Here is a 56,783-nt window from a genome sequence, read left to right as displayed (position 1 = left end):
GTCACCGGGCTGAGTTCGCATCTCGACCCGACGTCGGCCGAATTCCAAGCGGTGATGGACGCTTTCGCCGCGTACACCGAATTCACGAAGGGCATCATCACCAAGCGCCGGTCGGAACCGACCGAAGACCTGTTCTCGATCCTGGTGAACGCCGAGGTCGACGGGCAGCGGATGTCCGACGACGAGATCGTCTTCGAGACGCTGCTGATCCTGATCGGCGGCGACGAGACCACCCGGCACACCCTGTCCGGCGGCACCGAGCAGCTGTTGCGCAACCGCGACCAGTGGGAACAACTTTTGGCCGACCCGTCGCTGTTGCCCGGCGCCATCGAGGAGATGCTGCGGTGGACGTCGCCGGTGAAGAATATGTGCCGAACATTGACCGCCGACACGGAATTTCACGGCACCCAGTTGCGGCAGGGCGAGAAGATGATGCTGCTGTTCGAGTCCGCGAACTTCGACGAGTCGGTGTTCGACAACCCGGAGCAGTTCGATATCCGCCGAGACCCCAACAACCACATGGCCTTTGGCTTCGGCACCCACTTCTGCCTGGGTAATCAGCTTGCCCGGCTGGAGCTTTCGCTGATGACGTCGCGGGTACTGGAACGGTTGCCGGATCTGCGGCTGGCCGCCGCCGACAGGTTGCCGCTGCGGCCGGCCAACTTCGTCAGCGGCCTGGAATCCATGCCGGTAGTGTTCACGCCGAGCGAACCCGTGCTCCATTGATCGCCGAACGTGTACTCAGGGCGAAAAATCGGTCGAAATTCCGCCCTCACTACACGTTCGGCGATCCCACGCCGCCGACACTCGCCGGATGATGCCGGCTTCGGTGTCCTCTGCCGTCACCCGGATGTCGATCCACCCAGATTCCGTCACCGCGTCTGCGCGCCGGATATCGTGGTAGAAGCGCCGTCGATTCATCCAGTGGTGGTCGCCCTCGTAGTCGACGCCGACTTTGATGTGTTCCCAGCCCATGTCGATGACGGCGATGAGTTGCCCGTACTCGTCATACACCGGAATCTGGGTCGTTGGCGGTGGAAAGCCCGCGCGAATGAGTAATAGCCGCAGCCACGTCTCGCGCGGCGATTCCGCGCCCGGGTCGACGAGGGGGAGTGCGATACGGGCTCGCCGGATACCGCGTCGGCCCTTGTAACGGTCGGCCAGTAGTTCGACGTCGGCCATTTTGAGGTGTGTTGCGCGGGCAAGGGAATCGATGGCGGCCACGGCCTTACTGACCGGGTTGCGACATGCCAAATCGAGGGCGGTTCGTGCCGGCGTCGTGACGGACACGCCGGCGATCAGTTGGATTTCGTCGTCGTCGACACGATCCGACCAGGTGCGAATACCGTTGGGCGGCCGGCGATAGTCGTACAGCAACGCGGCCGGTGCCCGGTTATCAACCCATTTGGCGCGGTGCAAAGCCGAAGCCGAGTGGCCGGCGATCACACCGCGCCGCCGGGACCACAGCCAGGCGGCGCGAGCGCGCTGCACACTGGTGACCTCGGTGTCGGCTGGCACGTAGACATCCGGATAAATCGCGACGCACTTGCTTCTGAGCGCGTGGCGGGTCAGCTGACCAGAAGCCAGGACTTCACTGCCAATGAACGGTTCCCCCATGGCGGCAGTCTGCCCACGGGCACCGACACGTCGTCCAACGTGCATTCACGGCGGAAAAATCGCCCGAATCCCGCCCTGAGTACACGTTCGGCGGAGGAGCGGACGCCTCAGCGGCCCTTGAACTGCGGCGCGCGTTTTTCCTTGAAGGCCAGCGGGCCTTCCTTGGCGTCGTCGGACAGGAAGACCTTGATGCCGAGTTGGGTGTCGATCTTGAACGCCTCGTTCTCGTGCATGCCCTCGGTTTCCCGGATGGACTTCAGGATGGCCTGCACGGCCAGCGGGCCGTTAGCAGAAATCACGTCGGCTATCTCTAAAGCCTTGGTCAGCGCCTGCCCGTCGGGAACGACGTGTCCGATCAGGCCGATCTCCTTGGCCTGGGCGGCGGTGATGTGCCGTCCGGTCAGCAGCAGATCGCAGGCGACGGTGTACGGGATCTGGCGGACCAGTCTTACCGCCGAGCCGCCCATCGGATACAGGCTCCACTTGGCCTCGGAGATGCCGAACTTGGCGCTTTCGCCGGCCACCCGGATGTCGGTGCCTTGCAGAATCTCGGTGCCACCCGCGATCGCCGGGCCCTCGACGGCGGCGATCAGCGGCTTGGTCAGCCGCCGGCCCTTGAGCAGGGCGTCGATGCGCGATGGGTCGTAGCTGCCGTCCTTGAACGACTCACCCGGCGGCTTGGCGGTGGCCGCTTTGAGGTCCATGCCGGCACAGAAGTAGCCGCCGGCCCCGGTCAGGATGCAGCAGCGGATGTCGGGATCGCTGTCGACGCGGTCCCACGCCTCGACCATGATTTGCATCATTTCGCCGCTCAGCGCGTTGCGCGCCGACGGCCGGTTCATCGTGACGATCAGGGTGTGTCCGCGCTGCTCAACCAGGGCGTCGGGTTCTTTCTCGGACTCGCTCACCGGTGTTCGCCTTCCTGCCAGAGGACCCCAGACTTGTCAGGAAATGTAACACGTTCTAATTTGGGGTCCGTGGCCCTGAACATTGCCGACTTAGCCGAGCATGCCATCGACGCCGTGCCTGACCGCGTCGCCCTGATCTGTGGCGACGACCAGCTGACCTATGGCCAGCTGGAGGAGAAGGCCAACAGGTTTGCGCATTACCTGATCGACCAGGGCGTCAAGAAGGACGACAAGGTCGGCCTGTACTGCCGCAACCGCATCGAGATCGTGATCGCGATGCTGGGCATCGTCAAGGCCGGCGCCATCCTGGTCAACGTCAACTTCCGCTACGTCGAGGGCGAACTGCGCTACCTGTTCGACAACTCCGACATGGTGGCGCTGGTACACGAGCGCCAGTACTCCGACCGCGTCGCCAACGTCTTGCCGGACACCCCGAATGTCAAGACGATCCTCGTGGTCGAGGACGAAAGTGACGTAGGGGAAGGGGCCTACCAGCGCTACGGCGGCGTCGAGTTCTACTCCGCGCTCGAAAAGGGTTCGCCGGAGCGCGATTTCGGCCCCCGCAGCGCCGACGACATCTACCTGCTTTACACCGGTGGTACCACCGGCTTCCCCAAGGGCGTGATGTGGCGCCACGAGGACATCTACCGGGTGCTGCTGGGCGGAACCGACTTCGCCACCGGCGAATACGTCAAGGACGAGTATGACCTGGCCAAGCAGGCCGCCGCCGGGCCGCCGATGGTCCGCTTCCCGATTCCGCCGATGATCCACGGCGCCACGCAGTCGGCGACCTGGATGGCGTTGTTCTCCGGCGGAACCATTGTGCTGGCACCGGAATTCGACGCCGACGAGGTCTGGCGGACTGTGCACAAGCACAAGGTCAACCTGCTGTTCTTCACCGGTGACGCGATGGCGCGGCCACTGCTCGACGCGCTGCTCAAGAACAACGACTACGACCTGTCGTCGCTGTTCCTGTTGGCCAGCACCGCGGCGCTGTTCTCGCCCAGCATCAAGGAGAAACTGCTCGAGCTGCTGCCCAATCGGGTCGTCACGGACTCGATCGGCTCGTCGGAAACCGGATTCGGCGGCACCAGCGTGGTCGCCAAGGGCGAGCCGCACACCGGCGGGCCGCGGGTCACCATCGACAAGTGGACCGTGGTGCTCGACGAGGACGGCAACGAGGTCAAGCCCGGCTCGGGGGTGCGCGGGGTCATCGCCAAACGCGGACACGTCCCGGTCGGCTATTACAAGGATCCGGAGAAGTCGGCGGCCACCTTCAAGGTGATCAACGGCGTCCGTTACGCCATCCCCGGCGACTACGCGCAGGTGGAGGCCGACGGTACCGTCACCATGCTCGGTCGCGGGTCGGTGTCGATCAACAGCGGCGGGGAGAAGATCTACCCCGAGGAAGTCGAGGCCGCGCTCAAGGGCCACCCGGACGTGTTCGACGCGCTGGTGGTCGGCGTTCCCGACGAGCGGTACGGCCAGTGCGTGGCCGCCGTCGTGCAGCCGCGCCCCGGCATGCATCCGTCGCTGGCCGAACTAGACCAGTTCGTGCGGAGCGAGATCGCGGGATACAAAGTGCCGCGGGCACTTTGGTATGTCGACGAGGTCAAGCGGTCGCCGGCCGGCAAGCCCGACTACCGCTGGGCCAAGGAGCAGACCGAGGCCCGCCCGGCCGACGAGCGGCACGCCAACCACATCTCCACGATCGGCCGGTAGAGGTCGACCTCCTTGAGAGTCGCTTTCGCGTCCAACGCTCAGCCAAGCCGACAAGTGATCCTCAGAATCTGAGATACTCCTTGGCCGTATAGATACTCATCGGTATATTACCGATGGTCACGGTAGCCAATGGCTGCCCTGTCGGCGAAGAGCGGCTGCTACGAGGAGACGGCGTCATGAGCGATCTGTCGAGCAAGAAGAAAGCTCCTTCGGTCACCGAGTCGCTGGGCGGGGCAGCCGAACTCGGCGCCCAGGTACGACCTCCGGTCAAGCCCGTCCAGATCTGGGCAGTCATCGGCGGTGCACTGCTGGCGCTCCAGCTCTACGTGTGGATCCGCTGGATCAGCGGCCCCTATTTCGAGCGGGTGCCGTCCGGGCCGAACGATCCGCCGATGTACATGAAAGTGCCACTGATGGCGAACGCCATCGTTCTGTGGGTCGGCCTGCCGTTCGCCCTTTGGTGGTTCTTCATCAGGCCGTGGCGCCGCGAGCGGCGAATCACGTTGGACGGCATGCTCGTCGTGTCGATGGGCCTGATGTTCTTCCAGGATCCGTTGCTCAACTACCTCAACACCTGGTGCACCTACAACACCTGGCTGTTCAACCGGGGTTCTTGGTCCTCGCACATTCCGGGCTGGGTGTCGCCGGAGGAACCGGGTCATCAGGTGGCCGAACCGCTGCTGACGAACGCGCCGGGATACGCCTACGGAGTCCTGCTGATCACCATCGTCGGATGCTGGCTCATGCGAAAGATCAAGGCGCACTGGCCCAATATCAGCAACCTTCGGCTGATCGTGGCCACCTACGCGATCGCCTTCGTCTTCGACTTCGTCATGGAAGGCCTGGTCCTGCTGCCGATCGGCTTCTACACCTATCCCGGTGCCATCCGGTCCGTGTCGATCAATGCCGGCACGTACTACCAATGGCCCGTGTACGAGGGATTGATGTGGGGAGGCGTGCAGGCAGCACTGTGCTGTCTGCGTTACTTCACCGACGATCGCGGCCGCACCGTCGTCGAGCGCGGACTGGACCACGTTGGAGGTGGATTCGCCAGGCAGCAATTGACCCGGCTTCTGGCGATCTTCGCCGGGGTCAGCGCGTGCTTCTTTTTCTTCTACAACGTGCCCGCGCAATGGATCGGCATGCACGCCGACCCCTGGCCCGAAGACCACCAGAAGCGCTCGTACTTCAACGGCGGCATCTGCGGCGACGGGACCGACAAGCCATGCCCGGACCCGGCTTTGCCCATACCGACCAAACGCTCCGGTTACGTCGATGTCGACGGCCAATTGGTGATGCCCGACGGGGTTAGGGTTCCGCCGGTCGTGCCCTTCGAGCGGGGGCATTGAAGCGCGTGCCCGCAGCGCATCTGTAAGACTGCACGCATGAACGGTGCTCATGCGCTGATCAATACTCTGGTTGACCGCGGGGTCGACGCGTGCTTCGCCAACCCCGGGACGTCCGAGATGCATTTCGTCGCGGCGCTGGATGCCGTGCCCGAAATGCGCGGCGTGCTGACTCTGTTCGAGGGAGTCGCCACCGGTGCGGCCGACGGCTATGCCCGCATCGCCGGCCGTCCCGCGGCGGTGCTGCTGCACCTGGGCCCCGGGCTGGGCAACGGCTTGGCGAATCTGCACAACGCCCGCCGCGCCCGGGTGCCCGTCGTGGTGGTCGTCGGCGACCACGCCACCTATCACAAAAAGTACGACGCGCCACTGGAATCCGACATCGACGCGCTCGCGGGCAGCGTGTCGGGCTGGGTGCGTCGATCCGACGGCGATGTCGCGTCTGACGCTGCTGAGGCCGTCGCCGCCGGCCGAAGCGGGGGACAGGTCGCCACACTCATTCTGCCGGCGGACATTTCGTGGACCGAGGGTGCGCAGGCCGGCCGCAGGATGCCGGACGCCGCTACTCCTTCGACAGTCGACACGGATGCGGTGGAGTCGGCGGCCAAAGTACTGCGTTCCGGCGAACCCACGGTGATCCTGATCGGCGGCGACGCCACCCGCGCTGCCGGGTTGACCGCGGCGGCCCGAGTCGCGACCGCCTCGCGGGCCCGCTGGTACTGCGAGACCTTCCCCGCCCGGCTGGAGCGCGGCGCCGGCCTGCCGGCGGTAGAGCGGCTCGCATACTTCGCCGAGGCGGTCGCCACGCAACTGGAAGGCGCCAAACATCTGATACTGGCCGGAGCACCTTCACCGGTATCGTTTTTCGCCTACCCGGGCAAGCCGAGTGACCTGGTACCGGAGGGCTGCGAGGTGCACGTGCTCGCCGGCCACACCGGTGCAGCCGATGCCCTGACAGCCTTAGCCGACGAGATGGCCCCCGACACTGCGGCCCCGCTTGCCGCGCCGTCGCGCCCGCAACTGCCAACCGGGTCGCTGACCGTCGCTTCCGCGGCCGACGTGATCGGCGCGCTATTGCCGGAAGGGGCAATCGTCGTCGACGAGTCCAACACCTCTGGTCTGCTGCTGGCCGCCGCCACCGCCGGGTGCCCGGCACACGATTGGCTGACCCTGACCGGCGGCGCGATCGGCTACGGCATCCCCGCAGCGTTGGGCGCCGCGGTGGCCGCACCGGATCGCCCGGTGCTCTGCCTGGAATCCGACGGGTCTGCGATGTACACGATTTCGGGACTGTGGACGCAGGCGCGGGAGAACCTCGATGTCACCACCGTCGTCTACAACAACGGCGCCTACGACATCCTGCGCCTCGAGTTACAGCGGGTCGGCGCGGAGGGTGCGCCCGGCCCCAAGGCGCGCCAGCTGCTCGACTTGACCTGTCCTGCAATGGATTTCGTCAAGATCGCCGAGGGAATGGGAGTTCCTGGACGACGGGTCAGCACCGCCGAGGACTTCGCCGATGCGCTGCGGGCGGCTTCGGCCGAACCGGGGCCACACCTTATCGAGGCGATGGTGCCGTCGATGCTGGGTTGACCAGTCAGGGCAGCTTGATAACCGATACGTACATCTCCAGGGTCGGCCTAAAGAGATCGACATCATCGAGTTGGCTGCCCAGCATGACGGAGTCAGTGGTGGCCACGAGTACCTGGGCGAATGTTCGCGGGGGGATGAGCAGCGCTGCGCCGAGCCGGTCGATGCCCTCGACGATGAACTTCGCCAGCGCTTCGACGACTTCTGATCTCTTGGCGGCCACCCGTTTTCGTGCGTCGGGGTTGCGAAGCAGGTAGAGGGTGAACTCGTGTCCCAACGCCGCATGCTCGGCGCCCCGGTCACGGCTCAGTTGTCGCCAGCGTTCGGCGATTTCGTCGAGCTCGCGCGCCCCGAGTTGGGTCGCTTTCGACATCACCTCGGCGAAGTTGTCGAAATAACGGCGCCAGTACCGGTCGCTCACTGCCAGGAACAGGTCTTCCTTGGTTGTGAAGTGCTTGTAGATGGCACCTTTCGTGTAACCCGCCGCGTGGGCGATGTCGTCGAGGGACGCCGCCATGAATCCTTTTTCGGCGAACACCTCCTCCGCGGCATCAAGCAGAAGCGAACGGGTGTGCTCGAGGCGTCGCTCCCGTGTCCAGCGCTCAACCATGCCCACGATTGTGTCACAGAATCTGAGAAGCCCATTGGTCGCTTAGATACTGATAGGTATATTATCGTTCACGCCCATCCAGAAGGAGACAGTGCCGTGACCGAACTGTCGAGCAAGAAGAGCGCGCCCTTTGTCACCGAGTCGCTCGGTGACACGACCTCGCTCAGCGCCCAACCTCAGTCCAAAGCCAAGCCCGTGCGGATCTGGGCCATCGCCGGGGGCGCGATTCTGGCTTTCCAGTTGTATGCGTGGATCCGTTGGATCACCGGGCCCAATTTCGAGCGGGTCCCTCCGGGACCGAGTGATCCACCGGCGTTCATGAAGGCGATCCTTTTCACCTGGACCACCGTGATCGTCGTCGGGCTCCCGATTGCCTTCTGGTGGTTCATCATTCGGCCCTGGCGCCGAGAGCGGCGAATCACCCTGGACGGCATGCTCCTGATCTCGTGCGGCCTGCTGTTCTTTCAGGATCCGCTGCTGAACTACTTCAACACGTGGAGCACGTACAACACCTGGATGTGGAACCGCGGCTCGTGGGTGCAGGACATTCCGGGCTGGGTGTCGTTCGGGAAACCGGGCGCCATGATGGCCGAACCGTTCCTGATGAACGCTCCCGGCTACTTCTTCGTCCTGCTGTGCACGATGCTCGGCTGCTGGGTCATGCGCAAAGCCAAGCAGCGGTGGCCCAACATCAACACCGTCGGCTTGATCGGCGTGGTGATCGCCTGGACCTTCGTCTTCGATTTCGTCATCGAGGGCCTGTTCCTCATGCCCATGGGGCTTTTCACCTACCCTGGTGCGATTCGGGCCCTGTCGGTCAATGCCGGCACCTACTACCAGTGGCCGCTCTATGAAGGGCTGATGTGGGGTGGTGTCCAGGCCGGCCTGTGCTGCCTGCGCTACTTCACCGACGACCGTGGCCGGACCTTCGTCGAGCGTGGACTCGACCGCGTGCGAGGCGGTTTCGCCAAACAGCAGCTCACCCGCTTCCTGGCGATCTTCGCGGCGTGCAGCGCCTTCTTCTTCGTCTTCTACAACCTTCCCGCGCAGTGGTTCGCCATGCACCAAGATCCCTGGCCCGACGACATCCTGAAGCGCTCATACTTCCTGATGGGCATCTGCGGTGAGGACACCGATCGGCGGTGCCCCGATCCTTCGCTGCCGGTACCCCTGTCGAATTCCGGCTACATCAACCACCACGGTGAGCTTGTCCTCCCCGGGGGCGCAAAGCTTCCCCAAAACGTTCCGCTCGAGCGAGGTAAGTAATTGTTGAACAGTCAACCCACAGCGGTTCGCTCCGTCTCGAACGCGCCGTTCTACCGTGCCGTCGGCGACGAGGTGGAGATCTTCCGCGCTGCGGCCCGCCGCGGCCTGCCAGTGTTGCTGAAAGGCCCCACCGGCTGCGGGAAAACACGATTCGTGGAGGCGATGGCCCACCAGCTGGGCAGTGACCTGATCACCGTTGCGGGCCACGAGGACATGACGTCGGCGGATCTGGTCGGCCGATTCCTGCTCAAGGGCGGTGAGACGGTCTGGGTAGACGGGCCGTTGACCCGCGCGGTGCGAGAAGGCGCCATCTTCTATCTGGACGAGGTCGTGGAAGCCCGCCAGGACACCACCGTGGTCATCCATCCGCTCGCCGATCACCGCCGTGAGCTGCCGGTCGATCGGCTCGGCACGACGTTGAAGGCGGCGCCCGGATTCCAGCTGGTGATCTCCTACAACCCCGGCTACCAGAGCGTCCTGAAGAACCTCAAAGAGTCGACCCGTCAGCGCTTCGTCGCCATCGAGCTCGGCTACCCGTCCCCCGAAGTCGAGACCGAAGTGGTTGCCTACGAAGCCGGGATCGACACCGAGACCGCACGTGCCTTGGTCAAGCTCGCGTACGCCATCCGAAACCTCGACGGCTCACCCTTGCGCGAAGTGGCCTCCACTCGGTTGTTGATTCTGGCCGGCGGCCTCGCGGCCGAAGGACTGAACCTGCGCAGTGCCGTCCACGCGGCCGTCGTCCAGGTGCTCTCCGACGACGACGACGTCATCCGAGCGCTCGACGAACTCGTCAACACTGTCCTGCCCCGGACGTGACCGCGTCGGATCGCAGCAGCCCCAACAGGTTTCGACTGGTCGCCACCTACCTCGCCGGCAGGTCCGTCGAAGTCACCGAGGCGCCCGCCGGGCAGCCCCCGCACACCGACGGCCAGTTCATCTTCGTGTCGGCGCGCGCTTCTGTCGAGGAGCAGCGCCGCGAGATGGTCGTTCAGGCAGCGCTTCTCGGCGCGGGCAGCCTCGATCCGCGACTGGTGAAGGGACTGCGCGCACGTACCACATTGGCGCGCCGCTACCTGGCACTCGAAGGTCAGCGGGTTCTCGCCGAACTCGCCCGGCAGATCCCACTCGACGCCGCGCTCCTCCCGGACAAACGACCCAGCACCGCGACCGCCGATGAGTCACTCGAGGTGGCCAAGAGCCGAACCAAAGTTGCCGATCCACCGCAGTGGTTCGGTGTCATCAAACCCTCCCGCTTGATTGGCGCGCCTGCTGGGCCTGGCGGGCAGGCCACCGACAAAGACCTCCACTTGCAGTTCGACCCCGTCGACATGCCCGAATCGGAGGACGACGACGAAGACGACGACGGCGGGAAGTCCGGGGAGAGCAAGATCCTCAAACTTTTCGAAAGTCCGCTCGTGCGCAACCAGTCGATGTCTGACTATTTCCGCAAGATGTTCGGCGGTTCACGTTCCCCCGAAGAGGCCGCCGCGGGGGCCGAGATGACAGTGCGCTCAACCCGGCGCGTGCAGCAGATCGGACCGAATGCTCGTCCGCTGCCCACCCGGATCCAATTCAGCAATGACGGCAAGCCCGGTGCTGCGATGGGCGTGGGCGGCGCCCTGTATCCGGAATGGGATGTCTTCAACGACCGGTACAAGCCTGATTGGTGCCGGGTCGTCGACTTTCCACTGACCGTCGCCGCCGACGTCTCCAATGCCGCTGTGGCGCACGACGATGTGCTGCGGCGTCGCTTGGCTCGTGTCGGGCTCGGCCCGAAGGTCCTGCGCGGCCGCACCGACGGGGACGACCTCGACATCGAGGCGCTCATCGACCTGTTCGTCGATCTGCAATCCGGCTTTTCTCCACCCGAACACGTCTACCTGGAACGCCGCAAACTGGCCCGCAATCTCGGCGTGCTCATTCTAATCGACGCCTCGGGGTCCGCCGTGGATGCCGATCCGGACGGCCTTGCGGTGCACGACCATCAGCGACGGGCGGCCGCCACTTTGGCCGTCACACTCGAAGAGCTTGGTGACCGCGTCGCCGTTTACGCATTTCGGTCGCACGGCCGCCACGCTGTGCATCTGCCGGTCATCAAGACGTTCGACCAAAGTTTCGGCGCGGTCGGACGGGCCCGGCTCAACCAGCTCGAACCGGCCAGCTACACCCGTCTGGGCGCCGGCATCCGTGGCGCCGGCGAAATACTCAAAACCGAGGCAGGCACGCCGAATCGGCTGCTGCTCGTCCTCTCGGATGGCTTCCCCTACGACGACGGCTACGAAGGTCGTTACGCCGAAGCCGACGCCCACAAGGCGCTCGAAGAGCTCCGCTCCGAAGGCGTTGCCTGCCTGTGTCTTTCCATCGGTGCCAGCACCGAAACCGATGTGCTGCAACGCGTCTTCGGCTCCGCCAGCTTCGCCAGCGCCCCCACCCTGGCCGACTTGAGCCCCCAGATGGACGAGTTGTTCTTGTCTTCTCTGCAGGAACTTGCCGCCCCGAAACCGTCGCGAGGTCATGGATGAAGGTGTTGTTGACAGGCGCGCTGGGCAACATCGGCCTTTCCGCATTGCGGGCGCTGCTTGTCGAGGGCCACGACGTCGTCGCCTTCGACCTCGACTCTCGCAGGGCACGCAAACTCGCCGCCGGCTTCAACGGTCGAGTGCACTTCGCCTGGGGCGACATCACCCGTCGGGAATCGATCAGGCACGCACTAGATGGCGTGGAGGCAGTGATCCATCTGGCGGCCATCATTCCTCCTTATTCAGAACGGGTGCCCGATCTGGCGCGGAAGGTGAACCTCGACGCGACGCACGACCTCATCGCGGAAATGGAGGCCTCGCCCACCGCCAACCGGCTTGTCTTCGCGTCGTCGCAGGGCGTCTTCGGCGACGTGCAGGATCGCGAGCCGCCGCTTCGCGTCGACACACCCGTTTCCCCAACCGACGAGTATGGGCGCCAGAAGACCTTGTGCGAGCAAGCGATCCGGGAGTCACGGCTGCGGTGGAGCATACTGCGGCTTGCGGCTGTGACGCCGATCCACTTGCAGGCGCAAGATCCGAGCATCATGTTCGAGTTCAGCCCTGACGCGCGGTTCGAGTTCCTCCATCCCGACGACGCCGGAACGGCATTCGCTCGCGCCGTGGCTTGTGAAGGATCGATCGGAAAGACCGTGTACATAGCCGGCGGCGCGAACTGCCGCATGATCTATTACGACTTCGTCAACGCGGTGATGAGTGCGATCGGAATCGGCCGCATTCCCATGGACGCCTTCATCCGCACCACGCCGCCTCGCTTTTTCGGCGACTGGGTGGACACCGAGGAGAGTCAGCGCCTCCTGCAGTACCAGACGCGAGGACTCGACGAGCAACTGGACGACATGAAAAAGGAACTCGGGTTGCTGGCGCCGTTCATCCGTCTTGCGCGTCCACTCGCCACCTGGTACGTCACCCGCAACTCCGCCTACCTCAAGGAGAACCGGCGTCGCGGCTACTGAATCGGTTCGTCGCCAAGAACGGTCGTGCGCAGCATCTCTCGCGGCGAGTCCGGGTCGTAAGGTGCCGCGCGGTGCAGCACGCCCTGGTTATCCCAGATCACCGTGTCGCCGACCGACCAGCGGTGGCTGTAGACCTTGTCCGGTGTCGTGGCCCACTCCAGCAGCTCGGCCAGCAGCGCTCGGCCCTTCTCGAGGTCCATGCCCACGACATAGTCGGCCGACGCGCCCAGCACCAGCGATTTGCGGCCGTCGTTGTGTGTCCAGACCAGCGGATGCTCATGGGTGGGCCGCCCCCGCCAGCGCGCCAGCTGCTCCGGGGTGGGGTCGGGCGTGACGCGCCGCTGCGAGGCCTCCAGGGAGTGAACGACTCTCAGCGACGCGAACCGCTGCTTCTCGTCATCGCTCAACGCGTCGTAAGCCGCGTACGTGCTGGCGAACTCGGTTTCGCCGCCGCGTTCTGCAACCTGCACCGCGGAGAGCACGGTGGCCTTCTGCGGGCATTCGTCGCCCATCGGGGTGCAGCCGTCGATGTGCCAGTCGAAGGTGGCGCGCAGATATGCCGCCGAGGAGTTCTTCGACGGGTCCAGGGTGATCGGGTAGATGCCCGGCACCGGATGATGGCCGTCGGAGGAATGGTCCACCTCGCCGAGTCGACGGCAAAACGCCACCTGCGCTTCGGGATTCAGATGCAGGTCGGGGAAGACCAGCACCCCGTTGTCCTCCAGCGCGGCGAGTACCGCCTCGGCGAGCACGTCGTCGGTGGCGAGCCGGTCGGGGTCGATGCCGCTGACTTCGGCGCCCACCGACGCGGTGAGCTTGTTGACGGTGAGCAGACTCATCGGCTGTCCTCTCTCATGGCACCGGCTCGCCGATGCGGACCATCACCGCGTCAGCGGCGTCGGTGGGTCGAGGTTGATGCATGATTTCCACCGCCATCGCGACCATGATCAGCGAATAGATCAGGTGCAGCAGGTTCAGTGCATCCTCGGGGAGGTCGTCCAGGGAGAACTTGTCGCAGTAGTCGATCGCCTCTTCCAGCCGGGGGAAGAAGGCGTCGTAGAACTCCCGCATTTCGGCCATGCTGCTGGCCATCCGCCGGTCCCACCGCTCGGCTTCGGTTGGCAGGCACCAGGTTTGCGCGTACGGCTCGAGTTCGGCGAAGGCGCTGGGCAGGAACGCGTCAGCCATGGCCCGCCCCCACCGGTGTGCGTTCGGCTTCATACTGCGCCACCCAGTCGCCGACCACCTTGTGGAGGTGACGGACCAGGATCTCCTGGTCGTTGAGCGGGAACTCATCGACGGCGCCGGTTTCCAGCGCCGCCTGCGTACCGCCCAACATGCCGGCGTCCTGCAGCGCGAACTCCTTGAGCACCACCGCGGCGACCTCGTGTTCGACGCGTTCGCGCACAGTGCGGGCGGGGTGAAACGCGGTGTAGGCCTCGAACCGGTGCGTGTTGTGTGACGTCGGCCAATACCGGTAGAGCAGATACCAGCCGCCGTAGATCAGGATCTCCAGATTCGGGAAGATCTGGAAGTTGCTGATGCCCCACGGCTCGATGCCGCCCGGGTTGAGCCCGGCCGGCAGCTCACCGAGATCGGGAGTCCGCCACGGGCCGACAAGCCCACTGCGCGTTGCCCGTTCGATCGGATACATGTACTCCGGTGCCAGCAGCCAGCGGCGGGTTCCGGCCGTGGACACCAGCCGGTGCGGCCCGTCGATCTGGAAGTGGGCGCATTCGAAGCCGGCGTTGGGGTCACGCACCGCGGGCGGCACCTGCTGCGGGTGCAGCGACGGCACGTGGTAATACTCCTGGAACGCGTCGGCGAAGATCTTCCAGTTGCTGTTGTTGTCGGCGACCCAGTCGTAGCGCTCGGTGAGCTTGTCGAACGGATAGTCGTCGAGCGCGGTGATCATCGGGCCCAGGAACTCCCGCAGGGTCTGCCGCGGCTCGGAATCGAAGTTGACGAAGACGAACCCGTTCCAGACGTCACAGTGCACCGGGCGCAGGCCGTAGCCGTCGCGATCGAGGTCGAAGAACTCCGGCTCCTGCTGCACGAACGTCAGCGTGCCGTCGAGGTCATAGCGCCAGCCGTGGTACTTGCAGGTGAACTGCCGGCATACGCCCTTGGTTTCCTGGTTGGGAAAGTCGTTCCACACCAGCTTGTTTCCGCGGTGCCGGCAGACGTTGTGGAATGCCCGGATCGTCTGGTCCTTGCCCTTGACCACGATGATCGACGTGCCCACGGCGGCAATGTCTTTGGTGAGATAGCTACCGACGCGGGGAAGTTCCTCGACGCGGGCGACGTTGAGCCAGGCCCGTTTGAAGATCGCCTCCCGTTCGGCCGCATAGAACTCCGGCGACGTGGAGTCCCGGAACGAGATCGGGCCGGTGCCGAGGTCTGGATAGTGCTGCGTCCAGCTGCCTTCCGACGGTTTAGGCCATCGCGCCATGGGAACCTCCTGTCACATCACTGCCCCGCCGTTGACACCGAGCACCTGACCGGTGATGAACCCGGCCTCCTCCGAGCACAGAAACCCGACGGCCGCCGCGATGTCGGCGCCGGTGCCCAGGTGTCCCAGCGGGATTGTCTGAGCCATGGTCTCGTTGGGCGGCAGGTTGCCCTCAGCCTGGGACTGGCGCTGCATTGGCGTCTCGATGCCCGACGGTGGGATGTTGTTGACGGTGATGCCCGCCGGCGCGTACTCGCGCGCCAGGGATTTCGTCAACGTGATCAGCGCGCCCTTGGAACTGGCGTAGTGCGCCATGCCGGGGGAGCCGCGCTGGGCGGACGACGACGAGATCATCACGATGCGGCCCCAGCCCGCGGCCACCATGTCCGGCAGCGCCACCTGGCAGCAGTGAAACGTACCGGTGAGATTGACGTCGATGATCCGCTGCCAGGCTTCCGGGGTGATGTCGGCGAACGGCGCGAAACCCACCATGCCTGCGCTGGTGACCAGGATGCTCACCGGGCCCAGTTCGCTACGCACCTTCGCGAACGCCTCCTCGACGGCGCGCCGGTCACTCACGTCCGCCTCGGCCGCCAGCGCGGTGACCCCGGCAGCGCGCAGCTCATCGGAAACCCGTTGCGCGGCTCGGCTGTTGATGTCGAGAACGGCGACTTTGTGGCCTCGGCGGCCCAGCTCGTGGCAGGTCGCTTCGCCCATGCCCGAGGCGCCGCCGGTCACCACCGCGACTCGCTGCGACTTATTCATAGACCACCCGTACCGTGCGACTCGTCGGCAGCGACTGACAGGTCAGCACCCAGCCGTCGGCAACGTCGTCGTCGGTGAGCGCGTCGTTGTTGATCATCCGCACGCTGCCCTCGACCAGCCGGGCCATACATGTTGCGCACGAACCGGTCTCGCACGACGACGGCGCAGCCAGCCCGGCCATTCGGGCGGTTTGCAAAACGGTGTTGCCCGGCCGATAGGGCACCACGGTGGTGCGGCGGTCCAGCTGGATCGTCACCTCCTCGGTGACGGTGTCGACCACGTCCATGCGCTCGTCCATCGCCAATGAGAGTATCAAGTACTTGCGATACTTATCAAGTACTTGATTCATCATCGGGGTGGTCGGTGAACAGTGGGTTGCCGGTTCCTTGTTCGACCACGCGGGCCAACAGGTCGTGCAGCACCTGTTGCTCGTCGGGACTCAGTACGCCGAACACCTGCTCGTGGGCGGCCAGCGCGTCGGCCAGCACGGCCGAGACCACGGCGCGGCCCTGATCGGTCAGGTAGGTCTGCAGGATCCGGCCGTGTTGCGGGTCTTGCTTGCGCTCCACCAGGCCGCGGTCCTCGAGCGCGGCGATCGCCAACTGCGCGCCCTGCGGGCTGATCAGCAGCCGGCGGGCCAATTCGGCGCCGGACAGGCCCGGCTCGTTGGCCAGCTGACGCATCAAGCCGATTTGCGCGGTGGTCACTCCGTGGCTGCTGATCGCGTCGTTGACGGTCTTCAGCGAGAAATGGAAGGCCTGCTTGAGCAGCCACAGGATGTTGTCGGTGAGTTCCATGGTGTGTCCTACGGCCGCTTGTGAACCTGACCGCCCTTCATGACGAACCGTACGTCGAGCGTGCTGGCGATGTCGCGCGACGGGTCCCCGGGCACGGCGACGATGTCGGCGAGGTAGCCGGGTGCCAGCCGGCCGAGTTCGTGGTCGGCCTCGATGAGCTCGGCGCTGGTCACTGTCGCCGCGCGGATGGCCTGCATCGGCGTCATGCCGCGGTCGACCAGTGCGCACAGCTCCTTCGCGTTCTGGCCGTGCGGGATCGCGGGTGCGTCGGTGCCGCAGGCGATCCGCACCCCGGCGGCTATTGCCTTGGGCAGCATGGCTTTAGCCTGTGGGAACACCTCGGCGGCCTTCTTGCGCAACTCGGGTGCAACGCGGTCGACCGCCAGCGCTTCGGTCAGATAGGTGGTTGAAACGAGGAAGGTACCGTGATCGACCATCATCTGGATCGTGTCGTCGGTGGCCAGGAAACCGTGTTCGATGCAGTCGATTCCGGCCTTGATGCAGGCCCGGATGGCGCTGTCACCGATCGCATGCGCGGCCACCCGGATGCCGGCGCGGTGGGCCTCGTCGGCGATCGCGGCGAACTCCTCGTCGGAGTACTGCTGCGACCCGGGTGCCGTGCTGTGCGACATCACCCCACCCGACGCGGACACCTTGATCACCTTGGCGCCGTGGCGGATCTGGTAACGCACGCAGGCCCGCACATCGGGCACCCCGTTGGCGATCCCTTCGGCCACCGACAGCGGCATGATGCCCGGCGCCAGCCGTTGGAAGACCGTCGGATCCAGATGTCCGCCATAGGGTGTGACGGCATGCCCGGCCGGCACCACCCGCGGGCCCACATGCCAGCCCGCATCGATCGCGCGCTGCAGCGCCACGTCGAGCAGATAGCCGCCGGTCTTGACCATCAGGCCGAGATTGCGCACCGTGGTGAACCCGGCATCCAACGTGGCCCGGGCGTTCACCGCGCCGCGCAGCGTGCGGTAGGCCGGGTCGTCCTGCACACCATGCATCGGCGACGGCAGCCCTTCCGGCCCGCCGGGGCCGCCGATGAGCAGGTTGAGTTCCATGTCCATCAGGCCGGGCAACAGGGTCACATCGCCGAGATCTATCTCGGCCTCCGAATCAACCGGTGGCTCGGCGGGATTCACCGCAGCAATCCGGTCGCCGTCGATCACGACCACCGCCGGCGAGCGGACCTCACCGGCGTCGACGTCCGCCCAGCGGGCGGCACGCAACACGATCACGGCACGGGTTCGCAGACGCAATCCAGTGTCGATGCCCCGGAATCGGGAATGCGCGGCTGCTTCCAGCATTCGACAGGGAACGACACCATGATCATCGAGTACAGCAGGTGCATCAGGTTCATCACGTCGTCGGGCAGGTCGTCGAGGCTGAACTTGTCGCAGTAGGCCAGCGCGTCCTCCGCGCGCGGCATGATGGCGTCGTAGAACGCCTGCATGTCCGCCATCGAGCTGGTGAGTCGCTTGTGGTAACGCTCCGGCTCGCTCGGCAGGCACCAGTCGGAAAACGGTTCCAGATCGGCGAATTCGGGCGGCAGCTTGGTGGTCATCAGAAGCCCGCCGTCGCGCGCCGGTACTCGTCGACCCACGCCGCGGTCTCGCGGTGCAGATGCCGAATCAGCACCTCTTGGTCGTTGAGCAGAAAACCGTCGACGGCACGTGATTCGATCATCGACTGGGTTGCCTCCAGCGTGTTGGCGTCCTGCAGACCGAATTCCTTGAATGTCACCGCCGCCAGTTCCTGCGCGACCCGCTCGCGCGGAGTGCGGGGCGGCGGGAAATACAGCGTGCCCTCGAAAACGTGGCTGTTATACGACGTCGGCCAGTAGTGGTAGGTCAGATACCAGCCCTGCCCCCAGATCAGGATCACGAAATTGGGGAACAGCTGAAACGAGTCCAGCCCCCACGGGTCACAGTTGGCCGGGTTGATGCCGTCGGGCAGCGGGCCGAGATCCGGGCTGTCCCACGGCCCGAAAAGCCCGCTGCGGCAGATCTCGTCGATCGGCTTGCGCATGTCAGCATCCATCTCCCAGGCCCGCACGCCCGACGTGCTGACCAGCCGGTGCGGCCCGTCGATGCGATAGTGCGGCGCCTCGAACCCGGCCTCCGCGGCAGCCTTGGAGTACTTGGTCGGCGACTGGTTCGCGTGTAACACCGGCGCGTGGTAGAACTCCTGGAACGCGTCCAGGTAGAGCTTCCAATTCGCTTTCACTTCCGAGCGGTAACACCACCGCGACGTCAGCTGCCCGAACGGATACCCCTCCAGCCCGGTGATCATCGGGCCCAGGAACTCGCGCAGCGACTGCTCGGGTTCGGCGGCGAAGTTGACGAAGATGAAGCCTTCCCACACGTCGCAGTGCACCGGCACCAGCCCGTAGCGGTTCTTGTCCAGGTCGAAGAACTCGCCTTCCTGCGGGACGTGGGTCAGGTTGCCGTCCAGGTCGTAGCGCCATGCGTGGTATTTGCACCGGAATTGGCGGCAAAAGCCGCTGGCCTCCTCGGCAGGCATGTCGTTCCAGACCAGCTTGTTGCCGCGGTGGCGGCAGATGTTGTGGAACGCCTTGATGTCGCCGTTGGTGGTGCGCACCACGATGATCGAGGTGTTGACAACCTTCAGTTCCTTGGTGAAGTAGCTGCCGTTGCGTGGAAGTTGCTCGGCGCGACCGACATTGAGCCAAGCTCGCTTGAAGATCGCCGCCCGCTCGAGCTCGTAGAACTCCGGGGAGATGGAGTCCTCGTAAGACACCGGCCCGGTGCCGAGATCGGGGTAATGCTCTGTCCAGCTGCCTTCCGGTGGCTTGGGAAAACGAGGCATGGGCCGACCGTATATGCTCGGCAGAGCAATCACAAGTAGTTGATATTATGCCGGAGGTTGGTGTGCGAGCAGGCGAACTGTTTATCAGTGGGAGTTGGTCGAAGCCGAGCACCGACGCCGTGATCGACGTGATCTCGCCGGCCACCGAAGCACCGGTCGCACAGGTGGCGGCTGCCGGACCGGCCGACGTCGACGCCGCGGTCGGGGCCGCCCGCCAGGCGTTCGACGACGGCCCTTGGCCGCGACTCGATCCGTCCGAGCGCATTGCCGTGGTGCGCCGGCTGGCCGAGCTCTACGGTGAACGGCGTTCGGAGATGGCCGATCTCATCACCGCCGAGATCGGCGCGCCGACCAGCTTCGCCCAGCGGGCCCAGGTCGGCCTGCCGTGGATGATGATGACCGCGTTCTGCGATCTGGCCGACGACTTCGCGTGGCAGGAAACCCGGCGCGGCCACTACGGCGCCGACATCCGCATCCGCCGCGAACCGGTCGGCGTCGTCGCCGCGATCGTGCCGTGGAACATGCCGCAGTTCCTGATCGTCACCAAGCTGGTCCCCGCATTGCTGGCCGGCTGTTGCGTGGTGCTCAAGCCGGCGCCCGAGTCGCCGCTCGACGCGCTGCTGCTGGCCGAACTGCTGGAAGAGCTCGGCCTGCCGCCCGGTGTGGTGAGCGTGGTGCCGGGCGGCGCCGACGTCGGCGCCTACCTGGTGGCGCACGGAGGAGTGGACAAGGTGTCGTTCACCGGGTCCACCGTCGCCGGACGACAGGTGGCCGCGGCGTGTGCGACCGGATTGAAACGGGTCAGCCTCGAGCTCGGCGGCAAGTCGGCGGCGGTCGTCCTCGACGACGCCGATCCGGCGGCCGTCGCTACGGGCATCCGATCGGCGAGCCTGTCCAACAGCGGCCAGATCTGCAACGCACTGACCCGAATCCTGGTGCCCGCCAAGCGAAGTAACGAGTTCATCGACGCGCTGACCGCCGAGATGGAGGCATTGGTGGTGGGTGATCCTGTCGACCCCGCGACCCAGGTGGGCCCCTTGGTGGCGCGCCGGCAACAGCAGCGCGTCCTTGGCTACATCGAGGCCGGCAAGCAGGAAGGCGCCCGGCTGGTCACCGGCGGCACCGGCATGCCCGACGGCGTCGAGCGCGGCTGGTATGTGCGGCCAACGCTGTTCGCCGACGCCGACAACACGATGCGGATAGCGCGCGAAGAGATTTTCGGCCCGGTGCTGACCGTCATCGGCTACGACGACGAGGCCCAGGCGGTGCGGATCGCCAACGACTCCGACTACGGGCTGGCCGGGTCCGTCTTCACCGACGACGTTGACCGCGGGGTGGCGCTGGCCGCCCGCATCCGGACGGGCACGTTCGGGGTCAACCAGGGCTACACGATGGACCCGTATGCGCCGTTCGGCGGCGTCAAATTCAGTGGCTACGGCCGAGAGTTGGGCCGCGAAGGCATCGAGGGCTATCTGGACACCAAGTCGATCTCGGTCGCCGGTTAGCCACGGCGAGCAGACGTAAAATCGCCCAAAACACCGCGATTTTAGGCGATTTTACGTCTGCTCGCGCAGGGTCCACACCGGGTCGGGGCAGTCGACGCCCTCGGCCGACAGTTCGCGTTTGAGTACTTTGAACGTCGCGGTGCGGGGCAGTGCGCTACTGACCCGCACGTACGACGGCCACTGCTTGGGCCCGAGATCGGGTTGTTCGGCCAGAAAGGCACGGAACTTGTCGACGTCGAACTCCGCTTCCGGTGTCATCACCAGCGCGGCCATCACCCGGTCGCCGACGGCCGGATCGGGCACGCCATACACCGCCACCTCGCTGACCCCGGGGTAGCGTGCCAGCACCCGCTCGATCGGCGCGGTGCCCAGGTTCTCCCCGTCGACCCGTAGCCAATCACCCAGCCGCCCAGCGAAATACACGTACCCGTTCTCGTCGCGATAGGCCAGGTCGCCGCTGTGGTAGACGCCGTCGGCCATCCGTGCCGCGTCGGCCTCCGGGTCGTTGTAGTAGCCCTCGAACCGGCCCGGTCCGGCGATGTTCACCAGCTCGCCGACGACACCGGGCGGGCAGGGCTTGCCGGTGTCGACGTCGACGATCCCGATGCCTTCGGGCAGCGGGCCCAGTGAGCCGGCGGGGGTGTCGGGGGTGCGGGCGATCGCCACCCCGCCCTCGGTCGAGCCGAACCCGTCGACCGCGACACAGCCAAACCGGCGGGCAAAGCGTTCGATGTCGGCCGGGGCGCCCTCGTTGCCGTACACCACCTTCAGCGGGTTGTCCGCGTCGTCGGGTCGTTCGGGAGTGGCCAGTACATACGACAACGGCTTGCCGACGTAATTGGCGTACGTGACGCCATACTTCCGGATGTCGGGGAGGAATCCTGACGCAGAGAACTTGCGCCGCAACACCATTGACCCGCGGCACGCCGCCGCCACCGACCAGCCGACCAGCACGGCGTTGGAGTGGAACAGCGGCATCGACACGTAGCAGCGGTCGGCGGGGCCGAGCCCGAACCGTTCGGTCATCGTCACCCCCGCGATGCCGACCTTGCCGTGGCTGCACTTGACCGCCTTCGGGTCACCGCTGGTGCCGGAGGTGAAGATCAGCATGAACAGGTCTTCGGGCGCGGCATCCCGGAAGCACACCTTGGCATCGCCATGCGCGGCCACCTCGCCGGCCCACTCATCGGAATCGACATTGACGTGCGGGATATCGCCAATGGCGGCAGTCGAATTCGCATCCGCCAGCACCAGCTGGCAATCCGCGTAGTCGATATCGCGGGTCAGCGCAGCGCCGCGGCGCACCGGGTTGAGCCCCACCGGCACGATGCCCGACAGCCCGGCGGCGACCAGCACCGCCGAAAAGAACGGGGTGTTCTCCAGCAGCACTCCGACATGCGGCGGCCTACCAGGGTCCAGCCGGGCGCGCAATGCGGCGGCTACCGCGGCGCCGTGCCGGAGGTGATCACGCCAACTCGTGAACGAGTCCTCGAAGTAGACGCCCCGATCGTCGACGTCGACTAGCGGTTTCAGCAAGTCGACGACGGTGGGCAGATCCGCCATGACTCAGGCTGGGGTGTCCGCGAGCTCGCGGCCGATGCGCAGCAGCTGCCCCGTCGCGCCGCCCAACGCGAACTCGGTCTGCTTGGCCGCCAGGAAATAGCGATGTACCGGGTGGTCGATGTCGATACCGACGCCGCCGTGGACGTGAACGATGGTGTGCGCCAACCGATGTCCGGCTTCGGCGGCCCAGAACGCCGCGGTGGCCACCTCGTTGCCTGCGGGCAAGTCCTCGGAGACCCGCCACGCCGCCTCGGTGAGGGTGAGCCGCAGCCCCTTGACGTCGATGTAACCGTCGGCCAACCGCTGCGACACGGCCTGGAAGCTGCCGATGGGACGGTCGAATTGCTCACGGGTACGGGCATATTCGGCGGTCAACTGCAGCCCGCGGTCCAGCACGCCGAGCTGAAAGGCGCTGCGGCCCAACGAAGCACGTGTCGAAATCCAGCTCAGCACGTCGTCGCCGCCGATCCGCCGCGCATCACCGACCTCGACTCCGTCCAGCCGGACATGCCCGACGCTGCCCAGACCCGTGGTCTCCAGCCGCGTTATCGGGGCCTCCTCGGCAGACACCAGGAAAACCGCGGTGCCGGAATCGGTTTCAGCGGGCACGAGGAAGCCGTCGGCCACCGGGCCGTAACCGACCTGGGTGCGGGAGCCGGTCAGCCGGTACCCGTCACCCGAGCGTGCGGCCTGCACGGGCCCGTCGCCCATCTCGCCGTCCACCGCGACGGTGAGGATCTTCTCGCCGCTGACCGCGGGCGCACCCCACTCCTGCTGCAGCTCGGCCGAGCCGAACCGGGCCAGCGCTCCCGCGCCCAGCACCACCGACTCCAGATACGGCACGGCGGCCAGCCCTCGGCCCAGCGCGACCAGCACCGCGGTCTGCTCGAGTACGCCGTAACCGCCGCCGCCCAAGGACTCGGGAGCCGCGGCGCTCAAGATGTCGGCATCGACGAGCTTTCGCCACAACTCGCGGTCGAACCGTTGCTCCAAGCCGTCCAGTTCACGCTGATGCTCCGGCGTACACACCGCATCGATGATCGTGTCCACCAGACCGCCGAGGTCAACTGCGGCTTCGGTTGTCGAGAAATCCATGAGGGTCCTTTACCGGTTGGCTCGGGGCAGCCCGAGCGCCACCATGCCGATGATGTCGCGCTGCACTTCGTTGGTGCCGCCGCCGAAGGTCAGGATCAGACACGCGCGGTGCATCCGCTCGACCCGTCCGCGCAGCAGCGCGCCCGGCGAATCCTGACGCACGGTCGCGCCGGTGCCCAGCACCTCCATCAGCAGCCGGTAGGCCTCGGTGGCCAGCTCGGTGCCGAACACCTTGGCCGCCGACGCGTCGGCGGGCGATGGGGCGGCCTCAGAAGCAGACGCCAGCTCCCAGTTGATCAGCTTGAGCACCTCGACCTTGGCATGCACCCGGGCCAGGTTGAGTTGCACCCATTCGGAGTCGATCAGCCGGGCGCCGCCGGCATCTTTGGTGTTCTGCGCCCACTCGCGAACCTGGTTGAGCGCCACGATGATCGGCTGTGCGGACACCAGCGCGACGCGCTCGTGGTTGAGCTGATTGGTGACCAGCTTCCAGCCGCCGTTCTCCTCGCCGACTCGGTTGGCCACCGGAACCCGAACATCCTGGTAGTAGGTGGCGCTGGTGTCGACGCCCGCCATGGTGTGTACCGGCGTCCAGGAGAAGCCCTCGGCGGTGGTCGGCACGATCAGCATCGAGATGCCGCGGTGCTTTTTGGCTTCGGTGTTGGTGCGTGCGGCCAGCCATACGTAGTCGGCGTACTGGATCAGGGACGTCCACATCTTCTGGCCGTTGACGATGTAGTCGTCGCCGTCCCGCACCGCGGTGGTGCGCAGGTTGGCCAGGTCGGTGCCGGCCCCGGGCTCGGAGTAGCCGATGGAGAAGTGCAGCTCGCCCGCGGCGATCTTGGGCAGGAAGAACTTCTTCTGCTCCTCGCTGCCGAACGCCATGATCGTCGGAGCCACGCTGTTGATCGTCAGGAACGGCACCGGCGCCCCGGCGATGGCCGCCTCGTCGGTGAAGATCAGCTGGTCCATCGCCGAGCGGGCCTGCCCGCCGTATTCCTTGGGCCAGCCCAGTGCGAGCCACCCGTCGCGGCCCATCTGCGCGACGGTCTCGCGATAGACGTTGCCGGTGCCGTATTCGCCCGACGTCGAGCTCAGCGCCTCGCGGCGTTCCGGGGTGATCAGCTTGGCGAAATACGACCGCAGCTCGCGGCGCAGTTCCTCCTGCTCCGGGGTATAACTGATCCGCATTGGCCGTCCTCCGGTCGTCTCTGCCGAGCGTCGAGTTATCGGGTCCAAATGGATCGATTTCGCTCAACAACCCGACGCTCGACGGGCTTTTAGGCTACCCGTTCACCAAACCTGGTTGTAACACGTTCTAGTCTGAGGGTCCAGCGAGCCGTCGTCGTATGGTGGGGACACGGCAGCCGGAAACGCAAGGAGGAAACTCGTGCGAGTGATAGTGGACCGCGATCGGTGTGAGGGCAATGCGGTGTGCATGGGAATCGCGCCGGACATTTTCGAGCTCGATGACGAGGACTATGCCGTGGTGAAGACGGACCCGATTCCCGCCGACCGGGAGGCGCTGGCCGAGCAGGCGATCGCCGAATGCCCGCGTGCGGCCCTGAAGCGCGAAGACTAGCAGCGGGTCGCCGCCCGACAGACCACGACAGACTAGAGGTATTCGTAAATTGACTAGCAGCACGAACGCGACCGACCTGTCCGGGAAGGTCGCGGTGGTCACCGGCGCGGCCGCAGGACTGGGCCGCGCCGAGGCGATCGGCTTAGCCCGCGCCGGCGCCACCGTCGTCGTCAACGACATCGCCGGCGCGCTGGACGCCTCCGACGTCCTCGACGAGATCACCACGGCCGGCTCCAAAGCTGTCGCGGTGGCCGGCGACATCAGCCAGCGCGCGACCGCCGACGAGCTGGTCAGCACCGCCGATGGGCTGGGCGGGCTGAGCATCGTGATCAACAACGCCGGAATCACCCGCGACCGGATGCTGTTCAACATGTCCGACGAGGAGTGGGACGCCGTGATCGCCGTGCACCTGCGTGGCCACTTCCTGCTGACCCGCAACGCGGCCACCTATTGGCGCCAAAAGGCCAAAGAAGCAGGAGCCGCCGGCGTTTACGGCCGGCTCGTCAACACCTCGTCGGAGGCTGGGCTGGTAGGTCCGGTCGGCCAGGCGAACTACGGCGCCGCCAAGGCCGGCATCACCGCGCTGACCCTGTCCGCCGCGCGGGCGCTGGGTCGCTACGGGGTCTGCGCCAACGCGATCTGCCCGCGGGCCCGCACCGCGATGACCGCCGATGTCTTCGGCGAGGCGCCCGAGACCGGCGAGATCGATCCGCTTTCGCCCGAGCATGTTGTGACCCTGGTCCGCTTCCTCGCTTCGCCGGCGGCCGAAGCGGTCAACGGTCAGCTGTTCATCGTGTACGGACCGCGGGTAACGCTGGTGGCGGCGCCGACGGTGGAGCAACAGTTTGCCACGGACGCGCCGGCTTGGGAGCCCGGCGAGCTGAGTGCGACGCTGCAGCAGTACTTTGCTAGGCGCGACCCCGAGCGCACCTTCGCGGCGACCGGCCTGATGGAGTCGTGACGGGCAGTTGAGACAATCTGTATCCCGCCTTGGCCCATTAGAACACGTTACAGGATGATTTGCGTCACATAGCGTCTGACCTCGACAAACTACTAACTTTTGTCTAATTCTGCAGTTCTTTGACACTGCGAACTTGTTCTAGTTAATATGATCCGGCTCACGCGGAGCAGCGTCCGACGATAGGGGAGATACACCGGCGCGCGTAGGGGACGCATAGGCTTCGCCAACGTTGCAGACGCCCCACCCGAGAAGGGACCCAAGGTTGATTGGACAGCTTGCGGTTCCGGCCCGGGCCGTGGGTGGGTTCGTCGAGATGTCGCTGGAGACTTTCCGCGCCATGTTCCGGCGGCCATTCCAGTTCCGCGAGTTCCTCGACCAGACCTGGATGATCGCCAGCGTCTCGCTGATCCCGACACTGCTGGTGGCCATACCGTTCACCGTGCTGGTGGCCTTCACCCTCAACATCCTGCTGCGCGAACTCGGTGCCGCCGACCTGTCCGGGGCGGGCACCGCCTTCGGGACCATCACCCAGCTCGGCCCCGTCGTCACCGTGCTGGTGGTCGCCGGTGCCGGTGCCACCGCGATCTGCGCCGACCTGGGCGCCCGCACCATCCGCGAGGAAATCGACGCGATGCGGGTGCTTGGCATCGACCCGATCCATCGCCTGGTGGTGCCGCGAGTGTTGGCGTCGACGTTCGTCGCGCTGTTACTCAACGGCTTGGTGTCGGCGATCGGCATCGCCGGCGGCTACGTCTTCTCTGTTCTGTTGCAGGGCGTCAACCCGGGCGCATTCGTCAACGGCCTGACGGTACTGACCCATCTCGGTGAGCTGGTGCTATCCGAGGTGAAGGCGTTGCTGTTCGGGGTCGTCGCCGGACTGGTCGGCTGTTACCGGGGCCTGACGGTGAAGGGCGGGCCCAAAGGTGTGGGCGTCGCCGTCAACGAGACCGTGGTGTACGCGTTCATCTGCCTGTTCGTGATCAACGTGATCATGACGGCCATCGGCGTGCGAGTGCTGGCCCGATGAGTTACGACGCCACTCTGCGATTCCGCCGCTTTATGTCCCGGTTCGCCGGGCCGGTCGACACTTTCGGCGAGCAGGCGCTGTTCTACGGCGAATCGATGCGCTACATCCCGAACGCGTTCGGCCGCTATCGCAAAGAGACCATCCGGCTGATCGCCGAGATGACGCTGGGAACCGGCGCGCTCGTACTGATCGGCGGAACGGTCGGTGTCGCAGCGTTTCTGACATTGGCGTCCGGTGGCGTCATCGCTGTGCAGGGCTACGAATCGTTGGGCAACATAGGCATCGAGGCGCTGACCGGGTTCCTGTCGGCGTTCCTCAACGTCCGCATCGTCGCCCCCGTCGTGGCCGGCATCGCGCTGGCCGCGACGATCGGCGCCGGCACCACTGCGCAATTGGGCGCTATGCGGGTCGCCGAAGAGATCGACGCCATCGAGTCGATGGCCGTGCACTCGGTGTCCTACCTGGTGTCGACCCGGTTGATCGCGGGGCTGATCGCGATCGTCCCGCTGTACTCACTGGCGGTGCTGGCGTCGTTCTTCGCCGCCCGGTTCACGACGGTGTTCATCAACGGGCAGTCGGCCGGCCTGTACGACCACTACTTCAATACGTTCCTCAACCCGAGCGATCTGCTGTGGTCGTTCCTGCAGGCGATCGTGATGTCGATCGCGGTGATGCTGGTCCATACCTATTACGGCTACAACGCTTCTGGCGGACCGGTCGGCGTCGGCCTCGCCGTGGGCCAGGCGGTGCGCACGTCGCTGATCGTCGTCGTCGTCATTACTTTGTTCATCTCGCTGGCCGTATACGGCGCGTCCGGTAATTTCAACCTCTCCGGATAAAGGGAGCGATGGCAAGCACAGGGGCAAGACGTACTCATGTCAGGCTGGCAGCGGCGCTGCTGGCCTCTCTGTTGCTGGGCTTTGTGCTGTTGACGTATCTGTCCTACAACGCGGCGTTTTCGTCGACCAGCACCGTCACCGTGACTGCGCCGCGGGCCGGTTTGGTGATGGACCGCGACAACAAGGTGAAGTACCGGGGCATCCAGATCGGCAAGGTCAAGAACGTCAGGTACTCCGGAGACCAGGCGCAGCTCGAACTCGGCATCGACAGCGGCGAGATGCGCTACATCCCGTCCAATGCCACCGTCCACATCGCCAGCAACACAATCTTCGGCGCCAAGTCGGTGGAATTCATTCCGCCGCAGTCTCCTTCGAAGACATCGTTGCGGCCGGGCGCGCACATACAGGCCTCGGCGGTCTCGCTGGAAGTCAACACGCTGTTCCAGTCGCTGATCGAGCTGCTGCACAAGATCGATCCGGTCGACCTGAACGCGACGCTGAGCGCCGTCGCCGAAGGTCTGCGCGGTCACGGCGACGACCTGGGCGACCTGCTGTCCGGCCTGAATACCCTGACGCGGCAACTGAATCCGAAACTGCCGACGTTGCAGCAGGACTTCGCCAGGACCGCCACGGTGGCCAACATCTACGCCGACGCCGCCCCCGACCTGGTCACCGTGTTCAACAACACGCCGACCGTCGCCAAGACCGTCGTCGAGCGACAGGGCGACCTCAACGACACCCTGCTGGCGACGATCGGGTTGGCCAACAACGCCTACGACACGCTGGCACCGGCCGAGCAGGACTACATCGACGCGATCAAGCGGCTGCGCGCCCCGCTCAAGGTCTCCGGCGATTACTCGCCGGAATTCGGTTGCCTGTTCGCCGGTATCGAGCGCGGCATCGAGGAGTTCGCGCCGCTGCTCGGTGTGCGCAAGGCGGGCCTGTTCACCTCGTCGAGCTTCATCTTGGGAGCGCCGTCGTACACGTACCCGGAGAGCCTGCCGATCGTCAACGCCTCCGGCGGCCCCAATTGCCGTGGGCTGCCGGACATCCCGACCAAGCAGACCGGCGGCTCCTGGTTCCGCTCGCCGTTCCTGGTTACCGACAACGCCTACATTCCGTACGAGCCGTTCACCGAAATGCAGGTGGACGCGCCGTCGACGCTGCAGTTCCTGTTCCACGGCGCCTTCGCAGAACGGGATGATTTCTGATGACGGCGCCTCACGAGTCGCACCGCTCGATGATGATCAAGGTCGGCATCTTCACCGCGACCATGCTGCTGGTCGCCGTCGGCCTGGTGGTGATATTCGGCGAGTTCCGGTTCGGCCCGTCGAACCTGTACCACGCCAACTTCTCCGACGCGACGCGGTTGAAAGGCGGACAGAAGGTCCGCATCGCCGGCGTGCCGGTCGGCGCCGTCAGGGGCGTCAAGCTCAACAAGGACAACAGCGTCGACGTGGCGTTCACGGTGGACAAGCGCTACACGCTGTATTCGTCGACGCGAGCAGTGATCCGCTACGAAAACCTGGTCGGCGACCGGTTTCTGGAGATCACCTCCGGCCCTGGCGAACTACGCAAGCTGCAGCCGGGCGGGACCATCGACCAGCACCACACACAGCCGGCACTCGACCTTGACGCGCTGCTGGGTGGTCTGCGCCCGGTGCTCAAGGGTCTGGATGCCGACAAGGTCAACACGGTCAGCAGCTACGTCATCCAATTGCTGCAAGGCCAGGGCGGAGCGCTGTCGGACCTGCTGGCCAACACCAACGCTTTCGGTTCGACGCTGGGCGCGCGCGACCAAGTGATCGGCGATGTGATCAACAACCTCAACGCCGTGCTGACCACGGTTGACGAGAAGGGCGCGCAGTTCTCGGCCAGCGTCGACCAACTGCAGCAACTGATCACCGGCCTGGCACAGGGCCGCGACGCGGTGGCGGGCGCGATTCCGCCACTGGCGTCCGCGGAATCAGATCTGACCGAAATGCTGAAGGCCACGCGCCGGCCGCTGCAGGGCGTCATCGAAAACACCCGGCCGATCGCCACCGAGCTCGACGACCGAAAAGCTGAGGTGGCCAACGACATCGAGCAACTGGGCGAAGACTACTTGCGGCTGTCAGCGCTCGGTGCGTACGGCGCGTACTTCAATATCTACTTCTGCACAGTGACAATCAAGATCAATGGGCCCGCCGGTAGCGACATCCGGATCCCGATGGGCGGTCAGCCCGATCCCAGCAAAGGCAGGTGCGCTTTTGCCAAGTAAGGCAGATGTTCGCGACCCTCTGCGGACCGGCATCTTCGGCCTGGTGCTGGTGACCTGCATCGTGTTGGTTGCCTTCGGCTACACGGGATTGCCGTTTTGGCCGCAGGGCCGGCCGTACACCGCATACTTCAGCGACGCGGGTGGGATCACACCAGGCAACGACGTCTACGTGTCGGGTATCAAAGTGGGCCAGGTGAAGTCGGTTGGCCTGGCCGGCGACACCGCCAGGGTGACGTTCACCGTCGACCGCCACATCGCCGTCGGCAATCAATCGCTGGCGGCGATTCGCACCGACACCATCCTCGGCCAGCGAGCGGTTTCGGTGACCCCGGCCGGCAGCGGCACGGCGACCATAATTCCGTTGAGTCGGACGACGACACCGTATGCGCTCAATTCGGCGCTGGAGGACTTGGGCCGCAACGCCGGCGATCTCGACAAGGCTCAGTTCGAGAAGTCGCTACAGGTCCTCACCGACTCGCTGCGCGACGCCACCCCGCAGTTGCGCGGCGCGCTGGACGGCGTGACGTCGCTGTCGCGCACGCTCAACCGCCGTGACGAGGCGCTGGGAAACCTGCTGGCGCACGCGAAGTCGGTCACCGAGGTGCTGGTCGACCGCGCCGCGCAGGTCAACAAACTGGTTCTCGACGGTAACCAGTTGTTCGCCGCGCTGGACGCGCGCCGAGCCGCACTGGGTCAGCTGATCGCCGGGATCCGCGATGTCTCCCAACAGCTTTCCGGGTTCGTGGCCGACAACCGCAAGGAGTTCGGGCCGGCGCTCTCCAAGCTCAACCAGGTGCTGGACTTGCTCAACGAGCGCCACGAATACATCACCGAGGCGCTGAAACGACTGCCCGCGTACGCGACCACGCTGGGTGAGGTGGTCGGCTCCGGACCGGGGTTCAACGTCAACGTCTACGGCGTGTTGCCGGCGCCGATCGTCGGGATCATGTTCGACGCCGTCTTCCAGCCCGGCAAGCTCCCGGACAGCTTCGCGGACTATCTGCGCGGCCTCATCCAGGAGCGCTGGACGATTAGGCCGCAGTCGCCATGACCGTGATTTCGGCTCTTCAACAACGCAGTCGCGCACTGCGGTTGACCCTGGCTGTGGCGCTTGCGGTCCTCATCGCGGCCGGCGCCTACCTGGTCTGGCCGGCACGGACGGGGCACAAGATCGTCGGCTATTTCACCTCCGCTGTCGGGCTGTATCCCGGCGACCAGGTTCGGATTGTCGGGGTGCCGGTGGGCAAGATCGACTCGATCGAACCGCGCGCATCCGATGTCAAGATCACCATGTCGGTCGACCGCAGCGTGAAGGTGCCACAGGATGCGCGGGCGGTCATCATGGCGCCCAATTTGGTTGCGGCGCGGTTCATTCAGCTTGCGCCTGCGTATACCGGCGGTGCGGCGTTGCCCGACGGGGCCAGCATCGATCTGTCCCGCACCGCAGTGCCGGTGGAATGGGACGAGGTCAAACAGGCGCTGAAGGATTTGGCCAATCAGCTGAGTCCCGCCGCGGGAGAGATGCAGGGGCCGCTGGGCAAGCTGATCAATCAGGCGGCCGACACGTTCAACGGCAACGGTGACTCTTTCCACGCCGCACTGCGTGAGCTGTCGCAAGCCGCCGGTCGGCTGGGGGATTCGCGCACCGATGTCTTCGGTACGGTCCGCAACCTGCAGGTGCTGGTCGACGCACTGTCGTCTAGCAACGAACAGATCGTGGCGTTCGCCGGACACGTGGCCTCGGTTTCGCAGGTGCTCGCCAAGAGCTCCGAGCACCTCGACCAGACGCTCGGCATGCTCAATCAGGCTCTGAGCGACGTCAAAGACTTTCTGCACCAGAACAATTCGACGCTGATCGGAACGGTCAACAAGCTGGGCGATTTGACCAAGACCTTGAGCGACCAAAGCGAGAACATCGAGCAGGTGCTGCACGTCGCAGGTCCCGGGATCAGCAACTTCTACAACATCTACGACCCGGCGCAGGGCACGCTCAACGGCCTGCTATCGATTCCCAACTTCTCCAACCCAGTCCAATTCATCTGCGGCGGTTCCTTCGACACCGCGGCCGGACTGGTGGCGCCCGACTATTACAAGCGTGCCGAGATCTGCCGGGAGCGTTTGGCCCCGCCACTGCGCCGGTTGACCGCGAACTATCCGCCGTTCATGTTCCACCCGATCAACTCGATCACCGCGTACAAGGGCCAGATCATCTACGACACGCCGGCCACCCAGGCCAAGGCGCAGACGCCGATCCCGGAGCTGACCTGGATACCGGCGCCAGGGGTTCATCCGCCCAGCCCGGACGACCTGCAGGCCATGCTGGTCCCGCCCGCGCCGTCGAACGCCCCGGCACCCGCACTTGCGCCCGCGCCGGCTGCCGCACCGGTCGGTCCAGCGCCCGGCCCGCTGCACGCGGAGCAGGGAGCGGGCCGATGAAGCGAGTTATGTTGCGTGGCATGGCAATTGCAGCGAGCGGCATGCTGCTGGCCGGTTGTAAGTTCGGCGGGCTGAACTCCATCTCGTTGCCCGGCACCGCTGGCCATGGCGTCGGCTCCTACTCGATCACCGTCGACTTGGCCGACGTGGCGACACTGCCGCAGAACTCGCCGGTCATGGTCGACGACGTCACCGTCGGCAGCGTGTCGGGGATCGACGCGATGCAGCGCCCCGATGGAAGTTTCTTTGCGGCAGTGGAATTGGCGCTCGACCGCAACGTGGTGTTGCCGGAGAACTCGACAGCCAAAGTGGCACAGACGTCGCTCCTTGGGTCCCAACACATCGAGCTGGCTGCCCCGAAGAACCAGCCGCCGGTCGGGAGGCTGCGCGACGGCTCGAGAATCCAGGAGTCGCACACCAGTCGCTACCCCACGACCGAAGAGGTCCTCTCGGCACTGGGCGTGGTGGTCAACAAGGGCAACCTCGGTGCGCTGCAAGAGATCACCGACGAGACGTACAAGGCGGTGGCTGGCCGGCAAAGCCAGTTCGTCGATCTTGTGTCAAGGCTCGCCGAGTTGACCGCAGGGCTCAACAACCAAGTCAACGAGATCATCGCCGCCATCGAGGGATTGGACCGATTCTCGGCGATCCTCGCGCACAACAAGGACAGCCTGGGCCGAGCGCTCGACTCGTTGCCGGAGGCGCTGCTGGTGCTCAACAAGAACCGGGACCACATCATCGACGCGTTCGCCGCCCTCAAGAAGGTGGCGACGGTCGCCTCGCATGTACTCTCGGAAACCAAGGTGGATTTCGCCGAAGACCTCAAGAGCGCATATTCGGCGACCAAGGCACTGGCCGACAACCGCAAGAATTTCGTCACGTCGCTGCAGCTCCTGCTGACCTTTCCGTTCCCCAACTTCGGCATCAAGCAGGCGGTGCGCGGCGACTACCTCAATGTGTTCACCACCTTCGACCTCACCGTGCGCCGGCTCGGTGAAACGTTCTTCACCACCGCGTGGCCGCTGGACCCGAACATGCTGCACATGAACGACGTCCTAAACCCGCCGGACTTTTTGGTCGGGGAAATGGCCAACCTGTCAGGGCAGGCGGCAGACCCGTTCAAGATCCCGCCGGGGTACTCGGAGGGGAAGCACTGATGCTGGATCGCCTGACCCGAGCCCAACTGACCATCTTCGGCGTGGTCACTGTGATCACCGTTGCGGTGATGGCGATTTTCTACTTGCGGTTGCCGGCCGCCCTTGGCGTCGGCACCTACCAGGTAACCGCCGATTTCGTCGCCGGCGGTGGTCTGTACAAGAACGCCAACGTCACGTACCGCGGTGTGGCGGTCGGCCGGGTGGAGTCGGTGGGGCTGAACCCGAATGGCGTCGACGCGGTCATGCGGCTGAACAGCGGAACTGCCGTGCCGTCGAACGTCACGGCCACCGTGAAAAGCGTGTCGGCAATCGGTGAGCAGTACGTGGATCTCGTGCCGCCGGATTCTCCGGCCGCGACCAAGCTGCATAACGGATCGCGGATCGCGCGGGACAACACCCGGATCCCACTGGACATCGCCACCCTGCTGCGCCAATCCGAGACCCTGGTCAACAGTGTGGCCGACACCCGGCTGCGCGAATTGCTGCACGAAACATTCAAGGCGTTCAACGGATCCGGTCCGGAATTGGCCCGGCTGATCGAGTCGTCGCGGCTGCTCGTGGACGAGGCCAACGCCTACTTTCCCCAGACCTCGCAGTTGGTCGATCAGGTGGGTCCGTTCCTGCAGGCCCAGATTCGCGCCGGTGACGACATCAAGTCGCTGTCCGACGGGCTGGCACGCTTCACTTCCGAAGTGCGGCAAGCCGATCCGCAACTTCGCCAGCTGCTGGCTGTGGTTCCACCGGCCGCCGACGAGGCCAACACGGCGTTCTCCGGCATCCGGCCCTCGTTCCCGATGCTGGCGGCCAGTCTGGCCAACCTCGGCCGGGTCGGCGTGATCTACCACAAGTCGCTCGAGCACCTGCTGGTTGTCTTGCCGGCGCTTTTCGCGGCGATCACCACCGCGGCGGGCGGTGAGCCACAGGACGAGGGCGCCAAGCTGGACTTCAAGATCAACATTGACCCACCGCCGTGCAACACCGGCTTCATTCCGCCGCCGCTGATCCGCACGCCCGCCGACGAGACGGTGCGTGAGATCCCGACGGACATGTACTGCAAGACCGCCCAGAATGACCCGTCCACGGTGCGGGGCGCACGGAACTACCCGTGCCAGGAGTTTCCGGGTAAGCGGGCACCGACTGTGGCGTTGTGTCGTGACCCGCGCGGTTACGTGCCGATTGGGACCAACCCGTGGCGCGGGCCGCCGATCCCGTACGACACCCCGGTCACGAACGGGCTGAACATCTTGCCGCCCAACAAGTTCCCGTACATTCCGCCGGGTGCCGATCCGGATCCGGGCACACCCATAGTAGGACCGCCCCCGCCCGGGGTGGTGCCGGGACCGGGACCGGCGCCGAATCAGCCATTCCCGACGCCGCCGCCGCCCAACACCGGCGGCACCGACGGTCGACAGGCGTGGATACCGCCGGCGCCCTACCCGCCGCAGCCGCCCATGATCCCGTTCCCGAAGGCGGTTCCGCCGCCCCCACCACCGGAAGGTCTCTCACCGCCGCCGCCATTCCCCCCGCCCGAGAAGCCGTGGGGTCCGCCGCCGGGGCCGGTGCCGCAGGCCAGCGGTGCGGCTTACACCACGTACGACGAGAGCACGGGAGCGTTCCAGGACCCGGCAGGTGGCACTGGTATCTTCGCGCCCGGTAGATCATCGAGCGCCGAGACCTGGGTGGACCTGATGCGCGATCCGAGGCAGTTGTGAGCGAACCTGCGACGCGGCGTGCGCGCCGGAAGGCTTCGCGCGCGGCCGGACCGGCCGGCGGCGATGCGGCCACGGCCACCGTTCGCGTCGAGGCGCCGGCCGAACCGGTCAAGTGGCGAACCGCACCGGTCGGTCCGCCGCAGCGCCGGCCCGCCAACCGCCGGCTTGTCGGGCTGATCGCGCTGGTAGCCGGGCTGGTGGGCATCGGCGCACTCGGCGCAGGGCTGTGGGTCCTGGTTGTCCAGCAGCGCCACGCCGACGCGGAGCAGACCCGCAACCAGCGCTTCGTCGACACCGCCACCCAAACCGTGGTCAACATGTTCAGCTACACGCAGGACAACATCGACGAGAGCGTGAGCCGGTTCTACGAGGGCACCAGCGGACCGTTGCGCGGCATGCTCAGTTCCAACAACAACGTCGAAAACATCAAAACCCTGTTCCGCCACACCAACGCGACATCGGAGGCGGTCATCAACGGCGCCGCACTAGAGGGCATCGACAAGGTCACCGACAATGCGTCGGTGCTGGTGTCGGCGCGGGTCACGGTCACCGACATCGACGGTGTCAACAAGCCGTCTCAGCCCTACCGGATGCGGGTCATCGTGCACGAGGACGAGAACGGCCGGATGACCGGCTACGACCTGAAGTATCCAGAGGGAGGCAATTGATGCGGTGGTTGATCGCCGCCGTCGTCACCTTGCTGACCGCTGCGTTCGTCGGGCTGGCCGCGGCCGGCGGGTGGATTTATTGGGATCGGGTGCAGACGCGGGGCGAACAGTCGGCCCGCGCAGTGTTGCCGAAGTTGGCCTCTAAGGAGATACCGCAGGTATTCGGCTACGACTACCAAACCGTCGAGCGCAGCCTGACCGACGCCTATCCGCTGCTGACCCCGGGTTATCGGCAGGAGTTCGAAAAGAGCGCCACCGCGCAGATCATTCCCGAAGCCAAGAAGCGCGAGGTGGTTGTGCAGGCCAACGTCGTCGGCGTGGGAGTCATGACCGCTCAACGTAATTCGGCATCGGTGATGGTTTATATGAACCGCACGGTCACCGACAAATCACGCCAGCCGGTCTACGACGGCAGCCGATTACGCGTGGAGTACAAGCGCATTGGTGGCAAGTGGTTGATCAACTACATCACGCCGATCTAGCGGGCTCGCCATTCGTCTAGCGGCACTGTCCGATTTCGTTGCAGTCCAACGGGTAACGCTCGACCGGTACCGGCAGCGGCGACTGAAACGCCAGCGTGAACGGGGTCTTGGTCATCCCGGGCTGCAGGCCACAGACCGCGTCGTGGATGCTGGTGTGGGTACCAGCCAGCGTGACATCGTCGAAGGCGTACGTGTCCGTGGAGGTCGCGGTGCTGCCGTCGGGACACGAGACGCCATTCGCCTTGGACACCTGGAACGTCCACAGATCGCTCGTCAGCCGTGCCCGGCCGCTGTAGTTCGCCAGCTTCTCGGCGGGACTGATGACGCGCGCCGTGGTACTTACGACGTTGAGTGCGCACAGGTCGGCCGCAATGACCGGGTCGGTGAAGTCGGGGATGGCGCGTTGGCGCGACGGCGCGTCGCACAAGGCCGAGATCTTCCAGGTGGACGGCGGCACGCCCGCTTCGCTGAAGGTGTAGAGGCCGTCCGGTGGAGGGCCTAATGCCCTGGCGGGGCTCGCCGTTCCCACCGCCACCAATGCCATGGCAGCGGCCGCAGTCAGGCCGCGGGAGATGATCATCCGTCGATTATTGCAGCGCCCCTTCGGGCACATCATCGGTTCAGTTGTTCTGCGGGTGCGCTTCGGCGAGCGCGTCGAGAAATGACCGCGCCCACCTGTCCACGTCGTGGGCGAGCACCTGCCGTCGCAGCGCCCGCATCCGTCGCCGCCCCTCCTCCTCGGGCTGGTTCAGCGCCGCCTCGATCGCGTCCTTGACGCCTTCGGTGTCGTGCGGGTTGACCAGATAAGCCTGCCGGAGTTCGGCTGCGGCGCCGGTGAATTCGGACAGCACCAGCGCCCCGCCGAGATCGCTGCGGCAGGCGACGTACTCTTTGGCCACCAGGTTCATCCCGTCGCGCAGCGGGGTGACGAGCATGACGTCGCTGGCCACGAAGAATGCGATGAGCTCGTCGCGGGGGACCGGGCGGTGCAGGTAGTGCACCACCGGGTGGCCGACCTCCCCGTATTCGCCGTTGATGTGGCCGACCTGGCGCTCGATGTCGTTGCGCAGGATCTGATAGCTCTCGACGCGTTCCCGGCTGGGGGTCGCCAGCTGGACGAGCACCGCGTCGCCGCCTTTGACACGGCCCTCGGCGAGTAGCTCGGAGAAGGCCTTCAGCCGAACGTCGATGCCCTTGGTGTAGTCGAGCCGGTCGACGCCGAGCAGGATCTTGCGCGGATTGCCGACCTCCGCGCGGATCTCGCGGGCCCGGCGCCGGATGCTGCGGTCGCGGGCCTTGTGGTCGAGGTCGCCCGAGTCGATCGAGATCGGGAAGGCGCCTACTCGAACGGTGCGGGAGTCCAGCTCCACCTCGCCGAACCGTGACCGCACGCCGACGGATCCGCGGGAGGTGTTGGCGCCGACGAGCCGTCTCGACAGGATCAGGAAGTTCTGTGCACCGCCGGGCAGGTGGAAGCCGACCAGGTCGGCGCCGAGCAGGCCTTCGACGATCTCGGTGCGCCACGGCATCTGCATGAACAATTCCACCGGCGGAAACGGAATGTGCAGGAAGAACCCGATGGTCAGGTCCGGCCGTAGCTCCCGCAGCATCTTGGGCACGAGCTGCAGCTGGTAGTCCTGCACCCACACGGTCGCACCTTTGGCCGCCGCACGCGACGTGGCTTCGGCGAAGCGGCGGTTGACGTCCACGTAGCGCTCCCACCATTCGCGGTGGTAGAGCGGTTTGACGATGACGTCGTGGTACAGCGGCCACAGGGTCGCGTTGGAGAACCCTTCGTAGTACTGCGCGACGTCGTCGGCGGACAGGCGCACCGGGTGTAGCCGCAGCTCCTCGGCCTCGATGGGCTCCTCGGCCTCGTTTTCTCCCAAATCAACTAGCCCCGGCCAGCCCACCCAGGCCCCGCGCTGGCGGCGCAGCAGCGGCTCTAGCGCCGTGACCAGCCCACCGGGGCTGCGCTTCCAGGTGGTGCTGCCGTCGGGCAGGCGCTCCATATCGATCGGCAGCCGGTTGGCGACCACCACGAAGTCAGAATCCCCCGAGCGTTTGCCTCCCCGGGGCGCCATTTACGCCTCGTTTTTCGCGGGTCCAATACCGAGCATCGACAAGAAAATCCGGCATTCATCGGCATCGTTCGCATACGCCGCCACGACGCGCCTGGCCTGGCGTGCGGTGCTGTCGGCCAACGGTTCCACATCGCCGATTTCGGCAGGATCAGATTTAGAAGGCATGACATAACTGTATGCGAAAGTGTGTTTTGGGTCGCACCCGCCGCTGGGGCCAGCGGCGGACGCGTTACGTGCGGGCCGTAATGTGTAAGCGTTCAACGAACCCAGGTGAGGTGGCGACATGGCAGTCCACGACGATGTGGGCACCAGTGCGGTCGACGGAGACTCCGCCGAGCTGGTGACCTACGAAACGCTCGACGAGGGCCGCATCGCCCGGGTCTGGCTCAACCGGCCCGAGGCACACAACGCGCAGAACCGCACCTTGCTGGTCCAGCTCGACGAGGCTTTCCTTCGTGCCGAGGCCGACGACGACGTGCGGGTGGTGATCCTGGCGGCGCGCGGCAAGAACTTCTCCGCCGGCCACGACCTGGGTTCGGAGGCGGCGCTGGCCGAGCGCAAGCCCGGGCCGGGTCAGCACCCCACGTTCCGCGGGTACGGCGCTACCCGCGACCCGATCGCCGAGAAAACCTATCTGCAGGAGTGGCACTTCTATTTCCAGAACACCTGCCGCTGGCGGGATCTGCGAAAGATCACCATTGCCCAGGTCCAGGGGAACGCGATCTCCGCGGGTTTGATGTTGATTTGGGCGTGCGATCTGATCGTCGCCGCCGACAACGCCAAGTTTTCCGACGTGGTCGGGGTGCGCATGGGTATGCCGGGCGTCGAATACTATGCGCACCCTTGGGAATTCGGCCCGCGCAAAGCCAAAGAGCTTCTGCTGACCGGTGATTCGCTGGACGCCGACGAGGCTTACCGGCTCGGCATGGTTTCCAAGGTGTTCCCGGCCGGCGAGCTCGAGGACAAGACGCTGGAGTTCGCCCGGCGCATCGCCGAGCGGCCCACGATGGCGGCGCTGCTGATCAAGGACTCGGTGAACGCCGCCTCCGACGCGATGGGTTTCACCGAGGCGCTGCGGCACGCGTTCCACGTTCACGAGCTGGGGCATGCGCACTGGGCGGCGCGCAACGAGAATCGGTATCCAATCGGATTGCCGCCCGACGTCGAGGACTGGCGGACCGCCAAGCCGTCGAAGATCGCCCGCCGCGACGAACCGTAACCCCCGCGAGCAGACGCGGAATCGCACGATGCGGCGCTCCAACGTGCGATTCTGCGTCTGCTCGCGCAACCTAGCGCAACCTAGAAGGAGCCAGTGTGCAGCTTTCGTTCGAAGACCGTACTTACCTGGTCACCGGTGGTGGCAGCGGAATCGGCAAGGCGGTGGCCACAGGGCTGGCCGCGGCCGGGGCTGCGGTGGTGATCGTCGGCCGAGGTGCGGAACGGTTGGAAGCGGCCGCCAAGGAGATCGCCGGCGCGGTCCGGCCCGAGCCGGCCGACATCACCGACGAAGACCAAGTCGCGCGGGTCGTCGACGCCGCGACGGCCTGGCATGGCCGGCTGCACGGGGTGGTGCATTGCGCGGGCGGTTCGGAGACCATCGGGCCGATTACCCAGATCGACTCGGACGCGTGGCGGCGCACCGTCGACCTCAACGTCAACGGCACCATGTATGTGCTCAAACACGCTGCGCGACAACTGGTTCGCGGGGGCGGCGGGTCGTTCGTCGGGATCTCGTCGATCGCGGCCAGCAACACCCACCGCTGGTTCGGCGCGTACGGCGTGACCAAATCCGCGGTCGACCACCTGATGAAGCTGGCAGCCGACGAGCTCGGCCCGTCCTGGGTGCGGGTCAACGGCATCCGCCCCGGGTTGATCCGCACCGACCTCGTCGCCCCGATCACCGAGTCGCCCGAGCTGTCCGAGGACTACCGGGTCTGCACGCCGCTGCCGCGGGTCGGTGAGGTCGAGGACGTCGCCAACGCGGCGATGTTCCTGCTCAGCGACGCCGCCGCCTGGATCACCGGCCAGGTCATCAACGTCGACGGCGGGCACATGCTGCGACGCGGGCCGGACTTCACCGCAATGCTCGAGCCGGTGTTCGGCGCCGACGGACTACGCGGAGTGGTCTGAGCCGGCGTCCCGCCCCGCGAGGGTGGCGATCGCCGACCAATCCTGGTGGCCGCGGCCGTCAGCTAGCAGCGCGAGGAACCGGTCGCGCAGCAGGCTGGCGACCGGCAACGGCACTGCCAGTTCTTCGGCGGCGGCAAGCACCATCCGGACGTCCTTGAGACCCAGCGTCGCGGCGAACCCGGCCGGCTCGAATTCGCGGCGCGCGATCAGCCCGCCGTAGGTCTGGTAGGCCGGGCCGCTGAACAGCGTCGAGGTGAGGATGTCGACGTAGTGCAGCGGATCGACCCCGGCCTTGCCGACCAGCGCAATGGCCTCGCCCAGTGACTCGATCACCGAGGCGATCAAAAAGTTGCCGGACAGCTTGACCAGGTTGGCGGCATCCGGCTTGTCGGACACCGCGAACGTTCGCTGCCCGATCGCGTCGAACAACGGTGCCAACCGCTCGAGTACCGCCGGCGCCCCGGCCGCGACCACGAAAAGCTTTGCGGCAGCGGCAGCTTCGGGCCGCCCGAACACCGGCGCGGCGACGTATTGCTGCCCGGCGTCGGCGTGTGCAGCGGTCAGCCGCTGGGACAGTGCGACGCTGATGGTGCTCGACGAGATGTGCACCCCACCGGGTGCCAGCGAGGCCAGCACGCCGTCCTCGCCGAACACCACGTCGTCGACGGCGCCGTCGTCGGCCAGCATCGTGATCACAACCTCGCCGCGGCAGGCCTCGGCGACGGTGCCGGCGGGTGTCGCGCCCTGTTCCGCCAGTGCCTTGGCCTTGCCGGGGGAGCGGTTGTAGACAGTGACGTGGTGGCCCGCCTTGACGAGGTTGGCGGCCATGCCGCGGCCCATGTTGCCCAGGCCGATGAATCCGATCTCCATGACTCCACCATGCCGTGTTCTGCTCAGTGAGATGACGGTCTTGCGGTCGTGAGACCAGCTGCGAGGCTAGGTTGTGACTGGACCTACGCGGAGGACACGATGGCTGCAACCTGGGACACAATCGATCGGTACGTCGTCATCTCGACGGACACTCACGCCGGGGCCGATCTCTACGACTACAAGCAGTATTTGCCGGCCGCGCTGCACGACGAGTTCGACGCCTGGGCCAAGACATACGTCAGCCCGTTCGACGACTTGATCATCGCCACCGCCGCCCGCAACTGGGACCACGAGCTGCGGCTCTCCGAGATGGACGCCGACGGCGTGGCCGGCGAGGTGCTGCTGCCCAACACCGTGCCGCCGTTCTTCCCGACCACCCCCAACATCACGATCAGCCTGCCGCGTACCCGCGACGAATTCGAGAAGCGTTGGGCCGGCGTGCAAGCGCACAACCGCTGGCAGGTCGACTTCTGCTCGCTGGCCCCGACGCGGCGCCGGGGGCTGATTCAAATCTTTCCCAACGACGTCGACCTGGCCTTGGAGGAGATCCGTTGGGGCGCCAAGCAGGAATGTTTCGGCGGCGTGCTCATCCCGCCCGTCTCGCCCGGTGACCCGCAGGTCGCCCCGCTGTTTCACACCCGCTACGAGCCGATCTGGGCGCTGTGCGCGGAGCTGGACCTGACCGTGGTGCAGCATGCGGGCGCCGGCAGTCCCGAGATGCCGATGGACCAGCCGGCATCCAACGCGGTGCTGATCACGGAGATGGCGATCTGGGCGAACCGCACGCTCGGCCATTTGATCCTCGCAGGGGTATTCGAACGGTATCCGACGCTGCGGTTCGTGCCGACCGAGCAGGGCACGCTCTGGGTCCAGCCGCAGCTGGCAGTGCTCGACGCCATGGTGCCCACCATGAAATCCGAGGCGCACAACCGCACCTACGGGATGTTCGGTGGGTCGTCGGTCGACGAGCTGACGCTTTCTCCAAGCGAATATGCCCAGCGCAACGTCTATTTGGCCAGCGAGCTCGCGCCCTACGACTCGGCGATGATCGATTTCATGGGGGCCGACCACATCATGTGGGGCAGTGACTACCCGCATGAGGAAGGCTTCACGCCGCATTCGAAGCAGGCGATCCGCTGGGCCCTGCATGACAAGTCCGAGGACTCCTGCCGAAAGATATTGGGCGGCAACGCCGGTCGGCTATACCGCTTCGATCTTGATGCGCTGGCTTCCGTCGCAGCCAAGATCGGGCCCACGGTTGAAGAAGTGCGTACTCCGTTGGAGGACACCGGCTACCATGCTCCGGCGGCGTTCGGCTATCGCCCGTTCGAAGGCGGGCTCGCGCTCAAGCGCCTGGCTCCGGCTCGCAGTTAATCTGGGCAAATGAAAGGCAGCGATCCGGGGGGTAAGCCGAATCTTGCGGCGACCAGCTGGGCGCTGCTCGGCATGTTGTCGTACGAGCACGAACTCTCCGGGTATGACATCCGAAAGTTCATCGACTGGAGCATGCGCTTCTACTATGGCAGCCCCGCCTACAGCCAGATCTATTCGGAGCTCAGGAAGCTCGAACAGCTGGGGCTGGTGACCTCGCGCGTCGAGAACACGGGCGGCACACGCAATCGCAGGCTGTACAAGATCACCGAAGCAGGGTTGGATGCAGTGACCCGGTGGGCAAATGAGGCGCCGGTCGACCCGCCGACGCTCAAGCACGGCGCGCTGCTGCGGGTGACATTGGGACATCTCACCAACCCGGCGCGGCTGAAAGAGGTGCTGCAAGAACACGTGACCTATGCCGACGAGATGCACCGCAAGGCGGCCAAGGACGCACGCTGGGCCGGCGCGGATCCGTCGTGGGCATATGCCCGCGTCGCGTTGCAGTGGGCCGAGCGGTATTACGCCAACGAGCGCGAGCTCGCGCTGAAGCTGATCAAAGAGCTCGACGAGGCCGAAGCCGCCTTCCCGCAGGCCCAGAAAGGCGGGCCCGAGAAAATTCCTTGGCCCACACCGGAATTCTGGTACGAGATCGAGAAGAAGGCCAACGCTGAGGAACCGGACTGATCACGCTTCGGCGGCGGCGCGGGCTGCGATGTAGCCGTACACCAGTCCCTGGGCGATAGTCGCACCGGCGCCGGGATAGGTGGTCCCGAACGCGTTGGCGGCAGTGTTGCCGATCGCGTACAGGCCCTCGATGACACTGCCGTCTTCGCGCAGTACCCGAGCATGGTCATCTGCTCGCAGGCCGCCGCAGGTGCCGAGGTCGCTGAGCACCATCTTGACCGCGTAGAAAGGCCCCTGATCGAGGGCGCGCAGATTCGGGTTCGGGGCGATGGTCGGATCGCCGTAGTACCGGTCATAAGCACTGTCGCCGCGGTGGAAGTCCGTGTCACGTCCCGCTTGTGACATCTTGTTGAACCGCTTCACGGTCGCGGTGAATTGTGTTCGGGGAATACCGATCTTGTCGCCGAGTACACCCACGTCATCTGCCCGATGGGCGATGCCGGCCCGGTACCACGCCCGTGGAATCGGCATACGCGGAAACAGTTCACCGGCAAAGACGTAGCTGTTGCGGTACTGCTGGTCGAAGACGAGCCACATGGATTCGACCGGATTGCCTGACCGTTCCCGATCCAGTAGGCACTGGCCGAACGACATGTAATCCGTTGCCTCGTTGGCGAATCGGGTACCGTGCTGATCGACGATCAGTGAACCTGGCAGCGCTCGCTCGGCCAACATCACGAACGGGGCTCCGCCCGGCAGCGGCGCCACGGCCGGGAACCACCACGCCTGGTCCATGAGATCGATTGCGGCACCGAGGTCTTGAGCATGACGGATCGCATCGCCGGTATTGGTCTCGGCGCCCAGGCTCATGTGCTCGCCGAGTGATTCGGACTGAAACTTCCACCGCATAGCCATGCTGTGGTCGAACCCACCCGCCGCCAAAACCACGCCGCGGCGCGCAGTGACGGACACCTCGCGGCCGTCGCGACCTATCACCGCGCCGCTGATGCGCCCGCCGTCAATGGTCAAGCGCTGCAGCGCGGCGTCGGTCCAAATCGGTATGCCCGCCCGCAGCAGGCCGGCCAAGAGTCCGGCGGCCAAAGCCTGACCGCCCGCGACGTAACGGCGGGCAAGCAGCAGTCCGCCCACTCCTTGGCCGAGGCGCTTGGCGATGGTCGGTATGCCCCGCCGCGGAACGCGAGCCATCAGGTTCATCCACCGGTAGTCAGCGGTGGTCGTGGGCATCGGAAGCTTGGGCTCCATGAGCCCGGGTCGCAGCCGGTTGCGGTACTCGCCGAGGATTGCGGAGTTCAGCGGTCGGCATTCGCACGTCCGCCCGGCTGCGGCGCCGCCGGGTGCCTCGGGGTGGTAGTCCGAATAGTCCTTGGCCCAAGCGAACCGGATCGGAGTGGTGCGCCGCAGCATCTCGACCATCCCGGTCACGTTGCGCAGGTAACTAGCGGATCGTTCGGCAGGCGCCGTACCTGCCACCACCGACCGGAGATACGTCTCGGCGCGCTCCACGGTGTCTCCGGCGCCCTGCTCGTTCAGAATCGGGCTTGCCGGCAACCACAATGCGCCGCCCGAGCGAGCGGTCGAGCCGCCGACATAGGACGATTTCTCGACGATCAGCACGTCCAATCCGCGTTCGCGGGCGGCCAATGCCGCTGCCATCCCCGTGCCGGAGCCGACGACCAGGAGGTCGACTGTGATGTCGCGGACCGGCAAGCGGGCGGGGATTGTGGCCGTCACGCTGCTGACACTAGGCCGCGGAATCGGCGATGGTTATGTGGTTTCCCTGCCAGCGGGATGCTCTCGCTTCCCCGCGCCGAAACTGTAGTTAGCGTGGAAAAGTTCGAGTGGCGGGCACGCTAGCTACAGGCTCGGGGCGAGACATCGGCCGCGATTTGCGGGTCGAGCCTCATGCGTACTGCAGGGCTCGTTCGCGCAGCCCCGGCTCTACCCGCAATGGGCATACCTGCTGCAGCGTCGGCGCCACCCGCTGCGGACCGTCTTCCACGTTGTGCCAGATGCCCATTGCCGCCATCCGCACCGGCGCGGCCATCCGCTGATCGAACATCATCCGGCTCATCGGCCCGCATATCGACACCGCCGCAATCGCCTCGCCCGGATCGCCGATCGGCGCAGCGACACAGCCGAATCCGGGCAACGACTCCTCTCGGTCGAACGCCACCCCGCGGGCGCGAACCTTGGCCAGTTCGGCGGTCAGCTGCGCCGAACTGCTGATCGAATACCTGGTCTTGCGGTTACCGAGATCGGCCGCGTGGGCGCCGTCGTTGTACGCCAGGATCGCTTTGCCAACCGCTGTGCAGTGCGCCGGCTGGCGTCCCCCGACTCGGCTGGGGATCGCGGCGGCCATCCGGTCGCCGATCTTCTCCAGGTACACGACGTCGGCGCCGTCCAGGACGGCCAAATGGACAACCAGCCCTGTGACACGGTGCAGATCGTGCAGCAGCGAGACTGCCGCCCGGTGCAGCCGGTCCTGGTGAACGGCCAGCGATCCGAGTTCGACCGGTCGCATGCCGAGTTCGTAGTCGCGACCGTCACGCCGCAGCCAACGTAGTTGCACCAGCCGCTCCAGCATCCGATGCGCCGACGAGCGCGGCAGACCGGTGCGGCGCACGATCTGGGCCAGGTTCAGCCGACCCGGGCCGTCAAAAGCATTCAGCACCAACGACACTCGGTCGATGACGGCACTGGGAGTGGTGGGTTCCACGGTCACGCTCACGACGCCTCCTTGCGCGGCAGCATATGACTAATAGAAATATATCTGTTTGTACCACACAGGTGTGGTCGCTGTCACATCTACAGAAAGTGCTCAGCCCTTGGCGGCGGCTCGGCCAGCGCGACGCCCGTAGAAGCTGCCGTCGCCGAGCGAGATCCCGCTGGCGTAACCCCACGCCGCCAGGCCGGCGGTGCAGCGGCCTGCCGCGAACAGACCGGGGATCGGCTCCCCGCTGACGTGAAGTACTTCGGAATCCAGAGTGGTCTTCAGGCCGCCCAGCGTGAAGCCGCCCGTGCTGTCGCGCAGATCGATCGCACCCACTGGAGATCCGATGGGCCGCAACCACTCTGCCTTCTTGTGCAGCAGCGGATCCTCGCCGCGCGCGGCGCCGTCGTTGTAGGCCGCAATAGTGGCCTGTAGCGAGCCGGGCGCGAGCCCCATCTCCTGCTCGAGCTCGGCGACGGTTTCGCACACCCACCTCGGCGGACGCAGCATCAACTTCGGGGACAGCGACGCCATCGCCTCGTTCTGCGCGGTCTCGTCGATGACGAGATATGCGGTGTTGTCCTGCTGGTAGAGCGTGAGCTGCCCGATGCGGCCCGGATAGGTGTCCTCGGCGACATAGCGTTGACCACGGCCGTTGACCAGGATGCCGCGCACCAGCTGCTGGGGGTCGATGAAGATCGCCACCTCGGTGGCGTCCATGTGGGCCAGATCCGCACCCAGCGCCTGCGCCATCCGGATGGCCTGGCCGTCGTGCTGCTCGATCGACGCGGCCGGGCGCCCGGCGATCCGCGGGGCGTACTGGGCCACCATCGCGTCGTTGTAGGCGAAGCTGCCCGTCGCGAGCACCACCCCCCGGCGCGCGCGGATCGTCACCTCGTTGCCGTACTGCCGGGCGCAGATTCCCGTTATGCGGCCGCTGGATTCGACGACCAGTCGCTGCACCCGCACGTCGTAGACCGCCCGAGCGCCTGCCGCGGTCGCGGTTTCCACGAGCGGTTTCATCAGCATGTAGCCGGCGCTGGCCTCGCCCTGTTTCTTGTTCGACATCTGCGGGACGTGACCGCGCGGCGCAGGAGTCGCGATCGTGTTGAATGGATACGAGTTTTCGCCGCCGCTGTACATCAGGCCCTGGTCGCCCATCGGCTCCCAGCCGGGTTCGGAAAAGAACTCGGCTTTGAACGGCACGCCGCAGTCGACGAGCCAATTGAAGTGGTCGACGCTGCCGGCGCAGTAGTCGGCGATGCGGTCCCCGTCGGCGCCCGGTCCCATGGCGACGTTCAGGAACGCCGCCATGTTGTCGACGGAATCGTCGAAGCCGCAAGCCTTTTGCAGTGGTGTGCCGCCGCCGAGATAGATGAACCCGCCCGCCATGGCCGCCGCGCCGCCCCAGGATCCGGTGCGTTCCAGTACCAGGACATCGGCGCCAGATCGAGCGGCTTCGACCGCCGCGGCCGCGCCGGCCACGCCGTATCCGGCCACCACGACGTCGGCCTCATGGTCCCAAGAGGTGACGGACACGGCCGGGACGGGGTGGACGTCGGCGCCGGACGTCATAGTCGCATGGCCGCGGGCATCTCACCGACCCACTGATGCCCCCAATAGCTGTCGGCGGTGATTTCCTCTGCGGTGTAATATGTTTCGTCGACCCGCATCCCGTCGGTGCCGAACTCGATATCCCAATCCCCGGGCGCACGCACGTAGAACGACACCATCTTGTCGTTGGTGTGCCGCCCCAGCGTCGACGACAACTGGAATCCCCCGGCGTTGACCCGGTCCAGCGCCTGGCCCACCGCGTCGAGGGTGTCGACCTCGACCATGATGTGCACCAGGCGCGGGTCGCGCTGATGGGCGGCCGGGACGATGGCCAGGCTGTGGTGCCGCTCGTTGATCCCGAGGAAGCGCACCCGCACCGCGCCGAACTCCTTCGGCAGCGGCACCCGGAACGCGCCGCGCGAACGGAACCCCAATACCTCGGTGTAGAAGTCGAATAGCGCATTGGGATCGGTGGCCGGCACCACGACATGGCCCATGCCCTGATCGCCTGTGACGAACTTCGCGCCGAACGGCGTGACGACCGGGCTGTGGTCCAGCACGGCACCGTGGAACACCTCGAGCGTGGTACCCGCGGGGTCCTCGAAAGTGATCACTTCTTCCACCCGGCGGGCATCGGCCTCGTCGGCGGACAGCTGCTTGAACGGCATCCCGGCGCCGTCGAGGGCCGCCTTCACCCGCTGCAGCGCCGGGTGGTCGCGCACTTCCCAGCCGATCGTGAGGACCCGGTCGGTCTCACCGGGCACCACGATGAGGCGGGCGGCGCGCTCGTCCATCCGCAGATACAGCGCTGACGGGTCGGGTCCGCTGCCCTTGGCGAAGCCCAGCACGTCGAAGGCGAAGTGCCGCCAACGCTCGATGTCTTTGGTGGAAATGGTGATGTAGCCCAAGCTCTTCAGGTCGCTCACTTGCCGGTTCCTCCTAGATCAAAGCGCGCAGCGGACCCTCGGGTGGATCGATGCCCAGCGAGCTGAGTGCCGACGCGTGGAAGACGGTGCCCGGCACATGGATGGCATGCAGGTGGCCGACATGCACGTCACGCCAGTATCGCTGCAGCGGCTTGTCCATCCGCGCCGCATTACCGCCCGAGCGGGCGAAGATCTCGTCGACCGCCGACACCGCACGCCACGCTGCCCGGATCTGGGTACGCCGGCCCGCGGCGCGGTCGGCGAACGACACCTCCTTCCCAGAAGCGACGATGTCGTAGATGCGGTCCACGTTGGCCAGCAGCTCCTGGCGGGCGGCGTTGATGTCGGCGGCGGCCTCGCCGATGGCGTACATCACGTAGGGGTCGTCCTTGATCGCGGTTCCGGTCGCGCCGACCCGCTCGCGTTGGTAGTCCAAGTGAGCGGCCAGTGCCCCTTCGGCGATGCCGACGACCGCGGCGGTGATCCCCAGCGGGAACATCGTCGACCACGGCATCAGGTACAGCGGCTCGGTCATCCCGGCCTCCCGCTGGGCGGTGCCGTCCATCACCTTGGTCGCGTCCATGGTCCGGTAGGCCGGGACGAACGCGTCTTTGACGATGACGTCCTTGGACCCGGTTCCGCGCAGCCCCACCACATTCCACGAGTCCTCGACGATCTGGTAGTCCTTGCGGGGCAAGACCATGTGCAGCATCTGGGGCGGCATCAGCGGGACGCCCTGCTCGTCGCCGAGCATCGCGCCCAGGATGATCCAGTCGCAGTGGTCGGTGCCCGAGCTGAACTGCCAGCGACCGTTGAAGAGGTAGCCGCCGTCGACCGGCTTGGCCACGCCCTGCGGCGCGTACGGAGAGGCCATCCAGGTGTCGACGTCGTCGGCCCAAATTTCGGCGGGCACTTTCGGATCCGCATACGCCAGCTGGTAGGGGTGCACGCCCACCACCCCGACGATCCACCCGGCGGCCGGATCGAGCGCCGCGGTTGCCATCACCGTCTCGGCGAACTCGCGCGGGTGGGCCTCAAACCCCCGGTACTGCTTGGTTTGCAGCAGCCGGATCAGGCCGGCCCCTCTCATCAGCTTGACCGTGTCGTCGGTGAGCCGGCCGATCCTCTCGGCTTCCGCGGCCTGCTCGCGCAGCTGGTCGGCGATGTCCATCACCCGGTCGATTACCCGCTCGCTCATGCTGTCGTCCTTATGTCGTCGGCTGCGAAGAGATGGTCTCCTGCCGGAGATGATGACACCTTGGGCGATCCCGATGAGCGGGAAGCAACTCCTTGGGCCCAAAGCACATGGGTCTACCGTTTCGTCGTGACACTCGACGCGGTGGTTGTCGGCGCCGGCTTCGCCGGTCTGTACGCCTTGCACAAACTGCGCTCGCAGGGGCTGGCGGTGCGGGTCTTCGAGGCCGCTCCCGACGTCGGCGGAACCTGGTACTTCAACCGCTATCCGGGCTGTCGCTGCGACGTCGAGAGCGTCGACTACTGCTACTCGTTCTCCGACAAGCTGCAGCAGGAGTGGAACTGGACGGAAAAGTATGCGACGCAGGCCGAGATCCTCCGCTACATCAACTGGGTCGCCGACAAGCTGGACCTCCGCAAGGACATCACCTTCAACACCCGCGTTTCCTCGGCGGTCCTCGGCGAGCACACCCTGCACTGGACGGTGACCAGAGACGGCGGCGAGGTTGTCACCGCCCGGTTCTGCCTGCTGGCCACCGGCTCCCTGTCCGCTGCGCTCACCCCCGCCTTCCCAGGCCTGGACGCCTTCGCCGGCGAGGTGTACCACACCGCCCATTGGCCGCATGAGCCTGTCGACTTCACCGCACAACGTGTCGCAGTGATCGGCACGGGATCATCTGGCATCCAATCGATTCCGGTCATCGCTGAACAAGCCGCGCAACTCTACGTGTTCCAGCGCACCCCCAACTTCAGCGTCCCGGCCGGCAACAAACCGCTCAGCGAAGCGGACATGGCCGAGATCAAAGCCACCTACACAGAGCGGCGCCGGTTGTCGTGGCGCAGCGGCGGCGGCTCACCGCATATCGCCCACCCCCGCAACACGATGGAGGTATCCCGCGAAGAGCGCCGAGCAGCGTTCGAAAAGCGTTGGCAGCTCGGCGGTGTGTTGTTCTCCAAGACCTTCCCCGACCAGATGATCGACCCGGCAGCCAACGAGGAGGCCAAGCGGTTCTACGAGGAGAAGGTTCGTGCCGTCATCGACGACCCCGGCGTCGCCGACCTGCTGATCCCCCATGACCATCCCATCGGGACCAAACGTATCTGCACTGACACCAACTACTTTCAGACGTTCAACAAGCCGCACGTCATGCTGGTCAGCGTGCGCAAGACCCCGATCGAGTCGATCGACGCGACCGGGATCAACACCACCGATGCGCATTACGACGTGGACACGATCGTCCTGGCCACCGGTTTCGATGCAATGACCGGCGCACTGGCCAACATCGACATCGTCGGCCGCAATGGCGAATTACTGCGCGACGACTGGAAAGACGGACCCCGCACGTATCTGGGCCTGGGTGTGGACGGGTTCCCCAACCTCTTCATCGTCTCGGGACCCGGCGCGCCGGGCGTGCTGGCCAATATGGTGCTGCATGCCGAGGCGCAGGTGAACTGGATCGCCGAGGCCATTGGCTATCTCGACCAGCACGGCTACACCGCGATCGAAGCCAGCGCGGACGCGGTGGAAAACTGGATAGCCGAATGCACCCAGCGGGCGGAGGCGACCCTGTTTCCCAAGGCGAATTCCTGGTACCTGGGCGCCAACGTTCCCGGCAAGCCGCGCGTATTCATGTTGTTCGTCAGCGGATTCGCCGTCTACAACGACATCTGCACCGAGGTGGCCCGGGCCGACTACAAGGGCTTTAACCTGATCAAGGAGTCCTGAGCTGATCCGACGGGAGTGCAGATGAAGCGTTTAGAGGGCAACCGCGTTCTGGTGACCGGCGCCGCATCGGGCATCGGGCAGGCGACCACGCTGCGACTGCTCGAGGAGGGGGCCGCCGTCGTCGCCGCCGACATCTCCGCCGACGGATTGGACAAGACCCGCGCCATGGCCGGGGAGGCCGGCACCGCAGGGCGGCTCAGCACCCTGGAAATGAACATCGGCGACGAGGCGTCGGTGGTCGACGGCGTGCGGTCGGCGGTCGGCGCGCTGGGCGGTCTCGATTCGCTGGTCAACTCTGCCGGGATCCTGCGCGCCGCGCATACCCATCAGATGAGCCTCCAAGACTGGAATCAGATCATCGGGGTCAACTTGACCGGGACGTTTTTGGTGGTGCGGGAGGCGCTGCCGACGTTGCTGACCAACCCGCGCAGCGCAATCGTGAACTTCAGCTCGACCTCGGCGTCGTTTGCGCACCCGTACATGGCGGCGTATGCGGCGAGTAAGGGCGGAATCCAGTCCTTCACCCATGCGCTGGCGCTCGAGTACGCCAAGCAAGGCCTGCGTGCGGTGTGCGTGGCGCCCGGCAGCATCAAATCCGGAATCACCGATGCCACAGCGGGATACCTTCCGCCGGACAGCGATTGGTCGCTGTTGGCCAAACTGTCGCCGATCATGCCCACCACGCTGGAATCGAGTGGCGCACCGATGGCCGACCCGGGGGCCGTCGCCGGCGTCATCGCCATGCTGGTCTCCGACGACGGCGCGTTCATCACCGGCACCGAGATCCGCATCGACGGCGGGACCCACGCGTGACGGTCACCTACGAAGACACCATCCGCGAAATCGCGACCGACCCGGGCGTTCTGCGCTACCACGAAGCGGGCGACGGTCCGCCGCTGCTGCTACTTCACGGCTCCGGGCCGGGGGTGACGGGCTGGCGCAACTTCCGCGGCGTGCTGGAGGCATTCTCGGAGTTCTTCCGTTGCCTGGTACTGGAATTCCCGGGTTTCGGCGTGAGCGACGACTTCGGCGGCCACCCGATGATCACTGCCTTCGATGCGGTGGCGCGGTTTGTCGACTCGCTGGGTCTGGACAGTGTCGACATCATCGGCAACTCGATGGGCGGCGGTGTCGCACTCAACTTCGCGATAGCCCACCCCGATCGGGTGCGAAAGCTGGTGACCATCGGCGGGATCGGGCGGAACGTGTTCAGTCCCGGTCCGGCCGAAGGAATTCGGCTGCTGCAGGAGTTCACCGAAGAGCCCAGCCGGGAGCGGTTGGTCCGGTGGCTGCACTCGATGGTGTACGACCCGGCGGTGGTGACCGAGGAGCTGATCGAGGAGCGGTGGAACCACGCCACCGATCCGGCGACGCTGGCCGGGGCGCGCCGGATGTACAGCCGCGAAGCGTTCGAACAGATGACGAAGGCCACGGAGTCGTCCAAAGGCCCGCAGCCGTGGGCGATGATGCACCGCGTCAGGGCGCCGACGTTGATCACCTGGGGCCGTGACGACCGGGTCAGCCCGCTGGACATGGCGTTGATCCCGATGCGCACCATCCCGAACGCCGAACTGCACGTGTTCCCCAACTGCGGGCATTGGACGATGATCGAGGCGAGGGAAGCCTTTCAGAGCGTCGTGCTGGCGTTCCTGTTGCGATAAAGGGGCCGCTTAGTTGACGCAGGGCACGCCGCCGCCGTCGATCGGCGCGCCCTGGTCGGGCGTGGGCTCGGTGCTGCTGGTGGTGGTGCGCGAGCCGTGATAGGAGCCCACAACCGTTGATGCAGTGCTGGTTTCGTCTTGGGACGGTAACGAGTAGTCGTCGCCGACGAAGACCTGAACGCGGCCGGCGCTCAGCGCGGAGTCACTGTGATCGGCGACGTCGATGCCCAGCAATGTCGCGATGGCCTGCGCATCGGATTTGGCGCCGGAACCGTAGTCGACGATGGTCGAGCTCGGTTCGCCGTACTCGCGGTCGCGCACTGTGCCGGCGGCATAACCTTTCTGGCTCAGCGTCTTTGACACCTTGGTGGCGAGCCCGGAGGTGCTGCTGGCGTTGACCACGTCGACGACGGTGGACGGGTTCGGTGCCGTGGTCGTCGTGGTGACCGGTGCGCTGGTGCCGAACGCGGTTGCCACCTCGGCCTTGATCGCCTTCGGGTCGACGATGTTGACGTCCTGGCCGTCGATGTTGTCGTAGCGCACCACCGGCAGCGTCCGGTACTCGACGTTGCCGCCGGCAAGAGCGCCCATCCGGCGGAACAAGTTCTCGTCCCAACCCGCCGACAGCACAACGTCTTTGCGCGCCACCGCCATCAAACCCTTCAGCTTGCTCAAGTCGGTGAACGTGCCCGAATCCTGCAGCTGGTGCATGACCGAGGACAAGAACGCCTGCTGGCGGTGGGTGCGGTCCAGGTCGCCGTTTTCCAGACCGTGGCGCTGCCGCACGAATGCCAGGGCCTGTTCGGCATCGAGCGTCTGGCGGCCGGCGGGGAAGTCCGCGCCCGAATATGAGTCGTACACAGCGTGTTTCAGACACACCTGGACGCCGCCGAGGCTTTCGGTGAGATCGTAGAAACCGGCCAGGTTGACTTCGGCGAAGTAGTCGATCGGGACGCCCGTCAGGTTTCGCACGGCGCGCAGGGTCGCCGAGCGGCCGGCCTCGCGGCCCTTGTTCTCGAGTTCCTTCTGATTGCTCATACCCTTGTCCATGAGCTTTTGCTCGGTGTAGGCCTTGGTGAGGCCGTACGCTTCCTTGATCTTGATGTGGTTGTAGCCCGGAACGCCGCTGAACGGCACATAGTCGTCGCGGGGGATCGAGAAGGCGGCGACTTTGTCGTCGGCGCCGACGTGCACCAGGATCAGCGTGTTGGTGTTGTAGCCGCCGTCTTCGGAATCACCGGCGTGCAGGTGCTTGAGGACCGCCCAGGGCAGCTCGTTACCGTCCTGGTCTTTGCGGGAGTCCAGGCCGATCAGCAGGATGTTCATCGCGCCGCCGCTGGAGTGCGGGTCCTCCGAGCGCAGCGCCTCGGAAACGGTGATGCCGCCCAGCATGCCGTGCGCCATCCACCAGCCCGCGCCGGTCGCCGCCACGGCCAGCACCGCAGCCAGCGCCATGCCGCCGCGGGCCAGCCGCCGGCGGATCTGCCATGGTCTCGCGCGGCGGTGCCTGCCGCCGGATCGGTTCACCACAATCTCGACTCTGTCGGGAAGCGCCGCGCCTGCCCCCGATGGCAACTTGCGGCGACAACGTCTACTACTTGGCGTTCCAGTATGCCGGAGCCGGCTGGAAAGTGCCCAGGCAAGGCGCGTGACCAGCGGCGGAATCTGCGACTTCGCACCGAACACGGGTCGCCGACTGGCACACTTTTCTGATCGGCCAGTGAAGTGAGACCAGCACGATGCATGCCGTTGCGATGGGAATGAGTTGGGCGGCGGTAGCGGGCGGCGCAGCAGTCGTCCCGTCCGCGCCGCGGGGCCGATGCGGTTGCCTGCCTGGTCAACGGTCCCTGGTCTTTGGGACCGCCACCTGAGAATCCCGGGGGCAACCCCGTGAAGGGAGTCTGGCAGATGTTGAACACCGTTCCGATCCACGACAGCCGGGTGTCTGAGCAGCGCGCGGAGGACGCCGAATTACTCAAGGAATCGGGCGTGCACAAGCTTGTCGTCGCAGACCGCGACGGCAACTGCTTGGCGTTCGTATTAGCTTGGGACAGCTTCGAATACGATGCTGACACCGACACCTATGTATGCGTTGTCGACGCTGACGGCAGGGAACTCATGACGATATATGCCGCCGGTGAAATCAAGTCAGCACCGGGCGCCAACATGTACGTTGTGACGGCGCCGGATCGGCCCGGTAGCCGCAGGGCGTTGCGCCCCTGTTGACCTGCCGGTCACCAGATAACGGCCAAAAGGCTGGGCGCTACTGACCTCACCCCCGAAGCCGGCTCGCCTCGCATCGGCTTCTGACGTGGACTTTCGATGCGATTTTGGCTGTTCGGGGACTTGGCTGGCGGCTGCGACGCGGCCATGCCCGGCACTGGCCGGGAGGTTACTCGGGCGCGGAAAGTATGGTAGACCGTTCGTACGGTTAGTTTGCTCCGAAGGGTTGAGATGCCCAGATCACCTGGCAGACGCAGCGAGATCCTGGATGCGTTTGTCCGCTACGTCGCCGAACGTGGCTATGAGAGAACGAATATCGGTGACATCGCCGACGAGCTCGGCATGTCCAAGGGCACCATCGTTCATCACTTCGGAACCAAAGCGCAGATGTTGCGGGAGCTCGAAGAAACCCGTTTGGCCCGTCAGCTCGAGGTTCTGCGGCTGGTATGGGATCGTCTGGCCGCGCCGCATGAACGCCTTGCCGCGATCATCTATGCCTCCACCCTGCTGCAGGTGATTGCCCGCGATGCGACGGTGGCCAGCCAGCGCGAGGTGCTTCAGTTGTCAGATGATCCGGCGATGCAACAGGTACGCAAGTCGCGCCGGCAGTTGCAAGCGTTGACAATTGACGAGATCCACAAAGGCGTGAAGAGCGGATTGTTCCGAAACGTGGACGTCGAACTGGCAGCCCTGCAGCTGTGGGGATCGCTGGAGTGGATGTGGGTGTGGTTCGACCCCGCCGGCTCCCGGACAGCCGAAGGAGTCGGCGCCGCCTTCGTCGACGTCTTCCTCGGCGGCCTGCTCCTCGACCGCTTGGGGCTCAGCAAGTGGGCAGACCCGTCCACGGAGGTCGTCTCAGTGGTGCGCGAATGCCTTACTGCGGTAACCGGTGTGACAGGTTGACCGCCGGACGGCGCCCTATGACCGTACGTATAGTCGGTTAGCCTGGATCCAGGCCCGCCCTCTGCCCTCGCACGCAGCACCTGTGTGGGTCG

The 56,783-nt window shown here is 65.7% G+C and carries 54 protein-coding genes and 1 pseudogene (1 of these 55 cut by a window edge); 30 read left to right on the top strand and 25 right to left on the bottom strand.

The annotated features are described in order from the left end of the window. On the top strand, positions 1–726 hold the 3' portion of the coding sequence (locus tag AWB95_RS13160; RefSeq protein ID WP_062538491.1) for a cytochrome P450. It extends 483 nt beyond the left edge of the window; only the last 726 of its 1,209 coding nucleotides appear in the window; its start codon lies off the left edge, out of view; the stop codon is at positions 724–726. Between the two features lie 15 nt (positions 727–741). Here AWB95_RS13160 and AWB95_RS13155 read toward each other — a convergent pair whose 3' ends face one another. Both AWB95_RS13155 and AWB95_RS13150 read right to left on the bottom strand, forming a co-directional pair. Continuing rightward, entirely contained in the window at positions 742–1,617 is an 876-nt protein-coding gene (locus AWB95_RS13155) for a type IV toxin-antitoxin system AbiEi family antitoxin (protein ID WP_062538490.1), read from the bottom strand. A gap of 107 nt (positions 1,618–1,724) precedes the next feature. Further along, positions 1,725–2,525, bottom strand: a complete 801-nt coding sequence (locus AWB95_RS13150) for a crotonase/enoyl-CoA hydratase family protein (RefSeq protein ID WP_062538489.1) — start codon at positions 2,523–2,525, stop codon at positions 1,725–1,727. Positions 2,526–2,585: 60 nt separating this feature from the next. Between AWB95_RS13150 and AWB95_RS13145 the strand changes: the two genes are divergently transcribed. From AWB95_RS13145 to AWB95_RS13135, 3 genes are all read left to right on the top strand, one after another. After that, positions 2,586–4,247 (top strand): acyl-CoA synthetase, encoded by a 1,662-nt coding sequence (locus AWB95_RS13145; protein WP_062538488.1) that lies wholly within the window; start codon positions 2,586–2,588, stop codon positions 4,245–4,247. Positions 4,248–4,423: 176 nt separating this feature from the next. Beyond that, on the top strand, positions 4,424–5,596 hold the full coding sequence (locus AWB95_RS13140; RefSeq protein ID WP_062538487.1) for a spirocyclase AveC family protein: 1,173 nt from the start codon (positions 4,424–4,426) through the stop codon (positions 5,594–5,596). A gap of 36 nt (positions 5,597–5,632) precedes the next feature. Further along, positions 5,633–7,183, top strand: a complete 1,551-nt coding sequence (locus tag AWB95_RS13135; protein ID WP_062538486.1) for an acetolactate synthase large subunit — start codon at positions 5,633–5,635, stop codon at positions 7,181–7,183. A 4-nt stretch (positions 7,184–7,187) separates the two neighbouring features. Here AWB95_RS13135 and AWB95_RS13130 read toward each other — a convergent pair whose 3' ends face one another. Further along, complete coding sequence (locus tag AWB95_RS13130; protein ID WP_062538527.1) at positions 7,188–7,790, bottom strand: TetR/AcrR family transcriptional regulator; 603 nt, start codon at positions 7,788–7,790, stop codon at positions 7,188–7,190. A 96-nt stretch (positions 7,791–7,886) separates the two neighbouring features. Between AWB95_RS13130 and AWB95_RS13125 the strand changes: the two genes are divergently transcribed. From AWB95_RS13125 to AWB95_RS13110, 4 genes are read left to right on the top strand one after another with little or no spacing between them, the layout of a single operon-like run. Then, positions 7,887–9,056 carry a spirocyclase AveC family protein gene (locus tag AWB95_RS13125; RefSeq protein ID WP_062538485.1) on the top strand — a complete coding sequence of 390 codons (1,170 nt, stop codon included), beginning with the start codon at positions 7,887–7,889 and terminating at the stop codon, positions 9,054–9,056. A gap of 3 nt (positions 9,057–9,059) precedes the next feature. After that, positions 9,060–9,875, top strand: a complete 816-nt coding sequence (locus AWB95_RS13120) for a CbbQ/NirQ/NorQ/GpvN family protein (RefSeq protein WP_232315480.1) — start codon at positions 9,060–9,062, stop codon at positions 9,873–9,875. Then, entirely contained in the window at positions 9,872–11,581 is a 1,710-nt protein-coding gene (locus tag AWB95_RS13115) for a nitric oxide reductase activation protein NorD (RefSeq protein WP_062538483.1), read from the top strand. The genes AWB95_RS13120 and AWB95_RS13115 overlap by 4 nt, the downstream gene beginning before the upstream one ends. Beyond that, on the top strand, positions 11,578–12,552 hold the full coding sequence (locus AWB95_RS13110) for an NAD-dependent epimerase/dehydratase family protein (RefSeq protein WP_062538482.1): 975 nt from the start codon (positions 11,578–11,580) through the stop codon (positions 12,550–12,552). Before AWB95_RS13115 ends, AWB95_RS13110 begins: the two co-directional genes overlap by 4 nt. Here the strand turns inward: AWB95_RS13110 and AWB95_RS13105 are convergent. The 9 genes and pseudogenes from AWB95_RS13105 to AWB95_RS13065 form a co-directional block, all read right to left on the bottom strand. Then, on the bottom strand, positions 12,546–13,391 hold the full coding sequence (locus AWB95_RS13105) for a TauD/TfdA dioxygenase family protein (protein ID WP_062538481.1): 846 nt from the start codon (positions 13,389–13,391) through the stop codon (positions 12,546–12,548). The two genes, AWB95_RS13110 and AWB95_RS13105, sit on opposite strands and share 7 nt — an antisense overlap. A gap of 13 nt (positions 13,392–13,404) precedes the next feature. Then, positions 13,405–13,740, bottom strand: coding sequence for a hypothetical protein (locus AWB95_RS13100; protein ID WP_062538480.1), 336 nt, complete (start codon positions 13,738–13,740; stop codon positions 13,405–13,407). After that, a complete protein-coding gene (locus AWB95_RS13095) occupies positions 13,733–15,004 on the bottom strand; it encodes an aromatic ring-hydroxylating oxygenase subunit alpha (RefSeq protein WP_062538479.1) in 1,272 nt (423 codons plus the stop codon). The genes AWB95_RS13100 and AWB95_RS13095 overlap by 8 nt, the downstream gene beginning before the upstream one ends. 12 nt (positions 15,005–15,016) lie before the next feature. Continuing rightward, positions 15,017–15,769 carry an SDR family NAD(P)-dependent oxidoreductase gene (locus tag AWB95_RS13090; protein WP_062538478.1) on the bottom strand — a complete coding sequence of 251 codons (753 nt, stop codon included), beginning with the start codon at positions 15,767–15,769 and terminating at the stop codon, positions 15,017–15,019. Next, positions 15,762–16,040: pseudogene (locus tag AWB95_RS13085) on the bottom strand (2Fe-2S iron-sulfur cluster-binding protein); the annotation flags it as partial. The gene AWB95_RS13090 and the pseudogene AWB95_RS13085, both read right to left, overlap by 8 nt. A gap of 61 nt (positions 16,041–16,101) precedes the next feature. Further along, the gene (locus AWB95_RS13080; RefSeq protein ID WP_062538476.1) at positions 16,102–16,566 is read right to left on the bottom strand and encodes a MarR family winged helix-turn-helix transcriptional regulator; all 465 of its coding nucleotides are present in this window, start codon (positions 16,564–16,566) and stop codon (positions 16,102–16,104) included. A gap of 8 nt (positions 16,567–16,574) precedes the next feature. Further along, positions 16,575–17,834: a metal-dependent hydrolase family protein gene (locus AWB95_RS13075; RefSeq protein WP_232315476.1), complete on the bottom strand. Its 1,260-nt coding sequence runs from the start codon at positions 17,832–17,834 to the stop codon at positions 16,575–16,577. Further along, the gene (locus AWB95_RS13070; protein ID WP_062538474.1) at positions 17,810–18,139 is read right to left on the bottom strand and encodes a hypothetical protein; all 330 of its coding nucleotides are present in this window, start codon (positions 18,137–18,139) and stop codon (positions 17,810–17,812) included. Before AWB95_RS13070 ends, AWB95_RS13075 begins: the two co-directional genes overlap by 25 nt. Then, positions 18,139–19,404 carry an aromatic ring-hydroxylating oxygenase subunit alpha gene (locus tag AWB95_RS13065; protein WP_062538473.1) on the bottom strand — a complete coding sequence of 422 codons (1,266 nt, stop codon included), beginning with the start codon at positions 19,402–19,404 and terminating at the stop codon, positions 18,139–18,141. Before AWB95_RS13065 ends, AWB95_RS13070 begins: the two co-directional genes overlap by 1 nt. A gap of 47 nt (positions 19,405–19,451) precedes the next feature. On the opposite strand from AWB95_RS13065, the gene AWB95_RS13060 reads away from it, so the two are divergent. Further along, entirely contained in the window at positions 19,452–20,909 is a 1,458-nt protein-coding gene (locus AWB95_RS13060; RefSeq protein WP_420799438.1) for an aldehyde dehydrogenase, read from the top strand. Positions 20,910–20,960: 51 nt separating this feature from the next. Here the strand turns inward: AWB95_RS13060 and fadD17 are convergent, their stop codons facing one another. The 3 genes from fadD17 to AWB95_RS13045 are packed head-to-tail and all read right to left on the bottom strand — an operon-like array spanning position 20,961 to position 24,758. Next, on the bottom strand, positions 20,961–22,472 hold the full coding sequence (gene fadD17, locus AWB95_RS13055; protein ID WP_062540756.1) for a long-chain-fatty-acid--CoA ligase FadD17: 1,512 nt from the start codon (positions 22,470–22,472) through the stop codon (positions 20,961–20,963). A gap of 3 nt (positions 22,473–22,475) precedes the next feature. Continuing rightward, a complete protein-coding gene (locus AWB95_RS13050; protein WP_062540755.1) occupies positions 22,476–23,567 on the bottom strand; it encodes an acyl-CoA dehydrogenase family protein in 1,092 nt (363 codons plus the stop codon). Between the two features lie 9 nt (positions 23,568–23,576). Continuing rightward, positions 23,577–24,758, bottom strand: a complete 1,182-nt coding sequence (locus AWB95_RS13045) for an acyl-CoA dehydrogenase (RefSeq protein ID WP_062540754.1) — start codon at positions 24,756–24,758, stop codon at positions 23,577–23,579. Positions 24,759–24,957: 199 nt separating this feature from the next. Here AWB95_RS13045 and AWB95_RS13040 point away from each other — a divergent pair, with 199 nt between their 5' ends. From AWB95_RS13040 to AWB95_RS12985, 12 genes are all read left to right on the top strand, one after another. Beyond that, the gene (locus AWB95_RS13040) at positions 24,958–25,149 is read left to right on the top strand and encodes a ferredoxin (RefSeq protein ID WP_045377263.1); all 192 of its coding nucleotides are present in this window, start codon (positions 24,958–24,960) and stop codon (positions 25,147–25,149) included. Positions 25,150–25,198: 49 nt separating this feature from the next. Beyond that, a complete protein-coding gene (locus tag AWB95_RS13035; RefSeq protein ID WP_062540753.1) occupies positions 25,199–26,110 on the top strand; it encodes a 3-oxoacyl-ACP reductase in 912 nt (303 codons plus the stop codon). 262 nt (positions 26,111–26,372) lie between these two features. Then, positions 26,373–27,137 carry an MlaE family ABC transporter permease gene (locus AWB95_RS13030; RefSeq protein ID WP_062540752.1) on the top strand — a complete coding sequence of 255 codons (765 nt, stop codon included), beginning with the start codon at positions 26,373–26,375 and terminating at the stop codon, positions 27,135–27,137. Further along, positions 27,134–27,976: an MlaE family ABC transporter permease gene (locus AWB95_RS13025; protein WP_062540751.1), complete on the top strand. Its 843-nt coding sequence runs from the start codon at positions 27,134–27,136 to the stop codon at positions 27,974–27,976. Before AWB95_RS13030 ends, AWB95_RS13025 begins: the two co-directional genes overlap by 4 nt. An 8-nt stretch (positions 27,977–27,984) precedes the next feature. After that, positions 27,985–29,187 (top strand): MCE family protein, encoded by a 1,203-nt coding sequence (locus tag AWB95_RS13020; RefSeq protein WP_062540750.1) that lies wholly within the window; start codon positions 27,985–27,987, stop codon positions 29,185–29,187. After that, complete coding sequence (locus AWB95_RS13015; RefSeq protein ID WP_062540749.1) at positions 29,187–30,236, top strand: MCE family protein; 1,050 nt, start codon at positions 29,187–29,189, stop codon at positions 30,234–30,236. The genes AWB95_RS13020 and AWB95_RS13015 overlap by 1 nt, the downstream gene beginning before the upstream one ends. Then, a complete protein-coding gene (locus AWB95_RS13010; RefSeq protein WP_062540748.1) occupies positions 30,226–31,287 on the top strand; it encodes an MCE family protein in 1,062 nt (353 codons plus the stop codon). Before AWB95_RS13015 ends, AWB95_RS13010 begins: the two co-directional genes overlap by 11 nt. Continuing rightward, positions 31,284–32,672 (top strand): virulence factor Mce family protein, encoded by a 1,389-nt coding sequence (locus AWB95_RS13005; RefSeq protein WP_085168312.1) that lies wholly within the window; start codon positions 31,284–31,286, stop codon positions 32,670–32,672. Before AWB95_RS13010 ends, AWB95_RS13005 begins: the two co-directional genes overlap by 4 nt. Next, the gene (locus AWB95_RS13000; RefSeq protein ID WP_062540747.1) at positions 32,669–33,829 is read left to right on the top strand and encodes an MCE family protein; all 1,161 of its coding nucleotides are present in this window, start codon (positions 32,669–32,671) and stop codon (positions 33,827–33,829) included. The genes AWB95_RS13005 and AWB95_RS13000 overlap by 4 nt, the downstream gene beginning before the upstream one ends. Beyond that, the gene (locus tag AWB95_RS12995) at positions 33,829–35,541 is read left to right on the top strand and encodes a virulence factor Mce family protein (protein ID WP_062540746.1); all 1,713 of its coding nucleotides are present in this window, start codon (positions 33,829–33,831) and stop codon (positions 35,539–35,541) included. Before AWB95_RS13000 ends, AWB95_RS12995 begins: the two co-directional genes overlap by 1 nt. Further along, positions 35,538–36,209, top strand: coding sequence for a mammalian cell entry protein (locus AWB95_RS12990; RefSeq protein ID WP_085168311.1), 672 nt, complete (start codon positions 35,538–35,540; stop codon positions 36,207–36,209). The genes AWB95_RS12995 and AWB95_RS12990 overlap by 4 nt, the downstream gene beginning before the upstream one ends. After that, on the top strand, positions 36,209–36,691 hold the full coding sequence (locus tag AWB95_RS12985) for a mammalian cell entry protein (protein ID WP_062540051.1): 483 nt from the start codon (positions 36,209–36,211) through the stop codon (positions 36,689–36,691). Before AWB95_RS12990 ends, AWB95_RS12985 begins: the two co-directional genes overlap by 1 nt. Positions 36,692–36,707: 16 nt before the next feature. Here the strand turns inward: AWB95_RS12985 and AWB95_RS12980 are convergent, their stop codons facing one another. The 3 genes from AWB95_RS12980 to AWB95_RS23290 are packed head-to-tail and all read right to left on the bottom strand — an operon-like array spanning position 36,708 to position 38,940. Next, the gene (locus tag AWB95_RS12980; RefSeq protein ID WP_062540052.1) at positions 36,708–37,271 is read right to left on the bottom strand and encodes a hypothetical protein; all 564 of its coding nucleotides are present in this window, start codon (positions 37,269–37,271) and stop codon (positions 36,708–36,710) included. 40 nt (positions 37,272–37,311) lie between these two features. Continuing rightward, positions 37,312–38,775 carry an alpha,alpha-trehalose-phosphate synthase (UDP-forming) gene (locus AWB95_RS12975; RefSeq protein WP_062540053.1) on the bottom strand — a complete coding sequence of 488 codons (1,464 nt, stop codon included), beginning with the start codon at positions 38,773–38,775 and terminating at the stop codon, positions 37,312–37,314. Next, positions 38,776–38,940 carry a hypothetical protein gene (locus tag AWB95_RS23290; RefSeq protein WP_099539601.1) on the bottom strand — a complete coding sequence of 55 codons (165 nt, stop codon included), beginning with the start codon at positions 38,938–38,940 and terminating at the stop codon, positions 38,776–38,778. Between the two features lie 118 nt (positions 38,941–39,058). On the opposite strand from AWB95_RS23290, the gene AWB95_RS12970 reads away from it, so the two are divergent. Continuing rightward, complete coding sequence (locus AWB95_RS12970) at positions 39,059–39,994, top strand: enoyl-CoA hydratase (RefSeq protein WP_085168310.1); 936 nt, start codon at positions 39,059–39,061, stop codon at positions 39,992–39,994. Positions 39,995–40,089: 95 nt separating this feature from the next. Next, complete coding sequence (locus AWB95_RS12965; RefSeq protein ID WP_062540054.1) at positions 40,090–40,905, top strand: SDR family oxidoreductase; 816 nt, start codon at positions 40,090–40,092, stop codon at positions 40,903–40,905. On the opposite strand, the gene AWB95_RS12960 is transcribed toward AWB95_RS12965, so the two are convergent. Beyond that, positions 40,888–41,775, bottom strand: a complete 888-nt coding sequence (locus AWB95_RS12960; protein WP_062540055.1) for an NAD(P)-dependent oxidoreductase — start codon at positions 41,773–41,775, stop codon at positions 40,888–40,890. The two genes, AWB95_RS12965 and AWB95_RS12960, sit on opposite strands and share 18 nt — an antisense overlap. A 99-nt stretch (positions 41,776–41,874) precedes the next feature. Here AWB95_RS12960 and AWB95_RS12955 point away from each other — a divergent pair, with 99 nt between their 5' ends. Continuing rightward, a complete protein-coding gene (locus AWB95_RS12955; RefSeq protein ID WP_062540056.1) occupies positions 41,875–43,149 on the top strand; it encodes an amidohydrolase family protein in 1,275 nt (424 codons plus the stop codon). Between the two features lie 9 nt (positions 43,150–43,158). Continuing rightward, positions 43,159–43,833, top strand: coding sequence for a PadR family transcriptional regulator (locus AWB95_RS12950; protein WP_062540057.1), 675 nt, complete (start codon positions 43,159–43,161; stop codon positions 43,831–43,833). Here the strand turns inward: AWB95_RS12950 and AWB95_RS12945 are convergent, their stop codons facing one another. The 5 genes from AWB95_RS12945 to AWB95_RS12925 form a co-directional block, all read right to left on the bottom strand. Then, entirely contained in the window at positions 43,834–45,525 is a 1,692-nt protein-coding gene (locus AWB95_RS12945; RefSeq protein ID WP_084707112.1) for a 3-ketosteroid-delta-1-dehydrogenase, read from the bottom strand. Positions 45,526–45,694: 169 nt separating this feature from the next. Then, the gene (locus tag AWB95_RS12940) at positions 45,695–46,522 is read right to left on the bottom strand and encodes an IclR family transcriptional regulator (protein WP_062540059.1); all 828 of its coding nucleotides are present in this window, start codon (positions 46,520–46,522) and stop codon (positions 45,695–45,697) included. Between the two features lie 90 nt (positions 46,523–46,612). Next, positions 46,613–48,079, bottom strand: coding sequence for an FAD-dependent oxidoreductase (locus tag AWB95_RS12935; RefSeq protein WP_062540060.1), 1,467 nt, complete (start codon positions 48,077–48,079; stop codon positions 46,613–46,615). Continuing rightward, positions 48,076–48,984: a biphenyl-2,3-diol 1,2-dioxygenase gene (bphC, locus tag AWB95_RS12930; protein ID WP_062540061.1), complete on the bottom strand. Its 909-nt coding sequence runs from the start codon at positions 48,982–48,984 to the stop codon at positions 48,076–48,078. Before bphC ends, AWB95_RS12935 begins: the two co-directional genes overlap by 4 nt. A 13-nt stretch (positions 48,985–48,997) precedes the next feature. Next, positions 48,998–50,182 (bottom strand): acyl-CoA dehydrogenase family protein, encoded by a 1,185-nt coding sequence (locus AWB95_RS12925; protein ID WP_062540062.1) that lies wholly within the window; start codon positions 50,180–50,182, stop codon positions 48,998–49,000. Positions 50,183–50,308: 126 nt separating this feature from the next. Here AWB95_RS12925 and AWB95_RS12920 point away from each other — a divergent pair, with 126 nt between their 5' ends. From AWB95_RS12920 to AWB95_RS12910, 3 genes are read left to right on the top strand one after another with little or no spacing between them, the layout of a single operon-like run. Continuing rightward, entirely contained in the window at positions 50,309–51,904 is a 1,596-nt protein-coding gene (locus tag AWB95_RS12920) for a flavin-containing monooxygenase (protein ID WP_062540063.1), read from the top strand. A gap of 21 nt (positions 51,905–51,925) precedes the next feature. Next, on the top strand, positions 51,926–52,717 hold the full coding sequence (locus AWB95_RS12915) for an SDR family NAD(P)-dependent oxidoreductase (RefSeq protein ID WP_062540065.1): 792 nt from the start codon (positions 51,926–51,928) through the stop codon (positions 52,715–52,717). Beyond that, positions 52,714–53,565, top strand: coding sequence for an alpha/beta fold hydrolase (locus tag AWB95_RS12910; RefSeq protein ID WP_062540064.1), 852 nt, complete (start codon positions 52,714–52,716; stop codon positions 53,563–53,565). The genes AWB95_RS12915 and AWB95_RS12910 overlap by 4 nt, the downstream gene beginning before the upstream one ends. Before the next feature lie 9 nt (positions 53,566–53,574). Here AWB95_RS12910 and AWB95_RS12905 read toward each other — a convergent pair whose 3' ends face one another. Beyond that, entirely contained in the window at positions 53,575–55,095 is a 1,521-nt protein-coding gene (locus AWB95_RS12905) for an LCP family protein (RefSeq protein WP_085168309.1), read from the bottom strand. Between the two features lie 378 nt (positions 55,096–55,473). Between AWB95_RS12905 and AWB95_RS12900 the strand changes: the two genes are divergently transcribed. Together AWB95_RS12900 and AWB95_RS12895 are read left to right on the top strand one after the other, a co-directional pair. After that, a complete protein-coding gene (locus AWB95_RS12900) occupies positions 55,474–55,791 on the top strand; it encodes a hypothetical protein (protein ID WP_099539602.1) in 318 nt (105 codons plus the stop codon). Positions 55,792–56,019: 228 nt separating this feature from the next. Further along, a complete protein-coding gene (locus tag AWB95_RS12895) occupies positions 56,020–56,691 on the top strand; it encodes a TetR/AcrR family transcriptional regulator (RefSeq protein ID WP_062539638.1) in 672 nt (223 codons plus the stop codon). Positions 56,692–56,783: the final 92 nt, after the last annotated feature.

It is taken from the genome of Mycobacterium celatum (assembly GCF_002101595.1).
In the GTDB taxonomy this organism is placed as follows: domain Bacteria; phylum Actinomycetota; class Actinomycetes; order Mycobacteriales; family Mycobacteriaceae; genus Mycobacterium; species Mycobacterium celatum.
This window is presented reverse-complemented; position numbering and strand designations above follow the sequence as displayed.

What these genes read in the sequence shown, in the direction of transcription:
- AWB95_RS13100 (WP_062538480.1), bottom strand. Translation starts at nt 13,740, where the DNA reads ATGGCTGACGCGTTCCTGCCCAGCGCCTTCGCCGAACTCGAGCCGTAC.
- AWB95_RS13025 (WP_062540751.1), top strand. Translation starts at nt 27,134, where the DNA reads ATGAGTTACGACGCCACTCTGCGATTCCGCCGCTTTATGTCCCGGTTC.
- AWB95_RS13090 (WP_062538478.1), bottom strand. Translation starts at nt 15,769, where the DNA reads ATGAATAAGTCGCAGCGAGTCGCGGTGGTGACCGGCGGCGCCTCGGGC.
- AWB95_RS13130 (WP_062538527.1), bottom strand. Translation starts at nt 7,790, where the DNA reads ATGGTTGAGCGCTGGACACGGGAGCGACGCCTCGAGCACACCCGTTCG.
- AWB95_RS13140 (WP_062538487.1), top strand. Translation starts at nt 4,424, where the DNA reads ATGAGCGATCTGTCGAGCAAGAAGAAAGCTCCTTCGGTCACCGAGTCG.
- AWB95_RS13005 (WP_085168312.1), top strand. Translation starts at nt 31,284, where the DNA reads ATGACCGTGATTTCGGCTCTTCAACAACGCAGTCGCGCACTGCGGTTG.
- AWB95_RS12980 (WP_062540052.1), bottom strand. Translation starts at nt 37,271, where the DNA reads ATGATCATCTCCCGCGGCCTGACTGCGGCCGCTGCCATGGCATTGGTG.
- AWB95_RS13135 (WP_062538486.1), top strand. Translation starts at nt 5,633, where the DNA reads ATGAACGGTGCTCATGCGCTGATCAATACTCTGGTTGACCGCGGGGTC.
- AWB95_RS13015 (WP_062540749.1), top strand. Translation starts at nt 29,187, where the DNA reads ATGACGGCGCCTCACGAGTCGCACCGCTCGATGATGATCAAGGTCGGC.
- AWB95_RS13155 (WP_062538490.1), bottom strand. Translation starts at nt 1,617, where the DNA reads ATGGGGGAACCGTTCATTGGCAGTGAAGTCCTGGCTTCTGGTCAGCTG.
- AWB95_RS13110 (WP_062538482.1), top strand. Translation starts at nt 11,578, where the DNA reads ATGAAGGTGTTGTTGACAGGCGCGCTGGGCAACATCGGCCTTTCCGCA.
- AWB95_RS12975 (WP_062540053.1), bottom strand. Translation starts at nt 38,775, where the DNA reads ATGGCGCCCCGGGGAGGCAAACGCTCGGGGGATTCTGACTTCGTGGTG.
- AWB95_RS13020 (WP_062540750.1), top strand. Translation starts at nt 27,985, where the DNA reads ATGGCAAGCACAGGGGCAAGACGTACTCATGTCAGGCTGGCAGCGGCG.
- AWB95_RS23290 (WP_099539601.1), bottom strand. Translation starts at nt 38,940, where the DNA reads ATGCCTTCTAAATCTGATCCTGCCGAAATCGGCGATGTGGAACCGTTG.
- AWB95_RS13095 (WP_062538479.1), bottom strand. Translation starts at nt 15,004, where the DNA reads ATGGCGCGATGGCCTAAACCGTCGGAAGGCAGCTGGACGCAGCACTAT.
- AWB95_RS13080 (WP_062538476.1), bottom strand. Translation starts at nt 16,566, where the DNA reads ATGGAACTCACCGACAACATCCTGTGGCTGCTCAAGCAGGCCTTCCAT.
- AWB95_RS12900 (WP_099539602.1), top strand. Translation starts at nt 55,474, where the DNA reads ATGTTGAACACCGTTCCGATCCACGACAGCCGGGTGTCTGAGCAGCGC.
- AWB95_RS12925 (WP_062540062.1), bottom strand. Translation starts at nt 50,182, where the DNA reads ATGAGCGAGCGGGTAATCGACCGGGTGATGGACATCGCCGACCAGCTG.
- AWB95_RS12950 (WP_062540057.1), top strand. Translation starts at nt 43,159, where the DNA reads ATGAAAGGCAGCGATCCGGGGGGTAAGCCGAATCTTGCGGCGACCAGC.
- AWB95_RS13105 (WP_062538481.1), bottom strand. Translation starts at nt 13,391, where the DNA reads ATGAGTCTGCTCACCGTCAACAAGCTCACCGCGTCGGTGGGCGCCGAA.
- AWB95_RS12995 (WP_062540746.1), top strand. Translation starts at nt 33,829, where the DNA reads ATGCTGGATCGCCTGACCCGAGCCCAACTGACCATCTTCGGCGTGGTC.
- AWB95_RS13045 (WP_062540754.1), bottom strand. Translation starts at nt 24,758, where the DNA reads ATGCGGATCAGTTATACCCCGGAGCAGGAGGAACTGCGCCGCGAGCTG.
- AWB95_RS12985 (WP_062540051.1), top strand. Translation starts at nt 36,209, where the DNA reads ATGCGGTGGTTGATCGCCGCCGTCGTCACCTTGCTGACCGCTGCGTTC.
- AWB95_RS12955 (WP_062540056.1), top strand. Translation starts at nt 41,875, where the DNA reads ATGGCTGCAACCTGGGACACAATCGATCGGTACGTCGTCATCTCGACG.
- AWB95_RS12915 (WP_062540065.1), top strand. Translation starts at nt 51,926, where the DNA reads ATGAAGCGTTTAGAGGGCAACCGCGTTCTGGTGACCGGCGCCGCATCG.
- AWB95_RS13060 (WP_420799438.1), top strand. Translation starts at nt 19,452, where the DNA reads ATGCCGGAGGTTGGTGTGCGAGCAGGCGAACTGTTTATCAGTGGGAGT.
- AWB95_RS13050 (WP_062540755.1), bottom strand. Translation starts at nt 23,567, where the DNA reads ATGGATTTCTCGACAACCGAAGCCGCAGTTGACCTCGGCGGTCTGGTG.
- fadD17 (WP_062540756.1), bottom strand. Translation starts at nt 22,472, where the DNA reads ATGGCGGATCTGCCCACCGTCGTCGACTTGCTGAAACCGCTAGTCGAC.
- AWB95_RS12960 (WP_062540055.1), bottom strand. Translation starts at nt 41,775, where the DNA reads ATGGAGATCGGATTCATCGGCCTGGGCAACATGGGCCGCGGCATGGCC.
- AWB95_RS13070 (WP_062538474.1), bottom strand. Translation starts at nt 18,139, where the DNA reads ATGACCACCAAGCTGCCGCCCGAATTCGCCGATCTGGAACCGTTTTCC.
- AWB95_RS13065 (WP_062538473.1), bottom strand. Translation starts at nt 19,404, where the DNA reads ATGCCTCGTTTTCCCAAGCCACCGGAAGGCAGCTGGACAGAGCATTAC.
- AWB95_RS12970 (WP_085168310.1), top strand. Translation starts at nt 39,059, where the DNA reads ATGGCAGTCCACGACGATGTGGGCACCAGTGCGGTCGACGGAGACTCC.
- AWB95_RS12935 (WP_062540060.1), bottom strand. Translation starts at nt 48,079, where the DNA reads ATGACGTCCGGCGCCGACGTCCACCCCGTCCCGGCCGTGTCCGTCACC.
- AWB95_RS13000 (WP_062540747.1), top strand. Translation starts at nt 32,669, where the DNA reads ATGAAGCGAGTTATGTTGCGTGGCATGGCAATTGCAGCGAGCGGCATG.
- AWB95_RS12895 (WP_062539638.1), top strand. Translation starts at nt 56,020, where the DNA reads ATGCCCAGATCACCTGGCAGACGCAGCGAGATCCTGGATGCGTTTGTC.